Annotated in this window: 45 protein-coding genes (1 of these 45 only partly in view); 11 read left to right on the forward strand and 34 right to left on the reverse strand. The window is 63.1% G+C overall.

Annotated elements, in window-relative coordinates:
- The 15 genes in view from WDB88_RS14800 to WDB88_RS14870 are tightly spaced (at most 40 nt apart) and all read right to left on the reverse strand, a layout consistent with a single transcriptional unit that may run on beyond the window.
- Nucleotides 1-571, reverse strand: partial view of a DUF1295 domain-containing protein gene (locus tag WDB88_RS14800; RefSeq protein WP_339109593.1) — the 5' portion only. Its footprint begins 170 nt before the window's first position; the window shows 571 of its 741 coding nt (coding positions 1-571); it begins with the start codon at nt 569-571; its stop codon lies off the left edge, out of view.
- Nucleotides 572-592: 21 nt separating this feature from the next.
- Nucleotides 593-1,741 (reverse strand): acyl-CoA dehydrogenase family protein, encoded by a 1,149-nt coding sequence (locus WDB88_RS14805; RefSeq protein ID WP_339109594.1) that lies wholly within the window; start codon nt 1,739-1,741, stop codon nt 593-595.
- A gap of 9 nt (nt 1,742-1,750) precedes the next feature.
- Nucleotides 1,751-2,857, reverse strand: a complete 1,107-nt coding sequence (locus tag WDB88_RS14810; protein WP_339109595.1) for a hypothetical protein — start codon at nt 2,855-2,857, stop codon at nt 1,751-1,753.
- Nucleotides 2,854-3,531, reverse strand: coding sequence for a 4'-phosphopantetheinyl transferase superfamily protein (locus WDB88_RS14815; RefSeq protein WP_339109596.1), 678 nt, complete (start codon nt 3,529-3,531; stop codon nt 2,854-2,856). The genes WDB88_RS14810 and WDB88_RS14815 overlap by 4 nt, the downstream gene beginning before the upstream one ends.
- Nucleotides 3,528-3,848: a hypothetical protein gene (locus WDB88_RS14820; protein WP_339109597.1), complete on the reverse strand. Its 321-nt coding sequence runs from the start codon at nt 3,846-3,848 to the stop codon at nt 3,528-3,530. The genes WDB88_RS14815 and WDB88_RS14820 overlap by 4 nt, the downstream gene beginning before the upstream one ends.
- On the reverse strand, nt 3,839-6,220 hold the full coding sequence (locus tag WDB88_RS14825) for a beta-ketoacyl synthase N-terminal-like domain-containing protein (RefSeq protein ID WP_339109598.1): 2,382 nt from the start codon (nt 6,218-6,220) through the stop codon (nt 3,839-3,841). The genes WDB88_RS14820 and WDB88_RS14825 overlap by 10 nt, the downstream gene beginning before the upstream one ends.
- On the reverse strand, nt 6,217-7,839 hold the full coding sequence (locus WDB88_RS14830; RefSeq protein WP_339109599.1) for an AMP-binding protein: 1,623 nt from the start codon (nt 7,837-7,839) through the stop codon (nt 6,217-6,219). Before WDB88_RS14830 ends, WDB88_RS14825 begins: the two co-directional genes overlap by 4 nt.
- Nucleotides 7,832-9,469 carry an aminotransferase class I/II-fold pyridoxal phosphate-dependent enzyme gene (locus tag WDB88_RS14835; protein WP_339109600.1) on the reverse strand — a complete coding sequence of 546 codons (1,638 nt, stop codon included), beginning with the start codon at nt 9,467-9,469 and terminating at the stop codon, nt 7,832-7,834. Before WDB88_RS14835 ends, WDB88_RS14830 begins: the two co-directional genes overlap by 8 nt.
- Before the next feature lie 35 nt (nt 9,470-9,504).
- Entirely contained in the window at nt 9,505-9,753 is a 249-nt protein-coding gene (locus tag WDB88_RS14840; protein ID WP_330647127.1) for an acyl carrier protein, read from the reverse strand.
- Between the two features lie 21 nt (nt 9,754-9,774).
- Nucleotides 9,775-10,791 (reverse strand): methyltransferase, encoded by a 1,017-nt coding sequence (locus WDB88_RS14845; RefSeq protein ID WP_339109601.1) that lies wholly within the window; start codon nt 10,789-10,791, stop codon nt 9,775-9,777.
- 10 nt (nt 10,792-10,801) lie between these two features.
- On the reverse strand, nt 10,802-13,336 hold the full coding sequence (locus WDB88_RS14850) for an aminotransferase class III-fold pyridoxal phosphate-dependent enzyme (protein ID WP_330647125.1): 2,535 nt from the start codon (nt 13,334-13,336) through the stop codon (nt 10,802-10,804).
- Between the two features lie 2 nt (nt 13,337-13,338).
- The gene (locus WDB88_RS14855; protein WP_339109602.1) at nt 13,339-15,792 is read right to left on the reverse strand and encodes a hypothetical protein; all 2,454 of its coding nucleotides are present in this window, start codon (nt 15,790-15,792) and stop codon (nt 13,339-13,341) included.
- A 40-nt stretch (nt 15,793-15,832) separates the two neighbouring features.
- Entirely contained in the window at nt 15,833-18,532 is a 2,700-nt protein-coding gene (locus WDB88_RS14860) for a PEP/pyruvate-binding domain-containing protein (protein WP_339109603.1), read from the reverse strand.
- Nucleotides 18,513-20,183 carry an FAD-dependent oxidoreductase gene (locus WDB88_RS14865; RefSeq protein ID WP_339109604.1) on the reverse strand — a complete coding sequence of 557 codons (1,671 nt, stop codon included), beginning with the start codon at nt 20,181-20,183 and terminating at the stop codon, nt 18,513-18,515. The genes WDB88_RS14860 and WDB88_RS14865 overlap by 20 nt, the downstream gene beginning before the upstream one ends.
- Before the next feature lie 3 nt (nt 20,184-20,186).
- On the reverse strand, nt 20,187-20,624 hold the full coding sequence (locus WDB88_RS14870) for a DUF6041 domain-containing protein (RefSeq protein ID WP_339109605.1): 438 nt from the start codon (nt 20,622-20,624) through the stop codon (nt 20,187-20,189).
- 310 nt (nt 20,625-20,934) lie between these two features.
- On the opposite strand from WDB88_RS14870, the gene WDB88_RS14875 reads away from it, so the two are divergent.
- Nucleotides 20,935-21,546, forward strand: coding sequence for an acyl-homoserine-lactone synthase (locus WDB88_RS14875; RefSeq protein WP_330647120.1), 612 nt, complete (start codon nt 20,935-20,937; stop codon nt 21,544-21,546).
- A gap of 77 nt (nt 21,547-21,623) precedes the next feature.
- On the opposite strand, the gene WDB88_RS14880 is transcribed toward WDB88_RS14875, so the two are convergent.
- Nucleotides 21,624-21,911 carry a DUF1330 domain-containing protein gene (locus WDB88_RS14880; RefSeq protein ID WP_339109606.1) on the reverse strand — a complete coding sequence of 96 codons (288 nt, stop codon included), beginning with the start codon at nt 21,909-21,911 and terminating at the stop codon, nt 21,624-21,626.
- 11 nt (nt 21,912-21,922) lie between these two features.
- A complete protein-coding gene (locus WDB88_RS14885) occupies nt 21,923-22,606 on the reverse strand; it encodes a GntR family transcriptional regulator (protein WP_339109607.1) in 684 nt (227 codons plus the stop codon).
- A gap of 107 nt (nt 22,607-22,713) precedes the next feature.
- Between WDB88_RS14885 and WDB88_RS14890 the strand changes: the two genes are divergently transcribed.
- From WDB88_RS14890 to WDB88_RS14915, 6 genes are all read left to right on the forward strand, one after another.
- Entirely contained in the window at nt 22,714-23,316 is a 603-nt protein-coding gene (locus tag WDB88_RS14890) for an amino acid synthesis family protein (protein WP_339109608.1), read from the forward strand.
- Complete coding sequence (locus WDB88_RS14895) at nt 23,291-24,100, forward strand: alpha/beta fold hydrolase (protein WP_339109609.1); 810 nt, start codon at nt 23,291-23,293, stop codon at nt 24,098-24,100. The genes WDB88_RS14890 and WDB88_RS14895 overlap by 26 nt, the downstream gene beginning before the upstream one ends.
- Entirely contained in the window at nt 24,097-25,023 is a 927-nt protein-coding gene (locus WDB88_RS14900) for a flavin reductase family protein (RefSeq protein WP_339109610.1), read from the forward strand. Before WDB88_RS14895 ends, WDB88_RS14900 begins: the two co-directional genes overlap by 4 nt.
- A gap of 4 nt (nt 25,024-25,027) precedes the next feature.
- Nucleotides 25,028-26,101: an LLM class flavin-dependent oxidoreductase gene (locus WDB88_RS14905; RefSeq protein ID WP_339109611.1), complete on the forward strand. Its 1,074-nt coding sequence runs from the start codon at nt 25,028-25,030 to the stop codon at nt 26,099-26,101.
- A complete protein-coding gene (locus WDB88_RS14910; RefSeq protein ID WP_339109612.1) occupies nt 26,076-27,542 on the forward strand; it encodes an aldehyde dehydrogenase in 1,467 nt (488 codons plus the stop codon). The genes WDB88_RS14905 and WDB88_RS14910 overlap by 26 nt, the downstream gene beginning before the upstream one ends.
- A gap of 63 nt (nt 27,543-27,605) precedes the next feature.
- Nucleotides 27,606-29,276: a BCCT family transporter gene (locus WDB88_RS14915; protein ID WP_339109614.1), complete on the forward strand. Its 1,671-nt coding sequence runs from the start codon at nt 27,606-27,608 to the stop codon at nt 29,274-29,276.
- A gap of 57 nt (nt 29,277-29,333) precedes the next feature.
- On the opposite strand, the gene WDB88_RS14920 is transcribed toward WDB88_RS14915, so the two are convergent.
- From WDB88_RS14920 to WDB88_RS14960, 9 genes are all read right to left on the reverse strand, one after another.
- A complete protein-coding gene (locus WDB88_RS14920; RefSeq protein WP_339109615.1) occupies nt 29,334-33,353 on the reverse strand; it encodes an amino acid adenylation domain-containing protein in 4,020 nt (1,339 codons plus the stop codon).
- Complete coding sequence (locus tag WDB88_RS14925) at nt 33,350-33,583, reverse strand: acyl carrier protein (protein ID WP_330647101.1); 234 nt, start codon at nt 33,581-33,583, stop codon at nt 33,350-33,352. Before WDB88_RS14925 ends, WDB88_RS14920 begins: the two co-directional genes overlap by 4 nt.
- 2 nt (nt 33,584-33,585) lie before the next feature.
- The gene (locus WDB88_RS14930) at nt 33,586-35,226 is read right to left on the reverse strand and encodes an AMP-binding protein (protein ID WP_339109616.1); all 1,641 of its coding nucleotides are present in this window, start codon (nt 35,224-35,226) and stop codon (nt 33,586-33,588) included.
- Nucleotides 35,227-35,298: 72 nt separating this feature from the next.
- Entirely contained in the window at nt 35,299-36,705 is a 1,407-nt protein-coding gene (locus WDB88_RS14935; RefSeq protein ID WP_339109617.1) for an ATP-binding protein, read from the reverse strand.
- Nucleotides 36,706-36,851: 146 nt separating this feature from the next.
- A complete protein-coding gene (locus tag WDB88_RS14940; RefSeq protein WP_339109618.1) occupies nt 36,852-37,796 on the reverse strand; it encodes an alpha/beta hydrolase-fold protein in 945 nt (314 codons plus the stop codon).
- Nucleotides 37,793-38,749, reverse strand: coding sequence for a TRAP transporter substrate-binding protein (locus WDB88_RS14945; RefSeq protein WP_330647097.1), 957 nt, complete (start codon nt 38,747-38,749; stop codon nt 37,793-37,795). The genes WDB88_RS14940 and WDB88_RS14945 overlap by 4 nt, the downstream gene beginning before the upstream one ends.
- Nucleotides 38,750-38,771: 22 nt before the next feature.
- Nucleotides 38,772-40,067 carry a TRAP transporter large permease gene (locus WDB88_RS14950; protein ID WP_330647096.1) on the reverse strand — a complete coding sequence of 432 codons (1,296 nt, stop codon included), beginning with the start codon at nt 40,065-40,067 and terminating at the stop codon, nt 38,772-38,774.
- A complete protein-coding gene (locus tag WDB88_RS14955) occupies nt 40,061-40,603 on the reverse strand; it encodes a TRAP transporter small permease subunit (protein WP_339109619.1) in 543 nt (180 codons plus the stop codon). Before WDB88_RS14955 ends, WDB88_RS14950 begins: the two co-directional genes overlap by 7 nt.
- A 66-nt stretch (nt 40,604-40,669) precedes the next feature.
- Nucleotides 40,670-42,967 carry a FepA family TonB-dependent siderophore receptor gene (locus WDB88_RS14960; protein WP_330647094.1) on the reverse strand — a complete coding sequence of 766 codons (2,298 nt, stop codon included), beginning with the start codon at nt 42,965-42,967 and terminating at the stop codon, nt 40,670-40,672.
- 687 nt (nt 42,968-43,654) lie between these two features.
- On the opposite strand from WDB88_RS14960, the gene WDB88_RS14965 reads away from it, so the two are divergent.
- Genes WDB88_RS14965 through WDB88_RS14975 form a run of 3 tightly spaced genes read left to right on the forward strand, consistent with a single transcriptional unit; the run spans nt 43,655 to nt 46,205 of the window.
- On the forward strand, nt 43,655-44,776 hold the full coding sequence (locus WDB88_RS14965) for an isochorismate synthase (protein WP_339109620.1): 1,122 nt from the start codon (nt 43,655-43,657) through the stop codon (nt 44,774-44,776).
- Between the two features lie 11 nt (nt 44,777-44,787).
- A complete protein-coding gene (locus WDB88_RS14970) occupies nt 44,788-45,441 on the forward strand; it encodes an isochorismatase family protein (RefSeq protein ID WP_339109621.1) in 654 nt (217 codons plus the stop codon).
- Complete coding sequence (locus WDB88_RS14975; protein WP_339109622.1) at nt 45,438-46,205, forward strand: SDR family oxidoreductase; 768 nt, start codon at nt 45,438-45,440, stop codon at nt 46,203-46,205. The genes WDB88_RS14970 and WDB88_RS14975 overlap by 4 nt, the downstream gene beginning before the upstream one ends.
- Before the next feature lie 222 nt (nt 46,206-46,427).
- Here WDB88_RS14975 and WDB88_RS14980 read toward each other — a convergent pair whose 3' ends face one another.
- From WDB88_RS14980 to WDB88_RS15015, 8 genes are all read right to left on the reverse strand, one after another.
- Nucleotides 46,428-48,389 carry an acyltransferase family protein gene (locus tag WDB88_RS14980; protein WP_339109623.1) on the reverse strand — a complete coding sequence of 654 codons (1,962 nt, stop codon included), beginning with the start codon at nt 48,387-48,389 and terminating at the stop codon, nt 46,428-46,430.
- A gap of 114 nt (nt 48,390-48,503) precedes the next feature.
- On the reverse strand, nt 48,504-49,460 hold the full coding sequence (locus WDB88_RS14985; protein ID WP_339109624.1) for a Stf0 family sulfotransferase: 957 nt from the start codon (nt 49,458-49,460) through the stop codon (nt 48,504-48,506).
- A 217-nt stretch (nt 49,461-49,677) separates the two neighbouring features.
- Nucleotides 49,678-50,553, reverse strand: coding sequence for a glucose-1-phosphate thymidylyltransferase RfbA (gene rfbA, locus WDB88_RS14990; RefSeq protein WP_339109625.1), 876 nt, complete (start codon nt 50,551-50,553; stop codon nt 49,678-49,680).
- A 20-nt stretch (nt 50,554-50,573) separates the two neighbouring features.
- Nucleotides 50,574-51,323, reverse strand: coding sequence for a sulfotransferase family 2 domain-containing protein (locus WDB88_RS14995; RefSeq protein WP_339109626.1), 750 nt, complete (start codon nt 51,321-51,323; stop codon nt 50,574-50,576).
- Nucleotides 51,304-52,173, reverse strand: coding sequence for a dTDP-4-dehydrorhamnose reductase (rfbD, locus tag WDB88_RS15000; protein ID WP_339109627.1), 870 nt, complete (start codon nt 52,171-52,173; stop codon nt 51,304-51,306). The genes WDB88_RS14995 and rfbD overlap by 20 nt, the downstream gene beginning before the upstream one ends.
- The gene (gene rfbB, locus WDB88_RS15005; RefSeq protein WP_339109628.1) at nt 52,170-53,252 is read right to left on the reverse strand and encodes a dTDP-glucose 4,6-dehydratase; all 1,083 of its coding nucleotides are present in this window, start codon (nt 53,250-53,252) and stop codon (nt 52,170-52,172) included. The genes rfbD and rfbB overlap by 4 nt, the downstream gene beginning before the upstream one ends.
- Before the next feature lie 4 nt (nt 53,253-53,256).
- The gene (rfbC, locus tag WDB88_RS15010; protein WP_330647084.1) at nt 53,257-53,814 is read right to left on the reverse strand and encodes a dTDP-4-dehydrorhamnose 3,5-epimerase; all 558 of its coding nucleotides are present in this window, start codon (nt 53,812-53,814) and stop codon (nt 53,257-53,259) included.
- Nucleotides 53,815-54,096: 282 nt separating this feature from the next.
- Nucleotides 54,097-56,202 (reverse strand): TonB-dependent siderophore receptor, encoded by a 2,106-nt coding sequence (locus WDB88_RS15015; protein ID WP_339109629.1) that lies wholly within the window; start codon nt 56,200-56,202, stop codon nt 54,097-54,099.
- A gap of 153 nt (nt 56,203-56,355) precedes the next feature.
- Here WDB88_RS15015 and WDB88_RS15020 point away from each other — a divergent pair, with 153 nt between their 5' ends.
- Entirely contained in the window at nt 56,356-57,324 is a 969-nt protein-coding gene (locus tag WDB88_RS15020) for a helix-turn-helix domain-containing protein (RefSeq protein WP_339109630.1), read from the forward strand.
- The last annotated feature ends 347 nt before the right edge of the window (nt 57,325-57,671 follow it).

The raw sequence follows: 57,671 nt of genomic DNA on the forward strand, positions 1-57,671 counted from the left end.
CCAGTGCGAAAGACAGGTAAATCAGGAAATCCCCGAAATAGTTGGGATGGCGCGACAGGCCCCAGAACCCGCCATGCAGCAGCTTGCCGCGATTTTCGGGGTTCTGCTTGAAGGCCCATTTCTGATAATCCGCCCCCAGATGGAACAGCGTGCCCAAAGCATAGCAGATCAGCGTCAGCGCATCATAAAGCCCGAACGGATCGGTGCGGTCCATCGCGGCAAAGAAGGGCAGCGGATAGAGCCAGCAGAACACCGGTACCAAGACCAGCGGCAGGACCAGAAACTGGCTGGGCTTGACCTGATCCTTCAGCTTGGCCGCCCCTGTCGCATTGAACCAGATCAGCAGCGTATACAGCATCCGCGCCACATAGGCCGCCACCAGCGCCACGATCATCCAGCGCCGCCACGCAGCGCCCTCGCCCTGAACGGCCAGCACGATGGTGACGGGCAGGATGCTGAAAAAGCCGAAGACAAAGGGCCATTTGGTGTCGCCCGTGCGCCATGCCGACAGCATGCCCAAAAGCGTGAACAGCACGGTGATCGCGATCATGATCCAATAGACAGGGGTCATTTCTATATCTTTCTTGAATGGTTAACGTAATTTCATCGCGCGGGCGACGATCTCGCGCTGCATCTCGGAACTGCCCGAGAAAATCCGCGCGGGCATGGCGTCATTGAGAAACCGGTTCACGGGATGGGTAGCCGTCATCGCCTCGCCGCCGAAAATCTGCATTGCATCCTGTCCGATCTGCACCGCCGATTCCGCGATCCAGATCTTGCTCAGGGCGACGGTCTGCTCGCAGGGCTTGCCCTGATCATAGAGCCATGCCGCCTTATACAGCAAAAGCCGTGCGGTCTCGATTTTCAGGCGCATATCGACCAGCCGGTTCGAGATGGCCTGATTGGCCCCGATATGGCGCCCGAATTGCACGCGGGTGCGCGCATGCTCCAGACAGAGCGCCAGAATGCGCTCCATCGCGCCCAGATAGATGGAAAACAGGCAGCATCTTTCCCAGACCATGCTCTCGTGGAACAGGCTGGCTCCGGCACCTTCCGGCCCGATCCGGAAGCTTTCCGGCAGCGCGCAATCTTGGAAATGCACGCTGCCCCACGGGCTGGAGCGCAGGCCCGACTTGCTTTCCTCGGCGCTGATCGTCACGCCGGGATGATCGGTGGGCAGCACGAAACAGCTGATCCCGAAAAAGGAAGAGGTCGCATCGGTCCGGGCATAGGCCACCAGCATATCCGCGACAGGGGCGTTGGTGATAAACCGCTTCGTGCCGTTGAGGATATAGCGCCCCCCCTGTTTCTCTGCCCGCGTTTTCATGGCGAAGACATCCGAGCCGGACCCCTCTTCCGAAATCGCGTTGGCGGCGATTTTGCGGCCCTGTGCCATTGCGGGCAGCCAGTCGGCTTTCTGGCTGTCTGTGCCGCCCCGCCAGACCGGAATGACACAGGCGAAGAGATGCGCACAGAGCGAAAACAGCAAGCCCAGATCGGGGATATGACGGGCGATTGTCTCGTAGCTCTGGATGGTTTCAAGCGCCCCTGCCGCGGTGCCGCCATAGGTCTCGGGCAGCGGCAGCCCCGCCAGCCCCATCGCGCAGAGCCTGTCCCATTGCGGGCGCGAGAAGCCGGACGGGGACTGCGGGTCCTTGGCGCAGGTTGCGGCAAAATCTTGGGCAAAGCGCGCCAGATGGCTGTTGCGCTCCTGCTGTTCGGGGGAAAGAGAGAAATCCATGACAGACCTTCAGTCAGACAGTAAGGGGGAATGCTCGGCACAGGGAGCGGCACAGGGGTCGCGCTGCGCGGAGGTCGCATGCAGGATCACACTGGTTTCCACGCGCGGGGTGACGATCTCCGCCGGTTTTTGTGCCCCGAGACGGGCGATGAAACAGGGCCACTCCGTGAGCCGGAGCGATAGGCGCAATGCGTCACGCGGGCGCGCGTGTTGGAGAAGCACGCTCAGCGGATGGATCTGCAACCCCAGCTGCGCCGCCGCCAGCCACAGCTCGGCCAGCCGGTTGCCGGTTTCCAGCAGATCGCCAAAGGACAGGTTCGGTGTCCGTGCCTGCAAGATCAGGATGGCAGGGGTGGTGCGCACCAGATCGGCCAGTTCGCGTGCCAATGTCCGCGCCAGCCCGAACGGGCGCAGGCATTGCATCGTGACCGGATGCAGAAGCAGTTGCAGCAGCTTGCGCCTGAGCGTCGGTAGCGGCCCGAGCAGCGCCTCGATCGGGAAGCCGCGCGTTTTTACGACCTGTGGCGCGGGCTGGAAATGGATATGGCGGTAGGTCTCTGACCATGCGGCGAAATTCGAGAAATCCAGCGCCCCGTAATGGGCCACAAGAGCCGCCACCTTCTGACGGGTCTGCGGGTCTTGGGTGATCCTTAGGTCGGCCGGCTGGCCGGTGCCCAGCAGTGGCCAGTGGCGTGCCGCCAGACGCGCGCAATCGGCGCGGCTGATGGGGGTTGCGGCGAAGGGGCCACGGGTGGTGCGCCGGTTGCGGACCTGTTCGGCAAAGGCATCCAGCCCCGTGCGCGTTTCCACAGCCGGCAGGGTGATCGTGATCCGCAGCGCCCTGTCCCCTTCGACATGGCAGCGCCATTGCGCGCCGCCCAAGTCCAGCACATGGCAGAAAATGCCTGCAAACAGCCCGAGGCTCAGGGCCATCTCCGCCGCAAGCGTGTCCAGCGCCGCCAGACGGGCCGTCTCATCCAGCGTCAGAAGCGCCTGATAGCTGCGCTCCTGCGGCAGGGCCTGCAGGCTGACCTGCCACGGCTGGCAATTATGAGATGACGGTGCCCATCGTGCGATCGAGGCGGCTTGGGTGATCAGCGGTGGGATCTGCGTCATGCGCGGGCCTCCGTGCGGATATGTGCCGAGGCCACCGCAACCGCCGTGCCGCGCCAGATTCCGCCAAACGCGGTCAGGCAGGGCAGGCGGGCATCCTTGACGGCGATGCGGCAGCCGTGGCCCCAGCCTGTCCAGAAGATGTCGGAAATCTCGGCAAGACTGCGGGCAAGGCGGGTTTTCAGCACGGCTTCCTTGACCGCCCAGAGCACCGGCAGACGCGGGTCGTCCGGGGGGAGCGGGCCCAGCAGATCGCGCTCGGTCGTGCTCAGGAAATAGGGCAGGATCTCGGGCCGGAACGTGGTCCGCGTCTCGATATCGACCCCCAGAGGATGGCGCGCGCAGGCAGCCAGCGCGTATGCGCCGCTATGGGCCAGAGACACCTGCCAGCCCTGCGGCCCCGCCACCGGCCCGCTACGCCCCTCGCGCGGCAGCAGCGAGAGCGTCCGCAAGGGGCCCAAGCGGGGCATCTGTCGCCGCAATGCGATCTTGGCGGCCAGCCGACCGGCCAGCCACTCGCGCTGCTTCTTGTGCTGTCCGAAACTGTGCCACAGATCGTGCTCGGGTGGGGACAGCACCTTTGCGGCCAAGCTGCGCAGCCTGTCGCTTGGCCCGTCCTGTAGCGTCAGGGCGGTGGGGCAATGGGGGCCAAGACGCAGATGGGTGACGGTGATCATAGGCAGGCCGCGCGCCGGTAGCCTTGGCCAAGCTGCGCGCCGGAAAGCTCTTCGACAACCTCGGCCATGCCGGAAAATGCCGCGACGAGGCTGGCAAAGGCCGCGCTGGCCATATCGGCCTCGAAGGCGTCTTGCGAGGTGACGGTGATGACCTCGAAATAGTCGAAGCCCTGTCCGGCATCGGCACGCTGGACGCTGAAGGCCTCGACGCTGGGCAGCTGCGGGCAGGTCGCGTAATCGGTGCCGAGCACCCATGCTTCGAAGGCCGCGGCCTGTTCGGGGGCGAGCAGGCGGATTTTGTGGATAATCAAATGCATATATGATCCGTTTCGTCCAATGCAGCGGGGGCTGCTTCGATAATCATGTGAAAATTCGTGCCACCCGTGCCAAGCGCATTGACGGCGGCGCGGCGATGGGGGGCGGGCATGCGGTCCGCAGGGGAAGAGGTGTCCGCTGTCGGACGGATCTGCCAGCCGCCAGCCTCCAGCCCCAGTTCCGTGCTCAGCGCGCCGCGCAGCAGGGTGGGCGGGGTCTGTCCTGTCTGTACGGCCTCCAGCGCACGGAACAGCCCCGCCATACCGGCGGCTGCAAAGCTGTGCCCGATCAGCGATTTGACCGAACCCAGACTGGCCGGTCCGTGGCGCTGCGCGGCATAGACCGCATTCAGCGCCTCGATCTCGATCCCGTCGCCGCGTCGGGTGCCGGTGCCATGCGCCTCGACATAGCTGACCGTCTCGGGGGCAATGGCCGCATCTTCCAGCGCACGCTGCATCGCCCGCATCTGGCCGCTGGCATCGGGGGCGGTAAAGGACAGCGCATCCGACGACCCGCCAATGCCCAGAATGACCCCTTCGATCGTGCTGGCCTCGCTGGTCTCGGTGGCGCAATCCGCCAGCCGCCGCAGCACCACCGCGCCCGCCCCGTCCCCGGGCGAGAAACCATCCGCAGTCTGGCAGAAGGGCGCGATGCGGCCCGCCGAGAGCATCCTTTGCGCCGAGCAGAGCGTGAAGTCGCGCTGATTGATCGGGGTTTCCGCCGCAATCACCAGCACCGCATCGGCCTGCCCCGCGCGCAACTGGGCGCGGGCCAGATCCAGCGCCGCCAGTGATGAGGCACAGGCACTTTCGACCGTCAGGCCGCTGGCCGCCAGCCCGAATTCCAAACTGAGCTGCCTGACCAGATGGCTCGGGAGCATCTCGCAAAGCGGGGTCTGCGGCAGCGGGGCGGGCGTCGGGGTGGGCGGCGGGGCGATATCGCTGCCCAGAATGGCCTCGAGCGCGCTTTGGTGCACCGCGTTCGAGACCTGACGTTCCAGATTGGTGCAAAGCTGCGTTGCCAGAATGATTGACCAGCGCCCCCAGTCCGGCGTGGCCCCCGCCTGAGACAGCGCCTCCTTCGCGACCCTGTAGGCCAAGGCGCGGGTGGCATCGGGAGCCGCCGTGACAGGGCTTTCGGCCCCCTGATCGGAATAGCTGGTCAGGGGGGCCTGTTTCTGGGGATCGAAGGCACAGCTGCGGGGCAGGGCTTCCGCGCTGACAGGGCCGATGCCATTTTCGCCGTCGCGAAACGCCTGACCGACCTGCGCGCGCGTGGTGAAGGGGCCATAGCAGGCCCCGCTGCCCAGAATGGCCAAGGGGGCGGCGCGCGGGGGCGGGGATGCGTTGGTTTGTGCGCCGTTCTCAGTGCCGTGCTGGGCGTCGCGCGACAGGCGCAACTGCCAGCGCTGTCCGTAAAGCGAACGGCCCGCAAGCACGGCCTGTCCGGTTTGTGGCAGGGTTTCCAGCGCGTCCCGCAACTGGCGTGCGACCTCGTGGCCCAGCCCGTAACGCCCTGTCGGAGCGGGGGGCTGAACGGGGTCGACTGCACCAAGATCGGCGGTCTCGATCACGCCCAGAATGGGGTCGCCGTCCTTTTGCGCCAGATCGAGCCTGCGTAGGACCAGAAGGCTTGCGCCTTCCTCCAGCACCAGATCCGGCCCGAAGCGATGTTGTAGCGCCGCCGCCATATGCGCCCCTTCGATACGCTGGCCGGTGCCAATGATCACCCTGTCGCTGCTTCCGTCACGCAGGTTGAGCGAGGCCATCTGCAAGGCGTTGACCAGACCGGCCTCGGCATTTTCCAGCGCCAGAATCCGGCCCCGTGCCTTGGTTTCGATGCCGATGCGGGCGGCGATGATACTGGCCATCTCGCCGACCTTGTCATGGGTGGTCGAGCCGAAGGCCTCCTGCAAACGCTTGCGGCCCTGCGCCAGAGGCTCGGGCGGGGACTGGGCCAATGCGCGCACGCCCGCCACCTTGAGCGCATTGCGCAATGTGGCATCGAACCCGCCGCAGATGGTGACAAGGATATCGGTGCGGTCTGCATGGTCCGAAAGCGGCTGTGCCGAAACCACCTCGCGCGCGAGCCAGAGCAGATTGAGCGTCAGCATAGAGACGGCCCGTTCGTAGATCGGCGGGATCCGGAAACTTGCCGCCGGGCAGGGAGGCGGGGGCAGAAGCGCCACCCGTAGGCCGGACAGTTCCGCCGTGATCCGCGGGTCGCAGGCCGCCAGCCGGTTTGGCGGATAGGGTTGCACCGGCCCCGCTACCGCGTGTCTGGCCGCGACAATCGCCAGTTTGCAGGCCAGACGAGTCTGTGGATATGGCGTTGCGGGGCTGGCGCCTGCAAGGGTGCGGGGGGGCTGGGTCATACGGGTTCGACCCTGTGGCTGTGGCGCGGGCCCGGCAGGAAGGCATCTTCCGCGATACGCTGGAGGTGGCGCATATCGGTTTTGCCATTGGGGGTGCGCGGCAGATCCGACATGATCTTCATATGGCGGGGCAGCATGAAGCGGGGCAGGAGGTCGCGAAGATGCTCCAAGATCTCCATTTGCGCGGGCGGATGCGCGGCATGGACCGGAGTCACAAAGGCCACCAGTGCCGCCCCGCGCGGGCCGAGGATCTGCACCACGGCCGCTTGGGCGACCGCCGGATGGCGGGCCAGCGCGGCCTCTATCTCGCCCAGCTCGACACGGTTGCCGTTGATCTTGACGATCCGGTCGATGCGCCCGTGATAGACCAGACCTTCGGGCTGTTCGGACACGATGTCCCCCGTCGCATGGCGCCCTGCCGCATGATCGCGCTGGATCGCGGGGTCGGGATGGTTGAGATAGCCGGGCGTGACCATCGTCCCTTCGATGACCAGTTCGCCCTTTTCGCCCGGCGCTACGGCATGGCCGGTCTCGGGGTCGCGGATGAACGCGCGCTGGCCGGGAAGGGGGCGGCCAATCGGGGCGGGATGGTCGGCTGCCAGATCGGCAGGGGTTATGCGATGGAACGTGCAGGCATTGGTCTCTGTCGGGCCATAGAGATTGTAAAGCGGCATATCCGCCCCGACCTGCGCGGCCATCGCGCGCAGATCGCCAATCGGGAAGACCTCGCCTGCGAAGGCGATCTGGCGCAGCGCCGGGGCATGGGCAGGGGTCAGCCGCTTGGCACGGGTCAGCATGGTCAGGATCGAGGGCACGGCATAAACTGTTGTCACCCTATACCGCTTCAGCCCCTCGGAAATGGCGATGATATTGGATTGCTCTGTTGTGGGGATCGGCCAGACAGAGGCCCCCGCCCGCGCCGCCGCGAACAGATCGAAGGTCGAGAGATCGAAGTGGAAGCTGGCATGGTTGCCGATCACATCGGCGGGGCCGAGGCTGAATTCCTTGACCGCCCAGCCGATAAAGGCATCGAGATTGCGATAGGACATCTGCACGCCCTTCGGCACACCTGTTGAGCCCGAGGTGAACAGGATCGCGGCAATCCAGTCGGGTTGCGGCTGTGCGGGGTGGTGCGGCACCGGAGCCAGCCGGTCGAGCCGCAGGCTGGGCACCGGAAGCGCGGGCAGTTCCGCCGTGTCGGCGCAATCGCTGAAGATGACCAGTTGCAGGCTGTCGGGCAGCGGACCGGGCAGATGGGCCAGAAGATCGGGCGAGACCACCAGCACCTCGGGGTGCGCCTCGGCCAGAATTCTTGCCGCCCGCTCGCCCGGTTGCGAGGGGTCAAGCGGGATATAGGCAAGCCCCGCTTCCAGCGCCCCCCAGATCGCGGTGATCGCCTGCGGGCCCTTCTGGGTCCAGATCGCGAGGCGATGCCCTTCCGAGAGGCCCGCGATCTGCAGGTGACCGGCCAGACGCGCGACCTGTGTGTAAAGCGCGCCATAGGACAGCGGCGTCTCGCCCTTCAGGCACGGGGCCTCGGGCGTGCGGGCTGCATGAACGCGCAGCCCCTGTGTGACCGGTGTGAACGGCGCGGCCTGCTGGCGGGAGATGTCAGTCATCGACCTCGATCCCCACTTCCTTGGCGCTTTCGATCAGGATCTGGGCGGCCAGATCGAGATCTTCCAGCGTATGTTCCGAGGTAACCGAAATACGCAGCCGTGCATCGCCCACCGCCACGCCGGGGAAGACCACGGTCTGGCAGAACATCCCGCGGGACCGGACCGCACGCCCCAGTTCCAGTGTCTTGCGGTCATCACCGATGACGACGGGCAGGATCGCGCTCTGGGTCTCGCCCAGATCGAAGCCCGCCCGCAGCAGGCGGCTCTTGAGATGGTCGATATTGCGCCAGAGCGTGGCCAGCCGTTGCGGCTCGGTCATCATTAGCTCGATCGACATGATCAACCCTGCCGCGACATGGGCGGGGATGGTGGCGGCGAACACATAGGAATTGGCGTAGAAGCGCAGATATTCCACCACCTCGGCCCGCGCCGCGACAAAGCCGCCAACGCCTGCGAGCGTTTTCGAGAAGGTGCCCAGTTCCAGATCGACCTGCCCCTTCATCCCGAAATGCTCGCTGGTGCCCGACCCCGTCTTGCCCAGCACACCGGTGGAATGGGCATCATCCACCAGCACCTTGGCGTCGTATTTGCGCGCCAGTTCCACCAGACGCGGCAGATCGACGATATCGCCATGCATGGAGAACACGCCATCGGTCACGATCAGGCGCCCGCCCTCGGCATCGGCACTGCGTTCCAGCGTGCGTTCCAGCGAGGCGATGCTGTGCTGGTAGATCTTGCGCGAGGCCCCCGACAGCTTGCAGCCATCTTGGATGCTCATATGGTTGATCGCATCGGTAAAGACCATGTCACGCTGCGAACAGAGCGCCGAGATCGTGCCCAGATTGGCGGAATAGCCGGAGGGGAACACGATGGAATCCTCGGTGCCCTTCAGCAGCGACAGTTTCGTTTCCAGCTCTTTATGCAGGATATTCGACCCGCCAATCAGGCGGCAGCCGGTATTGGTCGCCCCATAGCGGGTTGCGGCATCGCGGATGGCCTCGAGCACCCGCGGGTCATTGGCCAGCCCGAGATAGTTGTTCGAAGCGAACATCAGGAATTCGCGGGGGCGGCCCGCCACCTCGTCAAAAATCACCGCGCGGTTCTGGCAGGGGGTCTCCAGCGGCATTCCGTACCAGTAATAGCCCTGCGCCCGCTGGGCCTGATAGAAGGCGCTGAATTCCCTGGCCTTATGGAACAGGTCACGGCTGGGCAGGTCGGCAAAATCGCGCATGGTGCGGGTGTCTTGCGGCGCAACGGGGCGCACGTCCTCGGTAGGGGCGTCCTGCGCGGCATTGAGCAGGGTGTCGACCAGATCCGCCGCCCCGCTCTGGGCCGGTTGCGCCGCCAATTCGGGCAGGGGCGCAGCGCCAAGCCGCTCCAGCAGCTGGCGGGTGAGATCACGGATCGAACGGATCCCGTCCAGACTGCCCCCTGCACAGTTGCACCGGCCCATCAGATCGGAATGGATCTCCAGCAGGACGATGCTGTCAATGCCCAGATCGGCCTCGAATTCGGCCTCGGGCGAAAGCTGTTCGGGGCTGTAGCCGGTATGGTGCTGCACGACCGTAAGGGTCAGCGCGAGCGCGGTTTCGTCACGCGAAAGGTCCAGGGTGGTCTGGTCGTCGCTCATCTCATCTCTCCTGTTGGGGGCGTCCGCAGGACGTGTCAGGCCACGCCCGGTGTCATCAACTCGGTGGTCATGCGGGCAATCGCGCGGATATCGGCAAAGTTTTCCGGCACGATTTTCGTCAGCGGCACCTGAATGTCGAACTGCGCCTGAAGCAGCTCGATCAGGTCGAAGAAGGCGCTGGAATCGAGAATGTTCAGCTCCAGCAGCGGCGTGTCGGGCGTCAGCGCCTGATCTTGGCCAAGGCCGTAATTCTCTTCGATAATCTCAAGGATCTGTTGTTCCATAATCGGGTCCAGTCTTCAGGGTCAGGGTTTTTCGCCGATCAGCAGGACACGCGGTCCCGCCAGCGATGCGGCACGCACGTTCACAAAGCCCGCCGCGCGGAAACGTTCGAGATATTGCCCCGTCGTGCTTTCGATGCCGCCATCGCAGGAGACGAGCATATTGATCGACAACAGCGCGACAAAGGCGGGGCCGGACAGGTCATCATCAAGCGGTGTCTCGCTGGCGATGAAGGTGGCTTTGGGGGGCAGGGCTGCAAAGAGGTTGGACAGGATCGTGGCTTGGGTCTCGGCGCTGTAATCATGCAGCATCCAGCCCATATGCACGAGATCGGCCGAAATCTCGGGCAGGTTCCCCGTGATCACATCCCCTTCATACACCGCGATGCGCCCGTCCATGCCCGCCTGCGCCAGTTCCTTGCGCATATGGGTCGCAGCTTCGGGCAGATCGCAGACCGCGGCGTCAAGCTGCGGATTGGCCGCCAGCACCGCGCGGGGCAATGCGGCGCGCCCCGAGCCGATATCGAGGAAGCTGCGATAGGGGGTGAAGTCGAAGTCACGGGTGAAGCTTTCCACGAAAGGATCGGCCAGCACGCTGAGGAAGGCATGGAAATCCGCGACATCGGCAGGGTCCGAATACAGCATCTCGAACCATTTGCGCGGGTCGTTGAAGACCTTCTCGCGCTGGTTGCGGTTCTCGCGGATGCCAGCGGCGGCCTGTCCCCAGAGCGGGTAGAGGAATTTGGCCGCATGGCGGGCCAGCCCGCCCATATAGGCTGCGCCGTCCCGCAGCAGATAGGGGCGCAGATCGGCGGGCAGCGCGAAGCCCGCTTGGGTGCGGCTCAGAAAGCCCATCGTTGCCAGCGCGATCAGCAGTTGCTGGCCCGAACTTTCGGGCAGGGCGCAGGTGGCGCAGATCTCGCGGGCCTCGGCCCCGTCGCGGGCGGCCTCGAAAATGCCAAGCTCGTAGCCGCTGATCAGCGCCTGTGCGTTGAAAAATGACAACAGGGTGCCGCTGACATGGGCAAGGGGAGTGTCCATGAATTGGTCCTCAGTTCAGGAAGGTCGACATGTCGGCGCAGACGGCACGGAAGGCCTCGACGAAACGGTCGGCCTGATCCTGCGTCAGCGTCAGAGGGGGTTGCAGACGGATGACGGTGTTGGAATTCGCGGTGACGAAGGTGAGGATATTGTGATCCTGTGCCAGCTTGGTGACGAAGCGCATACAGAACATTTCCGACAGCGACCCTTCGAAGCGGCGCATCGCGTCCAGCAGGTTCTCGCGGACCTGATCGGGCAGGAAGCGCCATGTCATGTGCCAGTCGCCGGGCAGGCGGGTGGCAAATTCATGCGCCCCTGCCGAGACCGCCCCCGAGAAGTCGGCGGCAAAGGCCACCGCCAGCATCAGACCCTTGCCGCGGATCTCGCCGATAAAGGGGAATTCGGCGGTGGCTTCGGCCAGCTTGTGGCGCAGCGCCTCACCGACCCGATGGGCATTGTCCATCACCGTCCCGTCGGCCATCGCCTCCAGCGTGGCAAGCCCCGCAACTGCGGCCATATTGCCACCGCCAAAGGTGGAGCTATGCGCCACAAAGCGGTCACTGCTGCCATAGGCACGGTCCCATGTCTCCGCACGGCACAGCGTCGCGCCAATCGGCATCAGACCGCCCGAGAGCGATTTCGACAGGCACAGGATATCGGCATGGATGCCCTCCCACTGGCTGGCCAGAAAACGCCCCGTGCGCCCCATGCCGGTCTGCACCTCGTCAAGGATCAGCAGCACGCCATAGCGGTCACACAGCTGGCGGACGCCGCGCAGATAGCCCTCGGGCGGCACATGCACCCCGCCTTCGCCCAGGATCGGCTCGACGATGAACGCCGCGATATCGCCTTGCGACAGAACCGCTTCCAGCGCGTCCAGATCGCCGAAGGGCACAGAGACCGTGCCCGGCAGCAGCGGGCGGAACGGGCGCTGGTGTTTGTCGCGTCCGGTCACCGAAAGCGCGCCGAGGGTCTTGCCATGATAGCTGTTCTCGACATGGGCGATGATGTGGTGCGCGGAGGCGGCGCGCGCCAGTTTCAGCGCGGCCTCGATGGCCTCGGTGCCCGAATTCGAGAAGAACACCCGCTCCATCCGCCCGCCCACGGTCTGGCACAGCCGCTCGGCCAGCAGCGCCGTCTGTTTTGGGAACGAGACATATTGCACGAAATTGGGCTGCGATCCGGCCAGAAACGCCTGTAGCGAGGTCACCACGGCGGGCGGGTTATGCCCCAGATTGAGGCAGCCATAGCCCGCCACGAAATCCAGATAGTCCTGCCCCTCGGTATCGGTCAGCACCACGCCCTGCGCCGTCTCGAAGACGCGGTCGCAATGCAGGGTCTGCAGGAAATCGGCCAGATAGGGGTTGATATGGCGGCGGAAACGCTGCGCGGTATCATAATGGGTCTGGCTGTGGCGTTCGGGGAGGATCGGTTGCGCGGTCAGCCCGCTTTCCTTTGGGCGGTCGGTGCAGTGATAGCGGCGGAAGCTGGCAACGAAAGAGGGCTCGACGCGCTGGCCATAGGAGGCCAGCGGATCGGGGGCAAAGCCATGCCGCTGGGCGATCTCGCCAATCGCCAGCACCTTCTCGCTGTCCAGACTGCGCCCGATGGAATAGATCTCGGCGCGGCCTTCCAGAGCCAGCACCAGCGTTTCGGCCAGACAGGCATTGAGTTGCTGCTTGATGGTCAGGTTCAGGCTTTCGCCGCCGATCCGCACCTGATCGGAAGCGGTCACACAGCCGCCATCGATGATCAGGATATCCTCGCGCTGGGTGGCCACGCTTTCCTCGACATCGCGCGGCAGCGCCACATCGATCACGATCGAACCGGCGGCAAGGCGATGTGCGTCGATCACCCCGCCCGCCGATGTGGCGGCCACGAAAAAGCGGGTCTCGCCATAGAAAGCCGAGATATCGCCGCTCAGGCGCAGCTTGTGGTGCCAGCGTTCGGGCAGATGCGCGAGCAGATCCTCGGGTTTGGCCCCTTGGCGGTGGACCAGATCCAGTTCGACGCCTTCCTCCAGCAGCAACCGCGCAATCACCAGAGCGATAGAGCCGGGATAGCCCACGATGCAGACACGGTGATCGCTGGGGCGTAGCTGCATCCAGCGCATGACCTGTTGCAGCGCCCGATAGGCGGCATAAGCGGTCAGGGAATTGCCGCTGGTGACAGGAACGGGGCTGGCATTGGCGACCTCGATCCCGCGACGCCCGACGATAGAGGTGAACCCGCCCAGCCCCACCAGATCGGCCCCGTCAGCGGCCAGCGATTTTGTGCCTTGGATGACGCGGCGCAGGCTGCCTTGAGCGTCATGGATCATTTCCTGTGCGGTCAGCGGTAGATAGCGCACCTGACCCGAGGTCTCGGCCCCTGTCGCGCTGACGATGCGGTCGAAATTCATGAAGGGCACAAGGTTGTTATGCGACCAGAGATCGCGCGAATAGCCGCTGTGGAAATCCTGGCTGCTGCGCTGCACCAGATCGAGCATTTTCACATAGCGTTTCAAAGGGACAGAGGTCGGATGGGCGATGAAACCGAAGCGCATGGCTAGATCCTTTCTTCGGTATGGGCGCGGAGCGGGCGGTTGCGCCGTCCCGCCAGTTGGTCTTGCTGCCAGCCCGAAACATGGGCCAGAGACATGCCGTCGCCCTCGTTGTTATGGGCCAGATTGACGGTAAAGAGATTGATACGCCCGCGTTTGCGCAGATCATGGCGCAGGGCGTCGGGGTCGAATGTGTTGATGGCGCGGGTCACGACCTGATAGCCGCACATATCCTGCTGGCTGTCCTGCGTGCCCAGATTGAGCACCCGCATCTGCCGGGACGTGCGGTTGAACAGGATCCGCTCCTGATACGAATTGATGGCCGAGAGGCCGCTATTGGCCAGCACGAAAATGGTCACGCTCAGGTCGCGGCGCGCCCCGTTGGCAAGGGCGTTTTCCAGCAGGCTGGGCAGGATGTCGGGCACCAGAGCGCGTGCCCCGTCCCCGACAAAGACCAGCAGATCGGTGGCGGCGGTCTGCGCCAATGCGACCGTTGCGGTATAGGCATCGCCCATCAGCGCCCGCCCGTACCAGCCCGAAAAGCCCGCGCGGGTTCTGGGCAGGTTGCGGATGGCCGAGATGCCGCAGCGTCCCACATCGTAAAGCCCCGTGAAATCGTAGCCCTCGGCCTCGATCATATGGCGCAGGAGCGCGCCCAGCTGACCGAAGAAATAATTGGGTGTCATCGGCAGGACGGGCAGGCTGCTGGACAGGTCCTTCTCGCCCTCGCGGGCCAGTGCGATCGCGGCACGACGGCGGGCCAGCAGGGCGTCGGAGATATCCAGCCGCGCCAGAAGATAGGCAAGGGCGGCTTCGGGGTCGTGGCGGATCGCCAGATCGGCAAAGGGGGCGAGGTGGTCGCTGCGGCGGACGATCTGCGCGATCTGGAACTGCTGGCGCAGCTTGCTTTCACCGAAAGGCGTGGCCGCCTGCGAGATCTTGTCCTCCATGAAAATCAGCGCCTGCGTCTCGCGCGGGGCAATCCGGCCGCCGCGATACAGATAGCGGTAGACCGGATCGGAAAAGCCATAAACACCAAGCGTGCCGAGATAATTGGGGTTGGGACGCCCGTTGTGATGGCTGGCCACCATGCCCGGATGCAGGATGCTGTCGACCAGCGCGATGCCGCTTGCCTCGGCCAGCTCGGTCACAAGCTGGCGGCAGCGGGGCGGCAATGCGCCGGGCTGTAAAAGCAGGCGTTCGGCATCGCCATTGACCAGATCGACCAGATCATCCAGCGCGGCGGGCGGCGCGTGGCTTTGCGTCTGGTCCTGTGCGGGGACGGGAACGCAGGGGGCGGGAACGCGGGGGGTGGGCGGCGCGGCCATATTCATGACGGCCTGCGTGGCCAGGATGACCACCGGTCCGCGATCTGCGGCATAAAGCGCCATCGCCTGTTCCAGCCCCCGCGCCAGATCCTGCGGCTCGCTGATATAGACAAAGGGCACACCGCGCGCATGCAGCACGTCGCGACTGTCGAATTCGGGGTTGATGGTGGATTGGAACGCATACCACAGCGCCGGTTTCTGTTCGGCGCAGATCAGGAAACCGCGCGCGCGGGTCTCGTAGAGATTGGCAAAAGTTCCGCGGAATTCATCGATCATTCCCGAGGTGACGATGGTGACCGAGGGCTTTTCGTAAAGCTGCCAGTTGGCCATCGCCCCGCAGGCCAGAGAATGCTCGTTCGGGCCGCGCAGGACAGGCACGTTCTGCGCGGCGGCCTGATCCTCGAACGCTGTGATCAGGCTGGAGACCACAGAGCCGGTATAATATTGCAAGATCCAGTTCGACCCCGCCTGCTGTGCCAGAAACGCCGCAAGCGTCGATGCCATAAGGCTGGTGGGGCGTTTCTGGCTACCGGGACGGATCTTGCGATTGGCAAGGCTCAGTTCGTAGAAATCCATCCATAGCGACAGCAGATGGGCGCGCAGCACATCCATATCACCGGGCAGCAGGCAGCGGATGAAATTCATCGGGTGGATATGGTAATGCGGCATCTCCGCCGACTGGAACACGGCGGTCGAGGTCGGCGTCTGGAACGCCTGCAGGTTGCGCGCGCGCAGCCGGTCATAGAACCAGTTCAGATCATTCTCGATCTCGGCGGTCGAACGCCCTGCGTGATAGGGGTCGGAATAATCGATATAGGCCATGCCGATGTGATGCACGTTATCGCGCCGGTCACAGGCCTGAAGCCTGTCAAGCGCGCCCGACAGGCTTTGGGCATGCACGACATTCAGCGAAAGCCGGTTCTGATGCCCCGCAAGGGCGCGGATCGCGCGGGTCCGCGCCGTCTGGTAATGCGGTCCGGCCTCGGGCATGGCGTGGTCCAGCACGCTCCAGTCACTGTCCAGCGTGACCTCGTCGAACAATGTGTCGCGCAGGTCGGAAATCACCGAGGCACCGGCGTGGAACAGGTCTGCATTGCGCGTGACAACTATGACGCTGACGCAAATATCCATAATATCTTCCTTAGGGTCGAAGGGATGTCTGCTGGACCTGTCAGGCCGGAACGGTCAGGGGGAGATTGACGGGGGGCTGGAGGGGGCTGGCGGCGCTCTGGCGTTCGACCGAGATGATGCCACGGTCGCCATCGATCTCGACGATATCGCCGGTGCGGATCTGGGCTGTGGCCGTGCGGGTATTGACCACGGCCGGAATGCCGAATTCGCGCGCCACGATCGAGCTATGCGACAGCGCCGAACCGATATCGGTGATCACGCCGCTGGCCAGCGTGAACAGCGGCGTCCATGAGGCATCGGTAAAGCGGGCCACCAGAATCTCGCCCTTCTTGAAGCTTTGCGCCTGATGCGGCAGATCGGTGATCACGCGGGCGGTGCCCACGGTGATGCCGGGGCTTGCGCCCATGCCGTTCAGCTGCCCATCTTCCGCGATTTTCACGCTTTCGGCAGGTTGCGGGACATAGCCGCCTAGCAGGGCCATCGGCGGCTCTTCCGAGCGCAGGTTGATCAGGTTCTCGCGGCGGTTGGCCATGATCAGCGCCGGAGGGAAGGCCTCCTGCGCGGTTTTGCGGCCTGCCACGTAATCGCGGAACAGGGCAAAGTCGATATAGGGGAAATCGGACTGTTTGAGGATATTCTGCCGTTCCAGCCGACCCAGAACCTCGACGATGATCCGGCGATAGAACCATGTCTCGCAAATGAAGGCAGGGCGCACCGTCTCGCGCAGATCGGCCATTTTCGCATAGGTCTTGATAATGAAGCGCAGCTTCATCCGGTCCTTGCGCGACAGGCTGGCCATCAGCGCCTCGGTATCGGCCCCGCGCAGGGTCTCGCTCTGGGCCATGATGGCATCGACATCCACGGGGTTTTCCAGATAGAGCCGGATCACATCGAAGATATAACAGGGATCATCGGCCCAGCGGGGCAGGGTCAGCTCGAATTCCTGCCGCCCGCGCGAGCCGAATTCCTCCATGAACGCCTTGAACGCGCCGGTCAGAAAGGCGCGCCCCTCGGTGGTGCTGTCCAGCGCCCTGCCCAGATCGGCGCTGGGGGTGCGGCGGATCAGGTCGGCAAGGCCGGGCTGAGCGCGCACGGTTTCCGTAAGGGCCGCGATGCCGCGTGTGACCTCGATGGTGCGCAGATTGTTCAGCGAGGCCTTGATCCGGTTTTCCAGCCCCTTGCCCTGCGTTTTGAACAGTTTCTGGCAGGTCTCGGCCAGCGCATCATAAAGCGCGAAGCTCTGCAGGAAAAAGGGCATATAGGCCGCGCAGGCCGCGCGGAAGGCGATATCGATACGCTCCAGCTCGGCATTCAGTTCGGGCAGGCTCATCTGTGGCAGGTCCAGCGCCAGAGAGGCGGCGGTGCGGGCCTTGCGCTGTTGGACCATCGCCTGGGCGGTTTTGTCGGCCGTGCGCAGGTTATGCACCTGCTGGCGGGCCCAATGCCCGACCGCCCGCAGATATTCCAGCCCCTTGGGCGGCACGCCATAGGGGTTGGTATGGGCGCGCAGATCCACATCGTCGGTGGCGTAACGCTGGGTGAATTTACGCATGTCGCGGGTCGGCGGGCATTGCGTGAGCATGAAGGCCGAGGCGGAGATGTTCAGATAGACATGGCCGCGCACATACCCCATGAAGGTATGCGGTTCGAGAAGCTTGCGCAGGCCCATCGTTTTGACCGCCGGCCCGTGGATATGGTTCTGGTAGAAGCGGCAGAAGGACAGGCCCAGCGGCGACATCAGGCCGGTCACGATCTCGCCGGTATCCATCCGCGAGAACAGCGCGTTTTCACGGCGCTCGGGGTCGGTCTCGTCGCTATCGGCATAGACCTTCGTGTTCTGGTCCTGTGCCAGTGTGGTGATCGGGCGGGCCTGCAGGATCCAGAGCGTGTCCCCCTGTATGGCCCATTCGATATCGAGATCCAGCCCCGCATAGGCGGCAGAGCGCATAAGCCGGTCGGCCAGCCCCGCCAGTCTGCAGGCAGTGTCTTCCGACAGGGTCGGGCTGTCAATCTTGTGGGCGGGCGTCTCGACAAGGGCGATGCCGCCACTGCGCTGGGGCAGGGTGCTCATGGTCTTGGCGCGGATGGTATGCGAGAGCAGTGTCAGGCTGTCGCGGGCCACGATATAGCTGTCGGTGCTGACCTGACTGGAGACCAGGCCCTCGCCCACGCCCCACGCGGCTTCGATCCGCATGGTCTGGGCGTTATTGGCCATCGGGTCCTGCGTGAACAGCACACCCGCAATATCGGCATCCACCATATGCTGCACGACAACCGCAATCAGCGGCGCGCTGCTGTCTTCGGCGCGCTGTTTGGCATAGCTTTGTGCCGCGCCGTTGAAATAGGACGCCCAGCAGGCGCGCATGGCGGCGATGACCGCGTCGGCGCCGCGCAGGTTCAGGCAGGTCAGAAACTGCCCCGCATAGGAGCTTTGCGCGGAATCCTCGGCGGCGGCAGACGAGCGGACCGCCACCGGCCGGTCGCCCCAAGGCGCATAGGCCGCGCGGAGATCGGCTTCCAGATCGGCAGGAAGGGCCGCGGATGTGACCTTGCCCGCAATCTCGGGATCTTGCGGATCAAGCCGGTTGGCTTGCAGAAAATGCGTGAAGGCCTCGGTCGTGATACAGAAGGCCTCTGGCACCGGCAGACCCTCGGCCACCATCTTGTTCAGTGACAGGGCTTTGCCGCCAAGCAGGCTGCGCTGATCGGGGGCCCGTCCGTCAAGCTGGTGTATAAACATCTTGCGGTGTCTCCTTGTATACGCGGGTAGAGCCAGCGCGCTCGGCGCGTTGGGGGGGGATGGCAAGATGGGTGATCAGATACTGGGCGGCCTGACGTCCGGCCTCCATCGCGGATTCCAATGCGCCGACCCCGACGCTGTCCTGATTGGCGAATGTGATCGCGCCCAGAGGCTGGCTGGCCTGTTTGAACAGATCGCGTGCCACCTGACCGGGGCGGGGGGACACAAGCCCGCGTGGCCAGCGATGCAGCCAGACCATCTCCAGCAGGGTCTCTTCAACGCCGATGGCCCGCAGCGCGCGCCGGACCTCGGCCTCGGCGGCCTGCCGTAGCTGTGCGGGCGGGTCATTGGCCAGCCGTCCCTGATCGGCGCGCTGCGGCACGGGTTTCAGGAAGGTCAGGCCGCCGCGCTCGGTCTGCGCCCCGAAGGCCGACCAGCTGGCATTCACGATGCCCCCCGCCTGACAATAGCTGCCCGCTTGGGCGCGCGGGGCCGTGTCGCCAATGAAATAACCGCCGAAGGTCTCGGTCCAGATCGGCTGGGACAGCTCGGCATTGACGATAGCGTAATCCGAATATTCGATCTCGCGCATGGCCGAAAGCTGGCCGACCGGCAACCCCTGCACGATCTGCATCGCGACATCCTTGGGCGTGGCCACCACGACGCCGTCGAAGGCGAAGATGCGGTCCTGACCGCCTTCGTTGACGCAGAGGCTATAGCGGCGCTCGTTCTGCGAGACCTCCGACACGGCGGCCTCCAGATGCAGGGTGAAGCGCGGGGTCTGCGACAGATGCTCCAGCAGACGGCGGGCCACGGCGCCGTTGCCGCCACGACAGCTGAACAGGTCGCCGCGCAGATAGCCCACAAGGAAATGCAGGCCGACATAGGCCGAACAGTTGCTCAGCAACAGCCCCTCGACCGCCAGTGTCGTGGTGATGACCGTGCGGGTAAGCGCACCGATCTTTGCGGGCGGTTGCAGATGTCGGGGCAGCGCCTGCCGCGCGGCGGGATCGAAGAGGAACTGCTCTATGCTCAGACGGTCGAGCCGTTCCATATCCTCGCGCGAGATACCGCAGCTTTCCGTCCAGGGCAGGGCAGGGTAGCTGCCCCCGTCCGGCGCGAGGCGGTCCAGAAAAGTATAGAGATCATGGAAGATCGGATCCCCGAGTGACTTGTCCGCCTTGACCAGCGGCTGGTTCGTCAGGCTGGCAAGGCAGAGCTTGGCGGTCAGCCCCCAGAGCTTCGGGTCCAGAAGCGATCTGGGATGCTTGAGGCAGGCCAGAGTGATTGTCGGCAGGCTGCGGACCAAGGCCGAGGTGCGGAACAGCACCTGCATGGAGCGCGTCGTCGAGTGACAGCTGTCGCGCAGCCCGATCTCCCGCAGCAGGGTGTCCGTATCCGAACCCGGTGCCGGAAAGCGAAAGCACGAGCCCGCCGTCGGGAATTCCAGATGGCCATGCGTTTCCAGCCAGGCATTGCCGCCGGGGCTCGAGGCGGCCTCGTAAAGGGTCACCCGCGCGCCCGCCTTGATCAGCTCGTAGGCGGCCCGCAGCCCCGAAAGGCCCGCGCCGACCACGGCAATATGGGGAAGCCCCGGATCGACAAGGGGCAGGACCCGCGGGGCTGTGTCTGGAAATATGCGCCGGTCCACGATCTATTCCTTGATAAGCGAGGGGTGGGAGTGGGCACGGGGGGCCGCAAGCGCCCGCCACAGCACCAAGAGCGTGACCGCAAAGAAGGGCGCATCGACCAGTAGGATGGCGGGAATGGCACTAAAGAGAAATGTCACGAAACAGCTGAACAGGACGAGCTGGATCAGGCAGGCCACGACCAGATAGCGGTTGGTCAGGAAAGCCAGCCCCGTCAACCCGAGGGCCAGCCCCACAAGGGTTGTCACCAGCGCGACATGTGCGACGATAAAGGCGCTGAGCGGCCCGAGCAGGTTGGCGGCATTGGCAGCGGCCATCAGTTCGAGCGTGGCGGCAACATCCTCGACCTGCGGAAAGGCTTTGGCGATGCCAGCGGCCAGACATAATCCGCCAGAGATCCAGCGGGCATAATCGACAAGATCACGCGGTTTTTTCTGCCCCATAACGTCCTCAACCGTTACCACTACGTCGCCAAAGATCAACCTTAAGCTGAGTCGTCCGGCGGCGATTTCTGCGCCATGAAGGCGTAAAGTTTTGGTTAACAAAACCACCAAAATTGGTTATTTATCATTAAATCACGGATAACTAATAAAAATTATGGATGAGATATTTCGATATCGACTTCCGGTGGCGCAAGCTCTGCGAAGTGACGTAGTGACCTAAAGTTGTATCATGTCAGGTTATAAGCACTTTTCGGCTTTTGCGGCGCGACGACCTCGGACTGAACCCTCGTGTCAAACTGGAGCCGACCGAATGCGTACCGTTGTGATCAATGCTTTGAATCTGGGGAAATTCCACCGCTATTGGCTGGAGCATTTCCAGCTCCGCCGTCGCATTTTCGTGGAACGTCTCGAATGGGATCTGCCGGAGGACGGGGATCTGGAATTTGACAGCTTCGACACACCTGCCGCCCATTATGTGGTGGCGCTGGACGAGGATGACCATGTTTGCGCCCTGTCGCGTCTGGTGCCGACAACCTCGCCCTATATGATCGAGACGCTCTGGCCGGAATGGCCCGGACCGGCCTGTCCGAAATCCCCGAAGATCTGGGAAGCGACAAGGTTTGGCTGTTCTGCCGAGTTGAATGCCGCACAGCGCAAGGATGCGATCAGCTCGCTTTTCCGGACAATCTATGAATTCGGCCAGAACCGCGATCTAGACCATTTCCTGATGGTCATGCCGCAATTCATTTTCGAAAGACTGATCCGTCGCGCCGGATATGACGTGGATTATATCGGTGATGCGCGGAAATTCGACGGGGTGCCGACCCGATTGGGGCGCGTGAATATTGCGCAAGCGCAGATGCCGCACATGCCGGTCCTGCGCCCGGATTATCCGGCAACGCTGCTGCACCACAACGCCTGACAGGCATCGCGAAGTGCCATAATGCGAATTATGTAAACAAATTCACCTCAACCGTGAGTGGGCGCACGAACTTCAGCCTAGAGACCTTCTGTCAGGAAGATCTCGGCATGGCAGGCACCTGCACGCGCGGCGCGGGCCGCGCGGTATTCGGGCGAGTCATAACAGGCGCGCGCCGTGGCCATATCCGCGAATTCGATCACCACATGGCGCTCCCATTCGGGGCCTTCCACGCTGTGGGTGTGGCCACCCCGTGCCAGAAACACTGCGCCATATTTCCGGAACGCCGCCGGTGCCAGATCCTGATAGCCGGTATAGGCTTCGGGGTCTGTGACGGTGACGCGGGCGATCCAATAGGCTTTGGCCATGCGGTTTCTCCTCAAGTGCCGGATGTTTGGGCTAGCAGTTTCTGGGCGATGGCCGATGCATCGGTGACATGCTCTTCCACGGCGCGTCGCGCGGCCTGTGGATCATGGGCGGCGATGGCCTCGCAGATTTTGCGCATATGGCTTGGACCGGATGTCGCGCGGTCGTCGCTGGTGAGCGTCATGATCCGCAGTCGCGAGATACGGCTGTTGAGGCGGCTGACCACTTCCCATGCAATCGTGTGCCCCGCGCCTTCAAAGATCACCTCGTAAAATCGTGTGGTGGCTTTGAACAGGGCCGAGCTTTCCTTCTGGAGCGCGGCAGATTCCAGCTCCGCCAGTGCCTGCCGCAGGCGGCGTTCCTGCGCCGGTGTCATATTGCGCGCGCAGGCCTCGGCGGCGTCGGTTTCCAGCTTGCGACGGATGTCATAGATCTGGCGGGCATCATCCCATGTCATCCGCGCGACGATCGGGCCACGATTGGGCACATGCTCGACCAGTCCTTCCGCATCGAGATAGCGCAGGCTCTCGCGCACCACCGTCCGGCTGACGCCAAGCTGTTCGCACAGCACGCGCTCTATCAGCCGGTCTCCCGGTTTGAACACGTCGTTGATGATCGCGTCACGCAGCCGGTCCAGCACCACTTCGCGCAGGGTGACAGGCTGTTGGTCGATCTTATTCAGGCCAAGATTTGTCATGCCCCTTCGTAACAGAGCCACGGCGCAACGACAAGCTTGATTGTAAGATTGTATTACGGTATCCCATGAGTCCATAATACTAAAAAATATCCAACTGGGAGCGTTCAATGCCTGCTGAGATTCGCAAGACATTGCTGCATATCGAAGACACGCTGATCGAGGGCGGAAAGGTGGCCGAGACCCCCTTGCGCATGATCGCGGCTATTGCGGTTATCCGTAACCCTTGGGCAGAAAAGGGTTTTGTTGAAGACCTCCGCCCTGAAATCCTTGATTGCGCACCGGGTCTCGGGGCCCTGCTGACCAAGATGATCCTTGAGGCCGCAGGTGGCGGCGACAGGGTCGAGGGCTATGGCAAATCGGCCATCGTCGGCCTGAATGGCGAGGTCGAACATGCCTCGGCGCTGATCCATACGCTGCGCTTTGGCAACCACTACCGCGAAGCGGTCGGTGCGAAATCCTATCTGGCCTTCTGCAATACGCGCGGTCCGGCCAATGCCCCCCTTTATATCCCGCTGATGGACAAGAATGATGGCGGCCGTCGCAGCCATTATCTGACCATGCAGCTGTCGGTGGCCGATGCCCCCGCCGCAGACGAGATCGTCATCGCGCTGGGGGCCTCGATCGGTGGCCGTCCGCATCACCGCATCGGTGACCGCTATCAGGATCTGAAGGAGATGGGTGGCGATGTCGACAACCCTGCATCTGTCTGAGCGTCTGGGGACGCTCGGGGTTACAGAGGCAGGGACAGGCGCGCCATTGGTGCTGATCCACGGCGTCGGGATGAACTCCGCCGCTTGGGGTCCGCAGGTTGACGCCCTGGCGGGGCGCTATCGGGTGATTGCGCTTGATATGCCCGGTCATGGGCGGTCTTCCCCCCTGCCCGACGCCGCCCGCCTGCCTGATTTTGTGGACTGGCTGCATCAGGTGCTCAAGGGGCTGGATCTGGGGCCGGTCAATCTGGCGGGCCATTCGATGGGGGCGCTGGTCTGTGGTGGCATGGCGGTCGAGCATCCCGATCAGGTGGCGCGGGTCGCGCTTCTGAACGGGGTCTTCCGCCGTGACGTGGCGGCCCGCGAGGCGGTGATTGCCCGTGCCGCCCTCATTGCCAAGGGTGTCTTCGATCTGACCACACCGCTTGCGCGCTGGTTTTCGGATGCTCCAGAAGAACAGGCGGTGCGGGCGCAGGTGGCGGATTGGCTGCGTGCGGTTGATCCCAGAGGCTATGCCACCGCCTATCGGGCCTTTGCCGAAGGCGACAGTCTCTATGCCGACAGGTTCGGCCAGATCCGCTGCCCGCTGCTGGCCCTGACCGGATCGGGCGACCCCAATTCGACCCCTGCAATGGCCGAAGCCATGGCCAAGGCCGCGCCCTATGGGCACGCGCTGACCATCGAGGGCCAGCGCCATATGGTCAATCTGACGGACCCTGCGCGGGTGAATGCCGCGCTGGAGGAATGGCTTGCAACACCGGTTCTCGGGGAGGTCGTACCATGACCGCAATCGATCCACGCGCCCTACGCGACGCATTTGGCGCCTTCATGACCGGTGTGACCGTGGTCACGACCCATGACGGCACTGGCAATCCTTTGGGGTTTACGGCAAATTCTTTTACCTCGGTGTCGCTGGACCCGCCGCTTCTGCTGGTCTGTCTGGCCAATAGCTCGCGCAATTATCAGGCCTTTACCCAAGGGCGGGGTTTTGCGGTGAATATCCTTGCCGAAGACCAGAAGGATATTTCCAACACCTTTGCCAGACCCTCCGAGGACCGCTTCCGCGATCTGCATTGGTGGCCCGGGCCGCATGGAGCGCCCGTGATCGGTGATGTCTCTGCATGGTTTGATTGCGCGCTGCACCAGATCATCGAGGCGGGCGACCATGTGATCTTGCTTGGCCGTGTCGAGGCGTTTGACACAAGCCCCGCCTCCGGACTGGGCTATGCCCGTGGGGCCTATGTGCGCCCGCAGGTGGAGACCAAGGCGCTCGACAGGATCGAGGCTGGGGTCGAGGTCAGGGTCTCGGCGCTGATCCGGCAGGGTGAGCGTGTTCTGCTGGTCAATGACCGGGAGGGCGGTCTGACCCTGCCGGAAGTCAAGGTCGGGGCGGAAGGGGTCTCGGCGGCGCTGGCGCGACTGCTTGCCGCCACGGGGCTCAACGCCCAGCCGGGATTTCTCTATGCGGTCTATGAAGATACCGCCAGATCGTGCCAGCATATTACCTTTCACTGTGATGCCGAAGGAGAGGCGCCCGCGCTTGGCGCCTTTACCGAACTCGTCCCGTCGACATTGATGGATCTTGCCGATCCAGCCACCTGCCAGATGCTCAAGCGCTTCGTCGAGGAAGCCCGCATCGGCAGCTTCGGGGTCTATTACGGAAATCAGACCAGCGGCGAGGTCCGCGGGGTCTTTGCCGGGAGCTAACGGTATGAAATTCTCGCTTTTCGCGCATATGGAGCGCATCTCTTCCGAAGATAACCAGAAACAGCTTTACGACGAATTCATCGAACTGTGTAAGATTGCCGATGAGGGCGGCATGCATGCCATCTGGACGGGCGAACATCACGGGATGAATTTCACCATCGCGCCCAACCCGCTGCTCAGCCTTGTGGATGTGGCGCGCCATACCAAGACCGTGCGCCTTGGCACCGGCACGGTGATCGCGCCCTTCTGGCATCCGATCCGGCTGGCAGGCGAGGCGGCGATGGCCGATATCATCACCGAGGGCCGGCTGGATCTGGGCATTGCCCGCGGCGCCTATCAGTTTGAATATGACCGGATGATGCCGGGTTTGGATGCTTGGGGCGCGGGCCAGCGCTTGCGTGAGCTGATCCCTGCGGTCAAGGCGCTGTGGAAGGGCGATTACGCGCATGAGGGCGAATTCTTCCAATTCCCCAAAACCACCTCGGCACCGCTGCCTTTGCAGGAAAACGGCCCGCCGATCTGGGTGGCCGCCCGCGACCCCAACAGCCATGATTTCGCCGTGGCCAATGGCTGCAACGTGCAGGTCGCGCCTTTGTGGAAGGGCGAGGAAGAGGTCCAGCATCTCATCGACACGTTCAACGATGCCTGCGCCAAAAATCCGCAGGTGCCGCGCCCCAAGATCATGCTGTTGATGCATAGCTATGTCGCCGAGGATGCGGCAGATGCGAAACTGGCGGCGAAAGAGTTCAACCGCTTCTACAACTACTTCGGCGCATGGTTCATGAATAAGCGCGAGATCACCCAAGGGCTGATCAAACCGCTGAGCGAGGAAGAAATCGCAGCCCATCCCTTCTATACCCCCGAGGCGATGGAGCGCGATCTGGTCATTGGCACCCCCGATCAGGTCATCCAGCGCCTCCGCCATTACGAGGCGCAGGGCTATGACGAATATTCCTTCTGGATCGATTCCAGTCAGAGCTTCGAGCGGAAAAAGGCCTCGCTGTTGCGGTTTATCAACGAGGTGATGCCTGCCTTCCAGAAGGAGGGGGCCGATGCGGAGCTTTCAGCAATACATTAACGGCCAGTTCGAAGATGCCAGCGCGCAATTCGAAAGCCTCGACCCGTCTACGGGCCAGCCTTGGGCTTTGATGCCCGAGGCCAAGGCCTGTGATGTCAACCGCGCGGTCGAAGCCGCCCATCGCGCCTTTCTGGCGCCCGAATGGGCGGGCATGACCGCAAGTGCACGCGGCAAGCTGCTGCTGCGGCTGGCCGATCTGATCGCGGAAAACGCGCAGGTTCTGGCCGAGCTTGAAACCCGCGACACCGGCAAGATCCTCCGCGAGACCCGCGCCCAGATCGCCTATGTCGCTGAATATTATCGCTATTACGCCGGTCTGGCCGATAAGATCGAGGGCGCGCATCTGCCCATCGACAAGCCCGATATGGAGGTCTGGCTGCGCCGCGAGCCTATCGGCGTGGTGGCGGCTGTGGTGCCTTGGAACTCGCAGCTGTTCCTGTCGGCGGTGAAGATCGGCCCTGCTTTGGCGGTGGGCTGCACGATGGTGCTGAAAGCCTCGGAAGAGGGCCCCGCGCCGATGCTGGAATTCGCGCGGATCTTCGATCAGGCGGGCTTCCCCAAGGGCGTGCTGAACATCGTGACGGGCTTTGGCGCGGATTGCGGGTCGGTGCTGACCAGCCATCCCAAGGTCGCCCATGTGGCCTTTACCGGCGGGCCGGAAACCGCGCGGCATATCGTGCGGAACTCGGCGGAGAACCTTGCCTCGACCTCGCTGGAACTGGGCGGGAAATCGCCCTTTATCGTCTTTGACGACGCCGATCTGGAAAGCGCCGCCAATGCGCAGGTCTCGGGGATTTTCGCGGCCACGGGGCAAAGCTGTGTCGCAGGCTCGCGGCTTTTGGTGCAGAATTCGGTCAAAGAGGCGTTTCTGGAAATGCTCAAGGCCAAGGCCGAAGCCTGCGTGATCGGTAGGCCCGATGATATGGCGACCGAGATCGGCCCGCTCTGCACCAAACGCCAGCGCGACATGGCCCAAGCGCTGATCGCCCGTTCGCTGGAACAGGGGGCCAAGCTGGTGACGGGTGGTAAGGCCCCCGAGGGCGCGGGCTATTATTTCCCGCCCACCATATTGGATTGCTCGGAGGCGCATGATGCCGAGTGTGTGACCCGCGAATTCTTCGGCCCCGTGCTGTCGGTCCTGGGCTTTGACACCGAGGAAGAGGCCATCGCGCTGGCCAATGACACGGCCTTCGGGCTGGCCTCGGGGGTATTTACCCGGAACCTGACGCGGGCACACCGGATGATCCGGCAGATCCGTGCGGGGATCGTCTGGGTCAATACCTATCGCGCGGTCTCGCCTATGGCACCTTTCGGCGGGCACGGGCTTTCGGGCCACGGGCGCGAGGGTGGTCTGGCGGCGGCGCTGGATTACACCACCGTCAAGACTGTGTGGCTTCGGACCAGCGATGATCCGATCCCCGATCCTTTCATCATGCGCTGAGGCGTTGAAAGGCTGGGCGTGGCGCAGACCAGTGCCGCGCCTGTTGCAACAGGGAGAATGACAATGGCGCAACAGCCAGACAAGATCCCCGCGCCGCCTCGCGTCGCGGAACGCGGTCCCATGCGCGGATTGCATAATGGAATGAGTATCGCGGCCAAGGTTATGGTGGCCGTCTTCGTGCTGTTCACGATCCTCAATCTGAATATGGCGACGGATGTGTTCGGAACGATCCGTGCATGGGTCGAAAGCGTGCTGCGGTGGTATTATATCGCCACGATCCTCGCGATTCTGGCCGTCGCCCTGTATATTATGTGTTCGCGCTTCGGCGCGATCCGGCTGGGCGATGATGACAGCCGCCCCGAATTCGGCAATTTCTCGTGGTTCGCGATGCTGTTCTCGGCCTCCGTCTCGATCGGGATCATGTTCTTCGGTGTGGCCGAGCCGTTGTTCTATTTCGACAATACGGCCGCTTGGGGCTATCCCAACAATCCCTTTGCCGAGGCCGAGGGCCATCACGCCATGACGCTGGAGCGTGCGCTTGATGCAGTCCGCGTGACCAATTTCCACTGGGGGCTGCATGGCTGGGCGATCTACACGCTGACCGGTCTGGCGCTTGGCTATTTTGCCTATCGTAAGAAGCTGCCGCTGACCTTCCGCTCGGCGCTCTATCCGTTGCTGGGCCAGCGGATCTACGGGCCTTTGGGCCATGCGGTGGACCTGCTGGCGGTGTTTGGCACCGTCTTCGGCATCGCCACCTCGCTGGGGTTGGGGGCCACCCAGATGGTGCAGGGGCTGAACGTGCTGTTTGGCACCTCGACCGGAACCAGCATGCAGATCACGCTGGTGCTGCTGATTTCGGCGGTGGCTACGCTGAGCGCGGTGTCCGGCCTTGGTCGCGGCGTGCGGATCCTGTCGGAGTGGAATATCCTGCTTACTCTGCTGCTGGTGGCGTTTTTCTTCCTTGTCGGCCCCTCGGGCTGGCTGACGGATTTCCTGCTGAATTCGGTCGGGCAATATGTCACCCATTTCATTCCGATGGGATTCTGGACCGCCTCCGAGCCGGGCAATGTCAAATGGCAGGGCGGCTGGACGATCTTTTACTGGGGATGGTGGCTGAGCTGGGCGCCCTTCGTTGGCATGTTCATCGCGCGGATCTCCTATGGCCGCACGATCCGTCAGTTCATGTGTGGCGCGATGCTGGTGCCGACCTTTATCGCGTTTCTCTGGATCGTGATCTTCGGGGGCAACGCGCTCTATCAAGAGCTGACCGCACCGAACGGGGTGGGAACGGCGGGCCTTCTGGATATGGTCAACAACTGGAATCTCGGCGGCACGCTTTACGCCACGATTGACGGTCTTGCGGGCAATGGCCCCTTGGCATGGGGCGTTTCGGCGCTGGCGACCTTCCTGCTGGCGACATGGTTCATTACCAGCGCCGATAGTGGCACGCTTGTGGTGACCACAATCCTGTCGATGGGCAATCCGCATCCGCCGACCCGCCACCGGATCATCTGGGGCGCGGCGCAGGGCGTGGTTGCGGCGGCCCTGCTGGCGGCAGGCGGCCTTTCGGCGTTGCAGACAGCCGCGATTGCCGCAGCCCTGCCGATCTCGGTGCTGGTGCTGCTGATGGCATTCGGGTTGCTGCGTTCGTTGCATCAGGACCCGAGCGCCCTGCCCGCGCCGCAGGGGGAGGCACCGGATGGGACGGTCTATAATGCCGACCTGAAGGCCTGACCGGAGATCGGCCGGAAACAGACCGGCAGCGCGGACCCTCCCGCGCTGCCGGTGACCTTATTTCGGGCTGGGGAGACGCAGGGTTCCGGCCAGCGCCTCGACCACCTCCGGCCCGATCATATCGGGATGGTGACAGTCGAATTCCATCCGCTCCAGCGTCTGGCAATAGCTGTCCCACAATCCGGCATGATGGCCTTGCGGATCGCCCCCCTGCCCCTGCGCGCCCCCCTGCCCGATCTGGTCCCGTAGCGCCGCCAGATGCAGCGTCGGGCAATGGACCTGCGGTTCGTGATGGTCGCGCACCAAGCGGTTGGTCGCCCGCACCGAGCGCATCACCCCCGCCAGAATGGCGGCGGGAAGTTGGGCCAGCGGGTGCTGACGGGCGGCAAGGAAGCCGGTGACCTCGGCGACCGTTTCCAGATGCCGGTGCGCTTCGGGGTCGAAGCCCGCAATGGCCAGAATGGCCCGCAGGGCGGTGCCGTCATCGGGTTCGGGCTGATCGCGCCAGCAGGCCGAGGGATAGGCATCCATCAGCACCAGCCGTGCCAGCGGCCACCCTCGTCTCTCGGCTTCGGCGGCCATCGCATGGGCAATGATGCCGCCCAAAGACCAGCCCAGCAGATAGACCTTGCCCTCGCGCGGCCACAAAGCGGCGATTTCGTCAAGATAGCTGCGGGCCAGCGCGTTCAGATCGCCTTGCAGCGGGCCGCCGTGTTCCAATAGCGGCGATTGCAGCCCGTAGACCGTGGCTTCGGGCAGGCTTTGCGCCAGCCTGCGATAGCACCATGCCAGACCGCCCGCAGGGTGGATGGCAAAAATGACAGGCCCCGTTGGCGCGCCCTTTTGCAAGCGCAAGACAGGTTTCGTGCCGTGATCTTGCGGCGCGGCACTCCGGTTTGCGCCCTGATCCAGCACCTCTGCCAGATCGGCCAGAACCGGATGTTCGAGCAACACCCCCAGCCCCGGATCGCGACCGGTTTCCTCTTCGATGCGCAAAGACAGCCGGACCGCCCTGAGCGACTCCCCGCCCGCAAGGAAGAAATCCGTTTTGCGGTCGACCGGCTCGGGCAGCCCCAGAATTTCCGCATACAGCCGCGAGAGCAGGGTTTCGGTGCCTGCGCGGGGCAGTGCCTTGGTCTCGCCTGCCGTCGTCTGCGGTGCGGGAAGGGCCTTGCGGTCCAGCTTGCCACTGCTGTTCAGCGGCAGCGCGGGCAAGGTCAGGATATGGGCCGGTTGCATCATAGCAGGCAGCGCCGTCTCGAAGGCCTTGCGGATATCGGCCGCCGAGGCATCCTCGCGCGGGACCACATAGGCCAGCAGGCGCGCCTGCCCCGTTGCATCCTGATCGACGATCATCGCCACCTGTTTCAGACAGGGCGCCTGCGCCATGCGGGCCTCGATTTCGGCGGGTTCGATGCGCACCCCGCGGATCTTGATCTGATGGTCGACCCGACCGGCAAAGGTCAGGCTGCCCTGCGCATCGGCGGTGACCAGATCGCCGGTATCATACATGATCGCCGTTCCGGTCGCGGTTTTCGGTGAAAACGGTGCGGCGGGGAACGGGTTGGGCACGAAACGCTCTTTGGTCAGATCGGGGCGGCCCAGATAGCCACGGGCAAGCTGCCCCCCCGCCAGATAGAGCCGCCCTGCCAGCCCGTCGGGCACGGGGCGCTGACAATGGTCAAGCACATAGCAGCCGGTGTTCCAGACCGGATGACCGATCGGGATCTGCGGGCCGTTTTGTGCCGGATCTGCCGGTGCATAGGTGACATCCACAGCCGCTTCTGTCGGGCCATACAGATTGTGCAGCGCCCCCGAGATACGCTGTGCGAACAGGCGGGCCAGACGTGTGGGCAGCGCCTCGCCGCTGGCAAAGACCCGCGCGATTGTCAGCCCTTCAGAGGCAGGGGCCGCCAGAAACAGCTCCAGCATGGAAGGCACGAAATGCAGGGTGGTGATCTTTTCGCGGCGGATGATCCCCGCCAGCGCCACAGGATCGCGATGCGCGCCGGGCGGGGCGACCACAAGGCTGGCCCCGCAGAGGAAGGGCAGGAAAAACTCCCAGACCGAGACATCGAAGGTTGCGGGAGTTTTCTGCAGGATCCGGTCTGCGGGTCCGAAACCATAGGTCTCGCGCATCCATAGCAGGCGGTTCACGATGGCACGGTGCTCGATCATCACACCTTTCGGTGCGCCGGTCGAGCCAGAGGTGAACAGCACATAGGCCAGATCGTCGGGGCCGGCAGGGCGCGGTGTGGTGCCTTTGTCGGGGCCGCCTGTGGTGGTCGGAGAGACGTGCTGCCAATCGACTTGTGGCCAGTCTATCTGTGGCCAGTCGATCTGTGGACAGTCGCCGCAGGGGTAGCCGTCCTGCGCGATCACCGCCAGAGGCGCGACCTGTGCCAGAATACCGGCGCTGCGCGCGCTTTGGTCCTCGGGGTCGAGCGGCACATAGGCCGCCCCCGCGCGGATCACCGCCAGCAATGCCACGACCAGTTCGACCGAGCGCGGCAGGGCCACGGCGATGATCTGGCCCGGTCCGGCCCCGAGAGCGGCCAGATGCTGCGCCAGAGCCTCGGTGCGGGCATCAAGCTGGCGATAGCTCACCGCCTGATCGCCGAAACGCAGCGCGCAGGCGTCGGGGCTTCGGGCGATCTGCATGGCGATGAGGTCCCAAAGCGTGGTCTCGGGCAAGGGATGGGCGGTTTGGTTGCGCGCGACCAGATGAACCTGCGTTTCCTCTGCGGTCAGGGTCGGGACAAGGCGCAACTGCGGCGCAAGGGCAGCACGGGCCAGAAAACAGCCCAGACGCCGTGTCATCGTTTCGGTCTCTTCGGCGCTGTAGCGGGCATCATTGGCATCGATCTGCAGCAAAAGCCCTGTTTCGGGCGTGCCACGATAGCAGATGGTCAGGTCCTCGACCGAGCCCGCCGACAGGATCTGTAGCTGGCTTGTGCAACCGGAGAATGTCGGGCAGGCCTCGAAGGGCAGGATATTGATCAGCGGCCCCCAGAGCCTGCGCCCTGCCCCGATGCGCCCTGCCTCGCGGGCCAGCAATTCGCCGCGATAACGGAGGTTGCGGCGCATCTCCGCCAAAGACCGGCCCACCTCCTGCAGCCAGTCCCCCAGCGGTGCGTCTTCCTGCACGCGCAGGGCAAGCGGCAGGACATTGACCTGTGTCGAGGGCACGCGGGCCAGCTTGCCCATACGGTTCTGCAATGGCAGACCGATCACCACCTCGTCGCTTTCCCCGCGTGAGACCAAGGGCAGATGGCGCCCCAGCCATGCGCCGGCCAGCCCGACCAGAACATCGGTCCAATGCACCCCCGCAATATGCGCGAGCTGCGCCAGATCGGCACAAAGCTCGGCGGAAAGCGGCAGTTCGTGGCGGTGGAACCATGTGCCGTCGCCCTGCCCGCCACGGGCGGCGATGTCTTCGACCTCGGGCAGAAGGCGGATTTTCTCCTGCCAGAACCGGTGCTGGCTCGCGCGGGCGGGGGAGGCGCGGAAGCGCGCATCTTCCTCGAAGGCGCGTGCAAGTGGCGGCAGTGGCGTGCCTGCGGGCTGCCCTGTGATACGGGCGTTGTAAAGCTGCGCCAGACGCTGGGTGATCTCCACCATCGCGCGGCCATCGGCGGCCAGATGGTGGATGCGCTCGGTCAGGATGTGGTGCTGGGGGGTGATCTGCCAGAGGGTGAAACTTGCCAGCGGATCGCGTGCCAGATCCAGCGGGCGGCGGGCCTCGGCCAGAAGGCGCGTCCGGAGGTCCGCTTCGGAGGGGGGCGTGTCGAAGGTGATGTGCTGCAGGCGTGGCGCAAGGGCCGGATCGAGCGATTGCTCGGGTTGTCCCGCGACCTGCCGGAACCGCAGCGACAGGCAGTGCGCCTCCTGCCCCAGTTCGGCCAGCGCCGCCTCAAGCTGGGCGCGATCCAGCGGCCCGTGCAGATGCAGCGCCTGCCCTGTCATGAAGGCGGGGTTATGCGGCATACGCGCTTGCGCATACCAGATCCCCTCCTGCGCCTCGGTCAGCGGCGACCAGAGCTGGACACCGCTATCCTGCGACAGATGGTCTTTCATGGCGCCGCCTCGACGATGGCCCAGAACTCGTTCAGGGTCTCGCATTCATACAGCCGCTCGACGGGCAGATCGGGCTGGGTTTCCTGCCAGAGCAGAAGCAGCCGCATCAGGGCGATGGAATCAAGCCCGAGATCGCCCAGATGGCCCTCGGGGTCGATCTCATTGGCCGGCAGATCCAGAACACCGGCCAGATCATCCAGCATTTGGGCAAAGGTCAGGGTGTCGCGCATGATCAGGCCTCCTGTGCCGCAGCTTCTTCGGCCAGAACACTGGCGCGCAGGCTCTCGCGCAGCTGGCGGCGGCTGATCTTGCCGACGGCGGTGGTGGCAAACCCTGTCACCATGCGGATTTCGTCGGGGATCTTGAAGGCCGCCACATCGCGCGCGCGCAGATGGGCGCGCAGCGCGCTGGCATCGGTGCTCTGACCCTCTTTCGGCTGGATGAAGGCGCAGGCCCGTTCGCCCAGACGCGCATCGGGGATTGATACCACCACCGCGTCGAAGACCGCAGGATGGCTGAGCAGCAGATCCTCGACCTCTTCCGCCGAGATCTTCTCGCCATTGCGGTTGATCTGGTCATTGCTGCGGCCCTGCACCACCAGATGCCCCGACGGTAGACGGATCACCATATCGCCGGTGCGGTAGAACCCGTCTTCGGTGACGCTGCGCGCATTGGCGGACGGGTCGTCGTGATAGGCGCTGATTGTATAGGGGCCGCGGGTCAGCAGGTTGCCCGGCTGGCCGTCGGGAACCGGATGACCGGCATCGTCCAGCACCAGAACCTCGTCATCGGGGCAGATCGGGCGGCCCTGAGTGCCGATGACCAGCGCGTCACTGTCTTCGGCGCGGGTATAGCAGACCAGACCCTCGGCCATGCCGAAAACCTGTTGCAGGCGACAGCCCAGAACGGGGGTCACGCGGCGCGCGGCCTCGGGCAGGAATTTCGCCCCGCCCACCTGCAGGATTTGCAGGCTGGAGAGATCGGGCTGCAATTTTTCCGCAGCGTCCAGCCACAGCAGGGCCAGCGGCGGCACGAGGCCGGTGATGGTGACGTTTTCCCGCGCGATCAGCCCGAAGGCGATCTGTGGCAGCGGTGTCGGGCAAAGCACCACCCGCCCGCCGGCATAGAAGGTCCCGAAGGTGCCTGGCGAGGACATGGTGAAGTTATGCGCATTGGGCAGCACGGCCAGATAGACGCTGTTCTCGTCCATCCCGCAAAGCGCGTTACTGCCGCGCAGGGAGTAGATGTAATCGTCATGGGTGCGGGGAATGAGCTTGGGCAGGCCCGTCGAGCCGCCCGAGATTTGCAGGAAGGCCACCGATTGCGGATCGGGGTCGGCGGGAAGGCAGGCGGGATCGCCCTGAATATCCTCAAGCGTCAATGTGCCCTCGGGGGCGGTGCCGGAAATGATGACATGGTCCAGCCCGTCAAGCTCGGCCTGCACCTCCAGCGCCAGCTGGGCATGGTCGAAGCGGTCGATCTTGTCCTGAACCACGATCGCGCGGGCCTGTGACTTTCCGGCCAGATGCTGCACTTCCGCGCGACGATGCGCGGGCAGCGCGTAAACCGGCACCAGCCCTGCGGCAAAGGCACCGAACACGGCTTGGAAAAATTCGGGCACATTCCCCATCTGGATCAGGATACGCTCGCCCGGTTGCAACCCCAGTGCCACAAGCCCCGCCCCGAAGCGCAGCGCGCGCGTGTGCAGTTCGGCATAGCTCCAGTTTTGGGTGCCGGAGGTCAGGCAGATGCGGTCGGGATGGGCCGCGGCGCGCTGGCGCAGCAAGGCCGGGAAGGTTTCTCCGCGCCAATAGCCCTTTTCGCGATAGCTGCGGGCACGGTCGGCGGGCCAGATCTGGGTCGGGTTGGACATGTCACTCTCCGATAAACAGAGGGGCCGCGCAATCCGCAGAGGGCTGCGCGGCACAATGTTTTGCTTTGGGGGTTATTTTGCGCTGATGCGGGTCAGACGGTTCGCGGTGGGATCATCCTCGCCACCCGATTTGTTGACGACATAGACATTGCCCGCGCCGTCCTGCGTCAGATGGTTCGGCGTCGAGCCGACATCCAGATTGGCCAGCAGCTCGCCCTCGGGAGAGATCACCGCCACCGCATGCGCGCCGCGCAGGGCCACGAAGATATTGCCGCTTTTCGGCTCGACCACGGCATTCAGCGGGTTCGCGCCAACATTGACCTGTTTGATCAGCGCGCCGGTTTTGCCGTCAAGGATGGAGACCGCATCATTGCCCTGCGCAACGGTATAGACCCTGCTGCCATCGGCGCTGGCGGCCACACCGATCGTGCTGACCGAATGGGGCACTTTCCACGTGGCTTTGACGCTGTCATCTTTCAGGTCGATCACCGCAACCTCATTGCTGCCCAGCGACGAGACGAACAGCTCGTTCGCCTCGGGGGCAAGCGAGAGGCTGGCGGCTGCAAAACGCTGGCCGCGCTGCGAGGACGGGATTTCGATCACCGCCGGTTCCGCATCCAGATGCTTGGCATCGAAGACATAGATCTCGGGGGTGAAGGTCGCGCTGACATAGGCTTTGCCATTGGCCAGCAGAACATCCCGCGGGTGGTCGACGCTGTCTTCGGGGAACTGTTTGATCAGCGACAGGTCCTTGCTGTCATAGACGGCCACGGTGTTCTGGCGGCTGTTGGTCACCCAGACCTGATGGTCCTGCTCGTCCAGACCGATACCGTAAACCGCAAAGACACCGCCTTCACGTTCCCCTTTCGAGGGGGCGGCCTGCGGCGTCACGCGGGTGGTGATTTCCATCGATTGCGGGTCGATCTTTGCCAGCTCGCTTTCCTTGACGGGCGGGCGGCCCACGGCGCCGGTCACATAGATCGCGTCCTTGCCAACCGCTACCTGATAGGGGTTGCGCACGATTTCAACGGATTTGAGCGCGTAATTCTCGCTGCCGCTGAAGGGAAGCTGTTTCGAGACTTTCAGATCGAAGACGGTGGCCGAAGGGGTGTCGCCGCCCAGTTCTGCCACCACAGGATAAAGCCCGGCCTTGGCGGTTGCGGGGATCTCGAGCTCGGCCTTCAGATTGCCTTTGTCATCGGCCGCAAAGCTGGCACCATTGCCCAGCACTTCACCTGCCTGACGCAGCGAGACCGGCTGATTGGGGGCAAGGCCCTGTGCCTCGATCTCGGCTTTGCTTCCGGCAAAGATCGGCGAACGGTTCGCGCCCTGCGCCGAGATGCGGCCCTCATACCCGCCGGGGGTGGTGAAGGGGTCGGCCAGTGCGATGCTGCTCCACACAAGAAGCAATGCCGTTGCGGCAGCCCCGACAGCCTGACCTTTGGCCGAGACCGGAGACCGGAGAAGAGAGTGTGTCATGTTGCGCCCTTTCAGGTGTGCAAGTTCTGATGGATGACCCTCTGGCTTCGGAATTCTCCGTGGCGTTTGTCGTCCCCGATGTCGGGGCGAACCGGGCCAGGGCGGCCCGTTTACGTCTCTGCTCCGGCATTTACCGGAGAAGAAACCTATTCTGCAACCCCCACTGTCTTATAGAGGGAGGCGACGAAGCTCTGGCCGTGGCTGAGGCTCGGAAACTGGGTGAATTGGCCGGGGATACCGGCGGCGCGCGCAGTGCTCACAAGATCCTCCAGCGCATGTTCGGGCAAGGCCCCGCGCATTTTCACGAAAGCTTCCGTCTGTTTCGTGCCCGGATCGGTGGCTTTGGCGCGTTCGGCGCTGCCGATATGGATGTCGAGCGGGCGGCGCGACCAGTGGCCCGCGCGCATCTGTGCCTCGAAGGCGGGGCCGATGCGCGCCTCGTCCCACCACAGGGCGGGGCTGGCCGAGGTGAAGGCCACGAAGGGGCTGTCGGGCTGGCTTGCGGCGTAAAGGACGAAGAGCCCGCCATAGCTATGGCCCCATAATGTGCGCTCCTGCGGGTCGACAGGCGCGAAGCTTTCGGCGCGCGGGATGATCTGTGTGCCCAGCAAATGCAGGAAACTGTCGGCATGCCCCGCCGAGGTGCCGGTGCGCGGGTCCTTGATGGCAAGGCCTTTCGGGTCCGGCGGCGTGTAGTCGCGGGCGCGGGCCGCCGTCGCGAAACGCTGCGGGGTCTGATAGCCCACCGTGACGATGATCCGTTGTGCGGCCTGCGGGATTTTGGCCAGAATCTCGTCGGTCAGCCGTTCCATCACGGCCTGCCCATCCAGCATGTAAAGGATCGGCCAGCCCTTGGCCGGTGCCGGCCCTTTCGGCACCAGCACGCCGATTCGGTAATCCGGATTGGCCGCCCCTTCCTCGGGGGCGGGTGCGGCGGGCGCTGGCAAGGTGAAGCTGTAGACATCGCGGACTGCCGATCCGGTATCCAGTTGCGACGGGGGCAGCGGCTTGGTCGAGGGCTGCGCACGTAGCGGAACGGCAAGGGCCAGAGTGAGAATGCTGCCCATGACCATCTCCCGACGATACATCATTCGTTGATCTCCTGTTCCAGCACCGTCAGAAGCGGCGCTTTCTGTCGCCATGCGGCATACCAGCGATCGACCGCCGCGCCAAACCAGTCGCGATCAACATTTCGAACATCCACCCCTGCCTGCCGGAGTTCGGCCAGATTGTCGGCATCAATCCGGGCATAGGCGGCATTCATCTGGGCCAGTTCGCGTTCCATGATTGCGGTGATACGGGTCTGGTCTTCGGGCGAGATCTTGGCCCAGCTGCGCTGCGAGGCGACGGCAAGCATCGGGAAGATCATATGGTTGGAATTCAGTACAACCTTGGCATTACGCCAGTATCCGGCGGTCCATGTGCCTTCATGGTCGATCTGCATGCCATCGATCTGGCCATTGGCGAAGGCGTCATAAAGCGCGGGCAGCGGCATCGGTGTCGGGGCGGCACCGAGTTCTGACCAGAACGCCATCTCGGGGGCCAGTGGCACGGTACGGATGCGTTTGCCCCGCAGATCGTCACGGGTCTCGATAGGGCCGGACATCACGATCTGGCGCATTCCCGCCATGCCCCAGCCCAAGCCCTTCAGGCCGAAGCCATCCAGCCGGTCCAGAAGCGTATGCGCCACACCGCCTTGCAGGATCTGGGCGGCCTCCTGCGTGTTGCTGACCAGATATGGGGCGTAGAACACGCCATAATCGGGATCGCGATTGGCGAATTCGCCACCGGTCAGAAAGGCGAAATCCACCGCTCCGGTCTGCACCTGCTGCAAGATCCTCGCCTCGTTGCCCAGCTGGCCCGAGGGCATGACCATGATCTGCACGCGCCCTTCGGTGCCTTGCGCGATCTCTTGGCTGATCTCTTGCGCGGTTTTGGTCCATTGATGGGTGGGCGGGGTGATCAGCCCCAGACGGAAAGGCTGGGCGCAAACGGCCAGCGGGATTGAAAGGGCAATGGCGGCCAGAGCGAGACTGCGGAACATGGAAAGGGGTCTCCGTGGTGGGTCACTGGAAAAACGAGGGAATGGCCAGCGCGAAGCGCGGCCAGAGGGTCAGCAGCGCCAGCACCGCCAGCGCGGCGGCCAGAAACGGGCGTAGCACGCGGATCAGCGCGGCGGTGGGCAGGTTGTTTTGCAACGCGGCCGTATACAGCCCGACCCCGACCGGCGGCGTCATCAGGCCGATGGTCAGGTTGAAACAGGCCACCAGACCGAAATGTATGGCGTCGATATGGTAATGGTCCACCGCGACAGGCAGCAGCACCGGCACTGTCAGGATCAATGCGGGCAGCGGATCGCAGATCATTCCCAACCCCAGCAGCAGCAGGTTGACCAGCAGCAGGAAGACCAGCGGATTGTCGGACAGGGTCCACAGGAAGTGTGCCACCAGCGCGGGCAGGTTTTCGAAGGCGATGATCCATGCATAAAGGCTGGCCGCCGCGATCAGAAACAGGATCGCGCCGCTCATTTTGGCGCTGACCAGAAGCGCCTGCCAGATCCGCCCGAATGTAAGCGTGCGGTACAGCGCGGCCCCGACCAGAAGGGTCAGCGCGATGGCGGCGACGCCGGCCTCGACCGGTGTGGCAAAGCCCAGCATGATCGCCGCGATCATCCCCGCCGGAATCACGATGGCGGGTAAGGCCTCCAGCAGGGCCTCGCGAAACCCCGCCCTAGCCGCCGAGGGCGCGGGGGCTGCGGCAACCGGAGGCGTCGGAAACGCGCCGCGCCGCGCCATGCGGTCGATCACAAGCGCAAAGACCGCCGCCAGCAGAACTCCGGGCGCGATCCCTGCCAGAAACAGGTCGCCCACGGGGACCTGCGCGATCACGCCGTAGACGATCAGCAGCATGGAGGGCGGAATGATCGGGGCCAGCAGCGCCCCAGCTGCCGTCAGGCCCGTGGCCACATCGCGGGGATAGCCTGCCCGTTCCATTTGCGGGACCGCAAGGCGCGACATCAGCGTGATCTGCGCCGCCGTAGAGCCCAACACCGCCGCCAGAAGCGCATTGGCAATCAGGCTGGCCTGTGCCAACCCGCCACGCAGCCCGCGTGTCAATAGCGAGGCCAGCGCATAAAGGCGCGCCGCCGCTCCGCTGGCATTCAGCAACTCCCCCAGAAAGATGAAGACCGGCAGGGCCAGCAGGCCATAGTTTTCCATGCCCTGAAAGAATTGCTGCGGCAGGCTGAGCAGCAACACCCCATTGCCCGCCAGCAGGATTTGCGCCACGGCCCCCGCAATCATGGCAAAAGCCACCGGAAGCCCCAGCAGCAACAGAACGATGAAAATGGCAAGGCTCAGCATGGGGCCGCTCTTTGTACGGGGGCCACCAGACGGATCAGCGCATGGTAAAGCGCGCCCAGACTGGCCGGAACCAGCGGCAGCCAGATCCAGATTTTCAGGATGCCCAGTGTCATCACCGGTTCGGTATAGGTGTAATTTCCGGTCGTCATGGCCAGTTGCATGGCCCCGCCTGCCCCGATCAGGCCAAGCGGATCAAGCCAGAGCCACAGCGTCAGCACGAAACCCGCCAGCATCACCGCGCAGACCACATCGATCAGGCGTATCAGGAAATGCGGCAGATGCGGCAGCAGAAGGTCGACCCGCATATGCCCGCCCTGCGCCAGATTGGCCGAGATCGAGAAAAGCGCCCCCCAGACCATCAGGCTGATGGCCAGATCATCGCTGAAAACGAAGGGATGGCCAAGGCTTCGGGCCACTGTTCCCGCGCCCATCATCAGCACCACAGCTGCAAGGCAGGCCGCACTCAGAGCCATTTCGGCCTTTGCCAGAAGCGGATCGAACCGCAGCAGCGTATCGCGTAGTTTCAGCAAGATCATTGGTTTGGTCGTGGTTGGGGGACGGGATGCGGAAGGCAGACACAGCCCGCCTTCCGCCTGTCCGGATCAGAAGGTTTTTGTCAGGCCCACATAGAAGGCGCGGCCTGCCTCGTTATAGGTGTTGGCCCCGTCGCCCGAACGCAGGATAGACTTGTCGAAGACGTTGGTCACGCCGCCCGACACATTCGCGCCGTTCTCGAATTCGTAGCTCAGCCCGAGATTGACGATGGTATAGGAACCCAGATCGGTCGTATCGCTGGCCTCGTAGCCCGTCACGCCCGAATAGCTGGTGGCTTTCGTTTTGCCGTAATGGGTCAGCGAGGGGGTCACGGTAAAGCGGTCGGTCACAGCCCAGTTCAGCGATGCGTTGATCGTGTATTTCGGCACCAGCGACAGCGGCACCTCGATATCGATGGCATCATAGCTGGTGCCGCTGGTGGTGGTGCCACCGTCGATATGCAGCTTCTGCTTCGACGAGATCATATAGGTGCCGTTGACCGACAGCGACAGGTTCTGCGCCAGCGGTGCCGCGAAGCTGCCTTCAAGGCCGGAGACTTCCGCATCGGGAATATTGGTCCATTGATACAGGCGTGCATCCGTCCACGCACCATTACGATAGATGCTGACGGTGCCCACCTGATCGGTGCCCGCCTGAATCTTGTCTTTATAGAAGTTGTGGAAATAGGTCAGCGTGCCGTTGATCTGGTTGGCCCCGCTATAGGCGACGCCGATCTCGGTATTGATCGAATGTTCCGGGTCCAGATCCGAATTGCCGATCACATAGCACGGGCCGTTCCGGTAATAGGGATAGGGGCAGCCATTGCCGCTGGTGGAATAGACATAGCTATCCGACAACTGGTAGAGCGTCGGGGATTTGAACGCCCGCGCCACGCCACCTTTCAGAGTCCATTCGGAGGACAGCGCATAGGATGCGTTCAGCCCGCCCGAGATATTGATCCCGAACGTATCGGCATAATCCACCCGCAGACCGGGGGTCAGGGTCAGGGCTTCGTTCCACTGGATATTGTCTTCCAGATAGAGGCCCAGTGTCGTCTGCTCGGTCACCGGATCGGCATTGGCGGTATCGATCGCGCCGTCCTCGGTGGTGAGGCTCGAGAAGGAGCTGTAATCGCTTAGGTCCAGCCGTTCCCAGCGCATCTCCGCCCCCAGCGTGATGGCGGACGGGCGGCCCAGAACGTAATGGTCGATATAGGCTTCGCTCTTGGCCGCGACCGCATCCAGAATGGCGGTATCCCATGTATCGGTTGCGTTGATCGTGCCTTCGCTGCTGCCTGCCGTGCCCTCGCTCAGGCGACGGTTCTTGGTGTGCTCGTACTGGAGGTAGTTCATGGTGCGACCCCAGTTGTAATCCCCGTGATGGGTCACACCGAAGGTGCTGCGCTCCATTGTATTGGTTTCGGCCCCCTCATCGGCCAGCGCGTCCACCGTGCTGTCACCGGTCGAGGTCACCCGCCCGCCCAATTGGGTATCACCGGCATATTCGTTGCTCTGGTGCGAATAGCCCAGATCGAAGTCGAATTTATCGGTATCGGTCGGGGCCCAGCTCAGACGCAGCGTGGCATCCTTGTTGACCACCCCTTCCATCCCCGCATCATAGCTGCAGGTTTCCTCGCCAGTGGTCGAGTCGGTCTCGCAGGTGCCGACGCTCGCATTGATGCTCGCATCATCGCCTTCGGATTTGTTGTAATTGCCGGAGAAACGGAATGACAGCGTATCCGAGATCCGCTTGGCCCAGAGCATGTTATAGCGCTGGGTCGCGCCCTCGAGGCTGCTTTCGGGCATGTCATATTTGAAGCCGAGCTGGACCAGATCATGGTCGGGTTGCTTGGTGATGATGTTCACCACACCGCCCGCAGCCCCCGAGCCATAGCGCGCCGCTGCCGGTCCGCGAATGACTTCGATCCGTTCGATCATCTCTGCCGGAACCCAGTTGGTGTCACCGCGCGTGTCCCGCTCGCCCGAGCGGCCCATTTTGACCGAGGTCCGCGACAGCACCGGCTTGCCGTCGATGAGGATCAGCACGTTTTCCGGACCCATGCCACGGATGTCGATCTGGCGCTGGTTGCCGCGCTGCCCCGTCGAGGACGTGCCCGACATATTGACGCCCGGCATCTTGCGGATGATTTCCGCTACGTCATTGACCACGGGCTGCTTTTCCAGATCCTCGGCGGTGATGGTCGATGAACCCAACGCCTGTTTGATCTGCTCTTCAGCGGTCACGATGATTTCGTCGAGCTGGAGTACCTCGCCGGTATCCGTTGATTGCGCCAAAGCGGGGAGCGCCCCGCTTGTCAGGATGAGAGACATGGCCGCGCCACAGGCGAGGCGTGCGTGAAGTGTCATTCGGAAAGCCCTTCTGAGTTTGCAATTCGGCTGGCGAAGGGCTGGCCTGTGAGGAATGGCCCCTCCTCTGCACCGGTTGCTGCAAAAGAGAAGGCATGTGGCTGGGAAGGCGTAAAACAGCATCCTATGCATGACGAAATGCGCATAATCAGCTTGCTTTTCAGGGGGGTATGGAATGCTCCCCCTTTGCCTCCATGATAGCAGGCCGGTTCCTTCCCGACAGGCGAGTCTGGTGGAACAGGCTGGAAAATCGCGGTGGCTGGGGTGGGGATTCGCTACCCCCATCTTGGCTCTTATGGCGCAGTAACGATTTATCACAGATTATTTCAAGTGCGTCAGCTCACAGGGTATCACGAAAATATGCACAGTCTTTTGAAGGGCGCGTGTCTGCTGCCGGATGGCCCCAAACCGGCGATCTGTGGCCGGTTCTCGCCAACTCGGGGCGGGGCCGTGGCGGGTTTTCCGCTGAAAATCTGCCTTATAATATCACGAAAACATGAGGTTATCCGGTTTTCCTCGCGCGCGGTTACCGTGGTCCCGACCTCGCGCGAATATTGACTGATAATTTTTGTCGGGTTATCTGGGGCGAAACGGCACCCAACCTCCCGTCAGGCACCCGTTCACCCCCCGCTGCATCCTTGCAGCTTCAACCGGATGGATATGGCCTTGGAACATCAACGAATTGATATGAACGATGCGCTTCTTGCACAGGGGGTGCCGCTGGTGCTGGGCGATGTGACGGGGCAGATCGATACCGCGTGGCAAGGCACGATTGCGGCATTTGCAAAAAACGGGGTGCCGCAGTCCAAAGGGCGCTGTGCGGGCGTCTTTCCTTTCACCCCGACCGATCCCGGATGGCTTTATGCGCTGGCACCGGCGGAACGGCCGCCTGCCGTCACCGCAGAAGTTCCTTCCCCGCCGCAGGCACAGTCGGGTGCCTGGCAGTTTTCCCCCGCGCCCGAGGTTTACGGGGCTGCCGTCGAGCATGCGGTGGACCAGCTTCGCTCCTATGAGACACCGCTGCAAAAGGTGGTTCTGGCCCGCGCGCTTGATTATCGTACCGCCGCGCCTGTGGACCCGATGGCGGTTGCGCGCCGTCTCGGGCAGGACCCGCATGTGACCAGCTATGCCCTGCCCGTGCCGCAGATCCGCTCTGGCAAAACCGCCGATGCGCAAGGCGATATGCGCTGGCTGGTCGGGGCCACTCCTGAATTGCTGCTGGATAAGAAAGGGGCGGCGGTCATGTCGCATCCGCTGGCAGGCTCAGCGCCCCGCAGCGCCGATCCGGTCGAAGACCGCCGTCGTGCCGAGGCCCTACTGGTCTCGACCAAGGATCTGGCCGAGCACCGCTATGTGGTCGAATATATTCACGATATTCTTGCTCCCTATTGCCACAACCTGACCACGCCCCAGACCCCTGCGTTGCAAAAGACGGCCAGCATGTGGCATCTTGGCACGCGGATCAGCGGTGTGCTGCGCGATGCCGACCTGCCCTGTCTTGCCCTTCTGGGCAAGCTGCACCCGACCCCTGCAGTGGCAGGCACGCCGCTGCGTCCCGCGCTGGATCTGATCTCCAGACTGGAACCCGAGCCGCGCGGCTTCTACGCAGGGACGGTGGGCTGGCTTGAGAACGAGCGCGACGGCACATGGTATGTCACGTTGCGCTGCGCGATGATCGAGGGGTGCATGGCGCGTCTGCATGCGGGCGCGGGGATCGTGCCCGACAGTACCGCCGCCGCCGAAATCGCTGAAACACAGGCCAAATTCATCGCGATGAGCGATGCGCTTGGTATTGACCTCACGCATTAAGGATTGACCTTATGAGCCTTCCGGGAATTCCCGATTACCCGCTTCCCCGCAGCTTGCCGCAGACCCGCGCGCCCTTCACGCTTGACCCTGCGCGGGCGGCCTTGCTGATCCATGATATGCAGGCCTATTTCTGCGCCGCCTATGGCGAGGGGGCATTGACGCGCCCGACCTCGGCGCTGTCGCAGGCGGTCGAGGCGATTGGCCGCATTGCGCAGGCGGCGCGGCGCGCGGGCGTGCCGGTCTTCTACACCGCCCAGAAGGGCAACCAGTTCCGCCCCGACCGTGGCTTGCAGGCCGATCTCTGGGGGCCGGGTATGAAGGCACAGCCCGAACATGAAGAGATCATCGCCCCGCTGGCCCCGCAAGAGGGCGATATCACTCTGGTCAAGCACCGCTATAGCGCCTTCCAGAGATCCAACCTTGCGCCGCTGATGCGTGCGCGCGGTCGTGACCAGTTGCTGATCACCGGGATCTACGCGCATATCGGCTGTCTGGCGACGGCAACCGAGGCCTTCCAGCGCGATATCGAACCGTTCTTTGTGGCCGATGCTCTGGCCGATTTCTCCGAGGACTGGCATCGCCGCGCGCTGGACTGGGTGGCCGATTGCTCGGGCGTGCCGGTTCTGGCGCAGGATATGGTCGCGACGCTGGAGGGGCAGGCATGAAACTGACAGGGTTCGAGGGGGCGGTGGCTCTGGTCACCGGCGCGGCAGGCGGTATCGGTCTGGCCTTGGTGCGGGCTTTGTCGGAGGCTGGCACGCAGGTCGTGGCGACCGACCATCCCAATGTGATCGCACGCGCGCCACAGATGACGGGTGTGACATGGCACGGGCTGGATGTCTGCGATGCGCAGGCGGTCGAGGCGCGGGTGCAGGCGACGATCCGCGATCTTGGCCCGATCCGCTTCGGGGTGCATGCCGCAGGTATTCTGGCCGAGGGCCCGCTTTTGAGCACCAGCGCCGCGCAGTGGCGGCGGGTGATCGAGGTCAATCTGGACGGGGCGTTCCATGTGACCACGGCATTGGGGCGGCATATGGTGGACAATGGCGGCGGGAGCCTTGTTGTGATCGGCTCGAATTCCGCCGATATTCCACGGCTCAATATGGGCAGCTACCCTGCCAGCAAGGCGGGATTGCATATGTTCGTGCGCTGCCTCGGGCTAGAGCTTGCGCCCGCCGGGGTGCGTTGCAACATCGTGGCACCGGGGTCGACGCTTACGCCGATGCAGACCGGCATGTGGGCGGGGCCGGACGGCGCGGAACGGGTGATTGCCGGAAATCTTGCGCTGCATAAAACCGGCATCCCCTTGGGCAAGCTGGCTGTGCCGGAAGATATTGCCGCCGCCGCGATGTTCCTGCTGTCCGATCAAGCGGGGCATGTGACAATGGCCGATCTTTATGTCGATGGCGGCGCGACCCTGAAGGCCTGAGGCAGATTTGGCATCACCGGAGGGGAGGAGCGGCGGCGATCTCAGGGAGGAGGAGGAGATCGCCGCCTGTTTCCAAGGCTCAGGGAGGAGGAGAGAGCCTTCGAAATTCTGTGCAACCTTGGCTGCGTTGAATTAAATTTAGCCTATATGCTGCGATGCAGAAAGCGCTTTCTCTGCAGTGCTGATTTGTGCCTGACGCATGGCTGCTTAACGAAGCATGCGTCAAAAGTTAAATTCACCACGAATTGCGACCCTATTGGCCGAATTCACCCTATGGGACATGCGCGGCGGAGTGGGGGTGCGCGGTTGGGGCAAGATGTCGGCCGCTTCCGCGCGAATCTGTTCTGCCAGCCGTCGTGCCCCCGCCATGCTTGGATGGGTGTCGTTGAAATAGAGCACCTTTCCCCCCATCACAAAAGGACATTCGCCACCGGCACACAGCCTCTTGCGCGGGTCGATCCGTATGATCCGGTCCGCCGTGACAAGCTGCTGCTCGATTTCCGCCCATGCGCGCAAACGGGCGCTATGGGCTTCGGGATCTGGAATGGCCGTGGCGGCAAGCCTGCCGAAGCGGAGCGCATTTCCGGCGCTTTGTGCCGGATCGCGATGCGGGTTGGGGATCTGGCCCAGCAGGATAACCCGTTTGCCCGCTTGCCGGAGCCGCGTCACCGTTTCGCGCAGGCCGTCTTGCAGAACCTGTGCCGGAAGTTCGGGATAGGCCTCGCGGTTCATCGCCAACAGCACGGTCTCGACGGCCGGATCGCCGCTGATCGCCGTCAGCATCCGCTGGTTTGCGCGGGCGCATTGGGGACGTCTGGGCAGATCGGGGCCCAGAACCGGCGGGCAGGCAGAGGCCGTGATCTGCCGCAGGGGCTGGTTCCGGGCCAAGGCTGCGGCGAGTTCGGCCCCGTGGCTGTCACCCCAGACCACAAGAGGTGGCGCGCCGCTGCCACCCAGGCGGCAGGTCCGGGCATAGGGCTTTCTGTCACGGTCATCCTGATGGCAGCTTTCCCGCCACGGGCTGATATCCTGTGCCGCATCATATAAGGCCAGCACCTGCGGCGCAAAGCGCTGCGGTATCCCCTGCCCGTGCCAGATCCCCCAAGCGGGCAGCATGATCAGGGCAAGCCCCGCCGCGCTCCAGCGCAGGATGGGGCTGTGGCCGGTGGGCAGGCGGGCGAAGGGCTTCTCGATATAACGCCAGCTCAGCCATGCCAGTATGACCGAGACCCCCACGCAAAGCGCCATCAGCGCATCGGGCACCTCTCCGGCAAGACTGCGCAGAAACGCCATCAACGGCCAGTGCCAGAGATAGAGTGAATAGGAGATCCGGCCCAGAAAACCGGCCCCCAGCATCCCGCCGGCCAGCATCCCGCCGGTCTGTCGGGGCAAAGGAAAGCGCCCCACCCATAACAGGACCGCTGTAGCAAAGCTGGGCACGCCCGCCCGCAGGCCGGGAAAGGGCATATCGGGTGTCAGCCAGACCATGCATAGCCCCAGCGTGGCCAGCGCCAACGGACGCAGGATGGGCCGGTCTTTTCGGGGGGCTGGCAGATAGGCAGCCAGAGCCCCGATCAGGAATTCGAAGCCACGGAACGGCAACAGGAAATAGGCCCCCGTCGGAGAATGCCGCAAGCCCCATTCGGACAGGATCACCCCGCCCATAATCCCCAGCAGGGTCAACGGCACCAATGCGGAGGGGCGCCATTTGATTACCATGAACAGCAGGAAGGGGAATAGCAGATAGAACTGTTCCTCGACCGAAAGCGACCATGTATGCAGCAGCGGTCGCAGTTCCGCCTGCTGGTCGAAATAGCCGCTGAACAGATAGAAATCGATATTCGAAGCAAAGAGCGCCGAAGACAGGGCGGTGCGGGCAAGCTCTTGATAGTTATCGGGACTGAGCAGAATGCCCCCCAGCCCCAGAGTGGCGGCAAGCATCACCAGAAGAGCAGGCAAAAGGCGTCTGGCGCGCTTGTGGTAGAAGGTCAGCAAAGAGAGCTGCCCCGTGAGGCTGTCGCGCTGTAGATGGCCGCCAATCAGAAACCCCGAAATCGCGAAGAAGATATCGACGCCCACGAAGCCGCCCGGCAAAGCCTTCGGCCAGGCGTGAAACAGCACCACCGCCGCAACGGCAAGACCCCGCAGGCCTTGGATATCGGCGCGAAACCGGTTTTCAAGCATAGGTTACTCGTCACACAAAACGGGCCATAGCGGCCCTTGCGGTCAGAGTTAACCGATATCCTTTTAAGATTGCGTGAAACCCCGAAACGGGCGCGGCCTATGTGGCCAGGCCAGTCAGAACTTGTGCAGCCGTTCGATACGCGCCGCACGATAGTCTGTCATGCGGGCCAGAAAATCGGGATATTCCTGCGCGAAACGCTCGGCATATTCCGCACTACGGCACCCCAGAAGTTTGTGATGGGATGTGGGTGCGGGCTGCAGATCTACAGCCCCGACCCCGATATGATCGGCGATCGTCCTGAGGATCACGGTGTCGGGCTGACCGACGGTCTGCTCGTAGCTCAGGCATAGCGGCTTGATCCCGAAACGGGCCATATCGGCCTCGAGCCGGTCTTCCTCGACGCAATAGCGCGCCATCGCATGCAAAATTTCTAGCGGTTTATACTGGAAGGCGGCATCTGCGGCCATCTGGCTGGTCTGGTCGGCTGCGGTGGAATGGGCGACCTTGGTCTGGATCAGCTTCGACAGCGACAACGCCTGCGCCAGAAGGTTCTCGCGGATCAGCCAGATATACGAGGTGGGGGCCATCATCTCGATCAGCCGGTCCATCGATCCGAAGAGGTTCATCATATGCGCATAGGTGATCTCGACGCCATAGGTGCCGCGCGTATTGCGCCTGCGCAGCAGCATATCGACATAGGTTTCCAGCGTGTCGGCCTGATAGGCTTGGGCGATATTGGGCACAAAGCGGAAATTGAACGCCTCGTTCGGCTGGCCCAGAACGCGGGCACGTTCCAGCATCTCGCCCAGACGCGAGCTTCCCGAACGCGCGGTGAAAAACAGCATATAGCGTCGCTCTGGCAGCGGCGCGCGCAGGAATTTCGCACGCTTTTCCGCATCTACCGTGACATTGTCGAACAGATCCTCGCGCAGCGCCAGTTCCGAGGCCAGCGACTTTGCCATAAGCTCGGAAAACAGCCGCTCTCCGGGGCGTCCGGCACGGGCTTTGGACAGATAGAACCGCTGGGCAATATGCCGGAGAAACGACGTACCGAAAGATCCCAATGACATATAAACCTCGCAATACGGAAGACATCCTGCCGGATGCCCGAACTTGACTATGCACCTTGCAGTTTTTTGCCCCAAAAACAACAGGAAACCGGTCGCCATTCTGTGGCTTGGCGGGCCTGTCTATCCGTTATAGGGCCGCAGGTGCCAGAAGAAAGGGCATCCGGTGCCTGCGCGCCCGAATGCCCTTCCGCATCTCCGTACTGAACGTCTGTTCTGCTTATTTCAGCAGGCTTGCCAGATACTTGCCATAAGCCGTCTTTTTGAATGTCTCGGCATGTTCGGCCATTTTCGCATCGTCGATCCAGCCCTTTTCATAGGCGATCTCTTCGGGGCAGCCCGATTGCACCCCCTGACGGGTCGAGAGCGTGCGCACAAAATTGCCGGCGTCCAGAAGCGAGGCATGGGTGCCGGTATCAAGCCATGCATAGCCACGGCCCATCTGTTTCACGGTCAGCGTGCCATCCTTGAGATAGCTTTCCAGCAACGTCACGATCTCCAACTCGCCCCGCGGCGAAGGCTTGACCTCGCGGGCGCGCTTGGGGGCATCGCCATCAAGGAAATAGAGGCCGGTGACTGCATAGTTCGACGGCGGCACCTCGGGCTTTTCGATGATTTCCTCGACTTTGCCTGCCGTATCGAATTTGACCACGCCATAGCGTTCGGGATCGGCCACGCGATAGCCGAAGACCGTCCCGCCCACGCCCTGCGCATCAGCGGCTTCCAGAAGCTGCGGCAGCCCGTGGCCGAAGAAGATGTTATCGCCCAGAACCATCGCCGAAGGCGCACCGTCAAGGAAATCCTCGGCCAGAATATAGGCCTGCGCCAGACCGTCGGGCGAGGGCTGGGTGATATAGGTCAGGCTGATGCCCCATTGGCTGCCATCGCCCAGAAGCCGTTTGAACTGCTCCTGATCCGCTGGAGTGGTGATGATCGCGATCTCGCGGATGCCGGTCAGCATCAGCACGGTCAGCGGATAATAGATCATCGGCTTGTCATAGATCGGCATCAGCTGCTTCGAGACAGCCATCGTCAGCGGATAGAGCCGCGTGCCCGAACCGCCGGCGAGGATAATACCTTTGCGCTGTGTTGTCATGAGAACTGTCCTTTAGAAATCTAGATATATTTCCGGCGATAGGCGCGGGTGACTTTGCGGCCTTTCACCATTGCATAAAGCGTGTGTTTTACGGGTGCGGGGCGGTAAAGCGTTGCAAATTCGAACCCGCCGATCGGATGTTGATAGCCAAAGCGCACATAGTCTTTGTGATAGAGCCGCGTGATGCGGGCCATATCCGCCTTGCTCGGTGCGATCCGGTCCTGCAGGGTCGGGCATTCTGCCGATTTCTGCGCATGGGGCACCTGCCCTGCGACCCCGCCAAGATGGGTTTGCAACCAGTCCACAACAGGCTCCATACCCTCTTCAAGGCGGAACACTGTGGCTTCATGCGGCAGGAAATCCGACTGGGGGCGCAGATGGTTGTCCATCACATAGGGGTCGCGCCGGTAGGCGGCCTCCATCACCGCCAGCCAGACCGAAAAGCCGCGCTGTGTCAGGCGCTGCATATGGGGGAAGCTGCGCGCCTGAAACCGGTATTCCGATATCGCCCGTTGCAAAGGGTCACGTACCAGACCGAAAACAAGATCGGGCTTGGTGTCGAACAGGGTGCGGGCATCGGCCCAGACCAGATGCTGCTCCGAGCAGGGAAACTTGCGGGGGAGACCCGCCGCCTTACGCCCCAACCAGTCGGGGTCGTAAAGCGAGAGCGGGCCATAATGCTGCTGCAGATAGTCCTCGACCGACGTGCCGCCGGTCTTGGGGACATGCGCGAAAAAGACAGAAGTGCTGTCAGTTTGCAGAAGCGGCATCAACCCCTCTCAGCGCGTGCAGAACCTCCGCCAGATCGGCCTTCCAGTCGGGGCGGGAAATCCCGAAAGCGTCAAACGTCGTGGCGCAATCCATCCGGCTATTGGCGGGGCGTTTGGCAGGCGTCGGGAAGGCCGTCGTGGGGATATCCTCGACCGCGGTCGCGCGCCCTGCCTGCGCGAAGATCTCGCGCGCGAAACCGGCCCAGCTTGTATCGGGCGCGCCCGAGAAATGGTAGATCCCCGCTTTCGACGGGTCTTCGGCAAGCTGGCTTGCGATGCGGACACAGGCCTTGGCAATCGCCCGCGCCGAGGTCGGGCCGCCGATCTGGTCGGCCACCACGGTCAGCTTGTCACGGGTTTCTGACAGGCGCAGCATCGTCTTCACGAAGTTATTGCCATGCGCGGAAAACACCCAAGAGGTGCGCAGCACGGCATAGGCCCCGCCCGCCAGCGCGATCCCCTGTTCGCCCTTCAGCTTGCTGCGGCCATAGGCCCCCAGCGGCGCGGTCATATCCGTGGGTTTGAACGGCGTCTCGCCCTGCCCGTCAAAGACATAATCCGTCGAGATATGCACAAAGGGAATACCAAGCCCGGCACAGGCCTGCGCCATAGCGGCGGGCGCGGCGCCATTGATCGCCTCGGCCAGATCCTCTTCGCTTTCAGCTTTATCCACCGCCGTATAGGCGGCCGCATTGATCACGGCCTCGGGCTTGGCCGCCGTGATAGCGGCGGCGCAGGCTTCGGGGGTCGACAGATCCGCCTCGGCACGCGACAGAAACTGCGCCTCGGGCAGAAGCGATTTCAGCTCGGTCGCGACTTGGCCGGTGGAACCGAAAACGAGGATGCTCATGCCGTTTCCTTCTTTCCCTCGCCAGACTGGGCCTCGCCCGTGCCCAGACGGACACCAACGCCCGCCCGCGCTTGCAGCGGTTTCCACCAAGCCTCATTGGCCAGATACCAGTCAACGGTGCGTTCAAGCCCTTCCTCGACCGTCACCGACGGACGCCAGCCCAGCTCGTTGCGGATGCGGGTCGGATCAATCGCATAACGCGCATCATGGCCGGGGCGGTCGGTTACAAAGGTGATCTGATCGGCGTAAGAGCCCTGCGCCTTCGGGCGCTTCTGGTCAAGGATCGCGCAGAGCGTCTTCACCAGTTCCAGATTGGTGCGCTCGTTCTCGCCGCCGATATTATAGCTGCGGCCCAGCTCGCCTTTTTCCACCACCAGCAGCAGCGCATCGGCATGGTCCTCGACATAGAGCCAGTCGCGGATATTGTCGCCCTTACCGTAGATCGGCAGGTCCTTACCGGCCAGCGCGTTCAGGATCACCACGGGGATCAGCTTCTCGGGGAAGTGGAAAGGCCCGTAGTTGTTGGAGCAGTTGGTCAGCACCACCGGCAGGCCATAGGTCTCGTGCCATGCGCGCACCAGATGGTCCGAAGACGCTTTGGACGCCGAATAGGGCGAGCGCGGATCATAGGGCGTGTCTTCGGTGAATTTGATCGCAGGGTCATTGGGCAGCGAGCCAAAGACCTCATCGGTTGAGATATGGTGGAAGCGGAAGGCTTCGGGCTTGCCCTGCGCGACCCAATAGCTGCGCGCGGCCTCCAGCATATTATAGGTGCCGGTGATATTGGTTTCGATGAAATCGCCCGGCCCGTCGATCGACCGGTCCACATGGGATTCAGCGGCCAGATGCATCACCGCATCAGGCTTATGCTTGGCAAAAACCGCATCCAGAGCGGCGCGATCACGGATATCGGCCTTCTCGAAGGCATAATTCGGACTGCCAGCGCATTCGGCCACATTCTCGAGGCAGGCCGCATAGGTCAACGCGTCGACGTTCACCACGCTATGGCCCCGCGCCATCGCCAGACGCACAACAGCCGAACCGATAAATCCGGCACCGCCGGTAACAAGAAGTTTCATAGGATCAGGCCTCGAAGGTGAAAGGGGTGTCGAATGCGGAAAGCGGCTGCGCCTTCTCGTCTTTTTCGGAAATGATCGGGGTAATATCGGCAATCGGCCAGTCGATGCCACAGCTGTCCCATTTCACCGCGCCATCGCATTCGGGCGCGTAATGGTCGGTGCATTTATAGCAGATCTCGGCATCATCCGTCAGCGTCATGAACCCATGCAGGAAGCCCGCCGGAATCCATAGCTGCTTGCCATTCTCGAAGGACAGCTCAAAGCCCACCCATTGACCATAGGTCGGGCTGCCCTTGCGTACATCCACCGCCACATCAAAGATCGACCCGCGGCCACAGCGCACCAGTTTGCCCTGCGCATGCGGCGGCGACTGGAAATGCAGCCCGCGCACCGTGCCCTTCTCGCGCGAGAGCGAGTGGTTGTCCTGCACGAATTCCGGCAGGTTCACCCCTTCGGCTTCAAGCTTCTTCTTGTTCCAGCTTTCGGAGAAAAAACCGCGATGGTCACCAAAACGCGGGGGCGTAATGAGGATAACGCCCGGAAGGGAGGTGTGTTCAATCATAGACCCTTAGCCCACATGTTCTTTATTTTGCGCCAGCTTCGGCTTTCCAACGGCCCAAGACAAGGCCATCCGGCGGTAAAAACCGATTTTCTCGCCAGTTGACAGCATTTTTTTGCTTATTCGTCACGTCAAAATGCCCGAAGGTCCGGCCCGAAAAACGGAATTAGTGCGAGGGGTTGGCCTGTCGAGGAAAATATCCATGCACGTCATGATTGAATTTTGCGCAAAAGATAACCCCCGCCAATCGGCGGGGGTTTGCAGCCGGATCGGGCCGGATGCGGATCAGAAGGTCTTGGTCAGCGAGACGTTGAAGGTGCGCGGTTCGCCGCGGAAGTTGAACACCGTGGTGCTGCCCACGCGCGAATAATATTCTTTGTCGAAGAGGTTATCGACGCCCATGCGCAAAGTCAGGTCATCATTGAAGGTTTTGACCGCCATCAGATCGACCACCCCGTAACCCGGTGCCTCGATCCCCTTGGAGGAGAAACCGCTCATCATGGTCAGGCGGCCCCCGAGGCTCCAATCGGCCATCACGCCGTCCTTGAAGTCATACATGGCCTGAAGCTTGAACATGTGTTTGGGCGTATAGGTCGAGAAATCCTCGCCCTTCGAGCTGCCGTTGAGATATTCGGTCTCGGTATAGGTATAGCCTGCCGAGAGGTGCAGATTTTCGCGCAACTCGCCCGACACCGTCAGCTCGACGCCTTTGGATTCGACCTCTTCCTCGGCTTTGTAGTAATCGGTGCCGGTGATCGCGACAGGACGGTTCGCCTCGCGCAGGTTGAAATAGGCCGCCGTGACATCCAGACCATAGGCAAGCCGGGCCTTGACGCCCAGCTCGTATTGGCGCCCCTCGACGGGATCAAGCAGATCGCCATCCGTGTCCCGCGACGATTGCGGAATGAAGATCTCGGAATAGCTGGCATAGAGCGAGGCATCGGGCGTCAGCTCGTAGGTGGCACCGGCAAACGGTGTCACATGGGCATCGACGTCATAATCGGCCGTCGAGACCGCGCCGCTGGACAGCGTCGTGGTGTCGACCGTGCCGTCATACCAGCTCAGGCGCGCGCCACCGATCACGGTCAGCTTGTCCATCGGCTTGAGCCGTAGCTGCGAATAGAGCCCCGTGGAAGTGGTCTCCGAGTCCGCGCGGGTCGAATAGCTATAGCTCGGCTTGGCCACCGACGCGCCATCGAAATCGTTCAGGTTCCAGCTGCCCGAGATCGATCCGCGGGCGGTGTAGGTGGTGCTGGTGACCTTCTGCCAATCGGCCCCGACAATCGCGTTGCCTTCCATCTGGCCCAGTTGGAAGGGCAGATCCGCATGGATGTCCAGCGCGAGGCTGTCCTGACTGAAATCGCGGCCCAGATAGGCGATCGAAGAGATGTTGTTATCGGCATCGGCGGTCGATCCGGCATAGCCGTAGAGGAAATTGGCATCCTGCCACGATTTGCGCATCGAGAATTTGATGCGCCCGCCATTATCGAGGAAATGCTCGCCCGCCACCACGGCATCGGTGGTTTCGTTGTCGAAATCGTTCCAGTCGGGCATCACGCCCGCCTCGACATCCGTCCAGATCAGCGAGCCATCCGCATAGGTGGGCAGACCGTTGAACGGCGCGATATCGCGCTCCATATGGCTGAGCGAGAAAGTCAGTTTGGTATTCGGGTCCACATCCCACGCGACGGTGCCGTAATAGGACTGCACCCCGTTCGAGCCACCGTCGATAAACGTATCGCCATCGCCATAGGCGGCCACAAAGCGCCCGCGCAGCGTGCCGTCCTTATTGAGTGCCGAGGACATATCGACTTCCGCGCGGACTTGCCCGTTGCTATCGGCCGAAGTCGTGGCATAGCCGGTAAACTCGGTGGCGGTGGCCTGTTTGAGACGCATATTGATCGAGCCTGCCGGTTCGCCGGTGCTGATGAACAGGCCCGACGGTCCTTTGAGGACCTCGACGTGATCGACAATCGACAGATCCGGCTGGGTGCCGTAGATCGAGCTGACCGGCGCGGGGAGGCCGTCGAAATAGAGATAGTCGAATTCGTAGCCGCGCGAATAGATCGACGACCGCCCGACATCATTATTGAGGATCATGATGCCCGCCACATCCGACAGCGCCTCTTCCAGCGCCGTGTAGCCGCCATCCTCGATCTGCTTATGGGTGACGACCGAGGTCGATTGCGGCACCTCGCGCGGGCTCATCGCCGCCTTCTCCCCCACCGAGATCAGATCGGTCGCATAGCTATCGGAGCCTTCGGTCTCGTAGCTCGACCCTTCGACAACGATCTCGTCCAGTGCGACCGCATCTTGCGCGAATGCCGGTGCGGCAAGGGCGGTGGAGGCCAGCAGGCACAGTTTCAACGTGGTACGTCCAGCAGGTGACATGGCACTATCCCTTAATAACCGAGTATTTTTATCGACCATTAGAGCTGGATCTGGTATCTGGCCAGTATCCGGCCTGTGCCATACGGCCATATATCTTCGTCAAAGCGCCAATCGGCTGGCGTTCCCGCAAAGGATCAGACCTTGGAGGTCCAGATGGATATCAGCCTGAATGACATCGCCACGGGGCTACGGGGGGATGTGACGGATTTCGGCGCAAGCCTGCCCGTCTCCGACATCGTGCTGCGCGGCGGACGTCGGCGGATTGCGCTGCCCTCGGGCCTCAACGTGCAGCTACAGGATACGGTCAGCGCGAAAGATTTCGTCACCTTCCTGACCCGTCCGGCCAATCTGTTGCTGCATCTCATTCTGGAGGGGCAGGTCGAGGGCAGGCTCGGGCCGCGCAGCGAGCGTTTCGGGCCGATGCCGGGCCAGCCAGCGCAACTGCATCTGAGCGCGCTTGGTCAGCCGACGGCCTTCCGCCGCAATATCACGGCAGGCAACCATGTGCGCAAAGTGTCGGTGCTGGTCCCGTGGAACTGGCTGGAGGCGCGCGGGGTGACGATGCAATCGATCCTTCAGGGCCAAGCCCATCTGCGGGCAAGCTGGACGGCGACCATGCCCGACGTGTTACGGGCCGAAGCCCTGCTGCAACGCCATCGGCAGACGCCCTTCTGCCAGATCGAAGCGGAAGCGCTCGCCCTGTCCATGTTGCAGACGATGCTGGTGGGGCTGATGGGAGCGGAGCCGGAGATCAGCCGGACGGATCAGGAACGGCTGAGCCGGATCGAGGCGCAGGCCTTGATCGCGGGGGGGCTGCCTTCGTCCGAGGCTCTGGCTGAAAGCGCGGGCATGAGCGTGTCCTCCATGCGCCGGTTGTTCCGGCGCCTGCGCGGCATGTCGGTACATGGGCGGTTGCGCCAGATCCGGCTGGAACGGGCGGGCCATGCCCTGCATGCGGGGGCTTCGGTGGCCAGCGCGGCACGGCAGGCGGGCTACGAAACGCCGGAAGCTTTCGCAACGGCCTTCCGGCTGGCAATGGGCATGCCCCCGTCGGGGTATCGCAAAGGCGCAGCCGGTTTGGTCCCCGCCCCTGCCCCCGACGCAGACCTGGCGCAGGACTGACACAGGACGAACGGGCCAGAGATTTTTCTGGCGGAACTTTATGCAGGCTCGGAGACCTCGCACCCTGTTCTGTCAGGTGCCTCTGGCTCTTGTCGCTTGGACCTGCCACTGCGCGCTATCTGTGACGTGATCCTGCCCGTTTTGTAAAATTCCTTCCGGCAGAATGGTCATTTTAAGATCACCTTCATTCCATTGAGCAAAGCTGGGTGTCCTGTGCAGCTTCATTCGATGTCCCGTAATGTTTTCTCGTTCAAAATGTCGTCCCGATTTTATCCGCCGTTTGGCTGTGTCTCGGCAAAGGGCCTGCCCCGAACCGGTCGGCAAGATCCGGTCGGCAAGATCAGGTC

It is taken from the genome of Thioclava sp. GXIMD4216 (assembly GCF_037949285.1).
GTDB classification, from domain to species: Bacteria; Pseudomonadota; Alphaproteobacteria; order Rhodobacterales; family Rhodobacteraceae; genus Thioclava; species Thioclava litoralis.

What these genes read in the sequence shown, in the direction of transcription:
- WDB88_RS14815 (WP_339109596.1), bottom strand. Translation starts at nt 3,531, where the DNA reads ATGATCACCGTCACCCATCTGCGTCTTGGCCCCCATTGCCCCACCGCC.
- WDB88_RS14830 (WP_339109599.1), bottom strand. Translation starts at nt 7,839, where the DNA reads ATGACTGACATCTCCCGCCAGCAGGCCGCGCCGTTCACACCGGTCACA.
- WDB88_RS14925 (WP_330647101.1), bottom strand. Translation starts at nt 33,583, where the DNA reads ATGCGCGACACCCTGACCTTTGCCCAAATGCTGGATGATCTGGCCGGT.
- WDB88_RS14820 (WP_339109597.1), bottom strand. Translation starts at nt 3,848, where the DNA reads ATGCATTTGATTATCCACAAAATCCGCCTGCTCGCCCCCGAACAGGCC.
- WDB88_RS14875 (WP_330647120.1), top strand. Translation starts at nt 20,935, where the DNA reads ATGCGTACCGTTGTGATCAATGCTTTGAATCTGGGGAAATTCCACCGC.
- WDB88_RS14825 (WP_339109598.1), bottom strand. Translation starts at nt 6,220, where the DNA reads ATGACCCAGCCCCCCCGCACCCTTGCAGGCGCCAGCCCCGCAACGCCA.
- WDB88_RS14860 (WP_339109603.1), bottom strand. Translation starts at nt 18,532, where the DNA reads ATGTTTATACACCAGCTTGACGGACGGGCCCCCGATCAGCGCAGCCTG.
- WDB88_RS14895 (WP_339109609.1), top strand. Translation starts at nt 23,291, where the DNA reads ATGTCGACAACCCTGCATCTGTCTGAGCGTCTGGGGACGCTCGGGGTT.
- WDB88_RS14940 (WP_339109618.1), bottom strand. Translation starts at nt 37,796, where the DNA reads ATGATGTATCGTCGGGAGATGGTCATGGGCAGCATTCTCACTCTGGCC.
- WDB88_RS14900 (WP_339109610.1), top strand. Translation starts at nt 24,097, where the DNA reads ATGACCGCAATCGATCCACGCGCCCTACGCGACGCATTTGGCGCCTTC.
- WDB88_RS14910 (WP_339109612.1), top strand. Translation starts at nt 26,076, where the DNA reads ATGCGGAGCTTTCAGCAATACATTAACGGCCAGTTCGAAGATGCCAGC.
- rfbA (WP_339109625.1), bottom strand. Translation starts at nt 50,553, where the DNA reads ATGACAACACAGCGCAAAGGTATTATCCTCGCCGGCGGTTCGGGCACG.
- WDB88_RS14850 (WP_330647125.1), bottom strand. Translation starts at nt 13,336, where the DNA reads ATGCGCTTCGGTTTCATCGCCCATCCGACCTCTGTCCCTTTGAAACGC.
- WDB88_RS14835 (WP_339109600.1), bottom strand. Translation starts at nt 9,469, where the DNA reads ATGAGCGACGACCAGACCACCCTGGACCTTTCGCGTGACGAAACCGCG.
- WDB88_RS14880 (WP_339109606.1), bottom strand. Translation starts at nt 21,911, where the DNA reads ATGGCCAAAGCCTATTGGATCGCCCGCGTCACCGTCACAGACCCCGAA.
- rfbD (WP_339109627.1), bottom strand. Translation starts at nt 52,173, where the DNA reads ATGAGCATCCTCGTTTTCGGTTCCACCGGCCAAGTCGCGACCGAGCTG.
- WDB88_RS14905 (WP_339109611.1), top strand. Translation starts at nt 25,028, where the DNA reads ATGAAATTCTCGCTTTTCGCGCATATGGAGCGCATCTCTTCCGAAGAT.
- WDB88_RS14965 (WP_339109620.1), top strand. Translation starts at nt 43,655, where the DNA reads ATGAACGATGCGCTTCTTGCACAGGGGGTGCCGCTGGTGCTGGGCGAT.
- WDB88_RS14915 (WP_339109614.1), top strand. Translation starts at nt 27,606, where the DNA reads ATGGCGCAACAGCCAGACAAGATCCCCGCGCCGCCTCGCGTCGCGGAA.
- WDB88_RS15015 (WP_339109629.1), bottom strand. Translation starts at nt 56,202, where the DNA reads ATGTCACCTGCTGGACGTACCACGTTGAAACTGTGCCTGCTGGCCTCC.
- WDB88_RS14890 (WP_339109608.1), top strand. Translation starts at nt 22,714, where the DNA reads ATGCCTGCTGAGATTCGCAAGACATTGCTGCATATCGAAGACACGCTG.
- WDB88_RS14980 (WP_339109623.1), bottom strand. Translation starts at nt 48,389, where the DNA reads ATGCTTGAAAACCGGTTTCGCGCCGATATCCAAGGCCTGCGGGGTCTT.
- WDB88_RS14985 (WP_339109624.1), bottom strand. Translation starts at nt 49,460, where the DNA reads ATGTCATTGGGATCTTTCGGTACGTCGTTTCTCCGGCATATTGCCCAG.
- WDB88_RS14970 (WP_339109621.1), top strand. Translation starts at nt 44,788, where the DNA reads ATGAGCCTTCCGGGAATTCCCGATTACCCGCTTCCCCGCAGCTTGCCG.
- WDB88_RS14975 (WP_339109622.1), top strand. Translation starts at nt 45,438, where the DNA reads ATGAAACTGACAGGGTTCGAGGGGGCGGTGGCTCTGGTCACCGGCGCG.
- WDB88_RS14950 (WP_330647096.1), bottom strand. Translation starts at nt 40,067, where the DNA reads ATGCTGAGCCTTGCCATTTTCATCGTTCTGTTGCTGCTGGGGCTTCCG.
- WDB88_RS14885 (WP_339109607.1), bottom strand. Translation starts at nt 22,606, where the DNA reads ATGACAAATCTTGGCCTGAATAAGATCGACCAACAGCCTGTCACCCTG.
- WDB88_RS15020 (WP_339109630.1), top strand. Translation starts at nt 56,356, where the DNA reads ATGGATATCAGCCTGAATGACATCGCCACGGGGCTACGGGGGGATGTG.
- WDB88_RS14995 (WP_339109626.1), bottom strand. Translation starts at nt 51,323, where the DNA reads ATGCCGCTTCTGCAAACTGACAGCACTTCTGTCTTTTTCGCGCATGTC.
- WDB88_RS14855 (WP_339109602.1), bottom strand. Translation starts at nt 15,792, where the DNA reads ATGGATATTTGCGTCAGCGTCATAGTTGTCACGCGCAATGCAGACCTG.
- rfbC (WP_330647084.1), bottom strand. Translation starts at nt 53,814, where the DNA reads ATGATTGAACACACCTCCCTTCCGGGCGTTATCCTCATTACGCCCCCG.
- WDB88_RS14845 (WP_339109601.1), bottom strand. Translation starts at nt 10,791, where the DNA reads ATGGACACTCCCCTTGCCCATGTCAGCGGCACCCTGTTGTCATTTTTC.
- WDB88_RS14805 (WP_339109594.1), bottom strand. Translation starts at nt 1,741, where the DNA reads ATGGATTTCTCTCTTTCCCCCGAACAGCAGGAGCGCAACAGCCATCTG.
- WDB88_RS14955 (WP_339109619.1), bottom strand. Translation starts at nt 40,603, where the DNA reads ATGATCTTGCTGAAACTACGCGATACGCTGCTGCGGTTCGATCCGCTT.
- WDB88_RS14870 (WP_339109605.1), bottom strand. Translation starts at nt 20,624, where the DNA reads ATGGGGCAGAAAAAACCGCGTGATCTTGTCGATTATGCCCGCTGGATC.
- WDB88_RS14960 (WP_330647094.1), bottom strand. Translation starts at nt 42,967, where the DNA reads ATGACACTTCACGCACGCCTCGCCTGTGGCGCGGCCATGTCTCTCATC.
- WDB88_RS14810 (WP_339109595.1), bottom strand. Translation starts at nt 2,857, where the DNA reads ATGACGCAGATCCCACCGCTGATCACCCAAGCCGCCTCGATCGCACGA.
- WDB88_RS14945 (WP_330647097.1), bottom strand. Translation starts at nt 38,749, where the DNA reads ATGTTCCGCAGTCTCGCTCTGGCCGCCATTGCCCTTTCAATCCCGCTG.
- WDB88_RS14935 (WP_339109617.1), bottom strand. Translation starts at nt 36,705, where the DNA reads ATGACACACTCTCTTCTCCGGTCTCCGGTCTCGGCCAAAGGTCAGGCT.
- WDB88_RS14920 (WP_339109615.1), bottom strand. Translation starts at nt 33,353, where the DNA reads ATGAAAGACCATCTGTCGCAGGATAGCGGTGTCCAGCTCTGGTCGCCG.
- WDB88_RS14930 (WP_339109616.1), bottom strand. Translation starts at nt 35,226, where the DNA reads ATGTCCAACCCGACCCAGATCTGGCCCGCCGACCGTGCCCGCAGCTAT.
- WDB88_RS14840 (WP_330647127.1), bottom strand. Translation starts at nt 9,753, where the DNA reads ATGGAACAACAGATCCTTGAGATTATCGAAGAGAATTACGGCCTTGGC.
- rfbB (WP_339109628.1), bottom strand. Translation starts at nt 53,252, where the DNA reads ATGAAACTTCTTGTTACCGGCGGTGCCGGATTTATCGGTTCGGCTGTT.